Raw genomic sequence first — 57,671 nt, forward strand, 5'->3', positions numbered from 1 at the left:
TGCTTGCGCACGGCCTGACGATTGGGCAACGAGTGCTTTGCCATGACGGCAATGTCGAAGGGCTTCGGCAGCTCAACGAGGCCATTCATCAGGTCGCAGGGTTGCTCGTCGACCACTTCGATGGCCGCACCCGGCGGATGTTTGAGCTATTCCTCTTCAAGTTGACTGATGCGCAAGCACAAATCCAGGGCGGTCAGGCTTGGACCTATGCGAAAGAACACTTTGGAGCCTGACGGCCAGAATCAGACCTTCGCCCGCGGCACATGAAGTGGCTCGGGAATTTGCGACCTTTCACTAACGCCAATTTGCAAACGGCAGGCATGATCTAACGCTTGTTGCGATCTACATCACGTCAGGCTATCAACCCATGGAAGCTAGGAATCGCTTTGGTGTTATCTCGGTGTTCTTCGGTGTTGCAGGATTGCTCGCCGCCATCGGATTCACGGAAGCCGAGCGCACGCGCATACCGGGAATGGGCCATCTCCTAACCTGGATGGATCGACTGGGTTTGGTACGACCGCCGCCTCCAGGTCAAGCGCCCGAATGGCGGCCGCGAGGTCTTTTCGACCTCACGGACCACCGGGTTCTTGAGTGGACTCTTGTGTACTCGGTCTGCTTTGCAATTTGGGCCATGTTGATGGCACTCTTGGCCGAGCATCAACGCGAAGAGTCATCAAGTCTGGGCCTCGGCTTCATTCTGGGAGCGCTCGCACTCTATGTTCATGGCTTTGAGTACGGCATATCCGCATTGCTTGCTGGTGGCGCCGCCCTTGTACTCATTCGGCACGGAAAGACCTGATTTTTCATCAGACCGGATATCACTCCGGAAAGCCGAGGCGTCGCTTGCCAAGGCGATCACAACGAAATCTAGAACGGGGAAAGCGCGGAGAGATGCATCAGGCGTCAATACGAGATGCCTGAACACTCACAGTCTGCTGCGTTGAAGAGGATGCACAAACAAGGTCTCGCACCTCAGTTCGGATCGAACCCTTCGTAGACCAGCACCGCAGCGGCCAAGTCCTCCAGCGCGGTACCCACAGCCTTGAAGACGGTCCGCCCGTCGCTTTCGGCGCGTCCCTGAACCTTGCCCGCGGCCAGATCGGCCAACTCCCCCGTCACATCTGCGGCGGTGAACACGCCGCGTGACATAGGCCCGAGCAACTCGCCGCTCTTGAGCAACGCTTCTTGCGTGTCAACAAACAGACGTGCACCGGCAAAGCAGGCATCGTCGGCCTCGCGCATCTGCGGCGTGAAGCTGCCGATCAGGTCGAGGTGGCTGCGGGGTCGCAGCCACGCGCCTTGCACCAGCGGCTGCGTGGCGAGCGTGGCACAGCTCACGATGTCGACGTCGTTCACCGCCTTGGCGAGGTCCGGCGCAACGGTCGCCTCGATGTCCTGCGCGCACAGCCGTGCAGCGAGTGCCTTTGCCGCGGATTCGTCGCGGTCCCACACCACCACGCGTTCGATGGGGCGCACGGCACGGTAGGCCTCGGGAACGAGACTGCCGACACGCCCGCAGCCGACGACCAGCAGACTGCGCGCGCCCGCAGGCGCGAGATAGGACGCGGCCAGGGCCGATGCGGCAGCGGTGCGCCGCGAAGTGATCTCGTTGCCGTCGATCTGCGCCAGCGGCTCGCCCGTGCTTGCGTCGTACAGCACATAGGTCGAGAACAGGCCGGGCAGGCCACGCCGCGCGTTGTCCGGGAAGATGGTCACGGTCTTGATGCCCAGGTAGCGGTCTTGCTGCCACGCGGGCATGACCAGCACGGTGCGGGGCGGGGCGTCCGCTTCGGCCTGGAGCGAATGTGTGTGCCGCAGAGGTACCTCGCAGCCAGCGACGAACATCTCCCGAAGTGCCGGGATCAGGCGGTCGAAGGGCAGGGCGCGGCGGGTGCTTTCCGTATCGATGATTTTCATGGCGTTGCGAAGAATGGAATCAGGTGGATGAAAGTGCCCGCGGTCATGCCTCGAGCACCACGTCTTCGAGCGGGATGGCCTGGCAGGCCAAGCACACGGACGGGTCTTCCGGCTCGCTGCCGTGCAGATGACGGACCTTGCCGGCCAGCAGGCGCACGGCGCAGCTCTCGCACTGGCCCACGCGGCAGCCGCTGGCCATCTGCAGGCCAAGCGATTCGCCAAAGGTCAGCAGCGTGCCTTGCGCAGGCGTCCACGTCGCGGGGGCGTGGCCCGAGCGCGCGAAGCTGACTGTGAAGCGCTGGTCGCCGTCGGTGGGCGGCGTGGTGGGCGAGCGGAATACCTCGCTGAAGATGTCGAAGCGCGGAACGCCCCGCGCCACCAGTCCGGCGGTCACGGCGTCCATCATGGCGGGCGGTCCGCACATGTAGAAACGGGCGCGCTGCGCGATCAGCGCGTCGTCCACCACGCTCGCGTCGATGTAGCGGTCCGACTGGTAGTCGATGCCCTGGCGCTCCTGCGGCCGTGGTGCGTTGTAGTGGTCGACGACACGCAACTGCGGCAGCCGCGCGCGGTGATGCGCAATGCGCTCGCGAAAAGCGTGGGTCGTAGCGTTCTGATTGGCGTAGTAGAGCCAGATGGCCGGCCCCTGTGCGCCGTCGGGCAGCGATTCGAGCAGGCTGATGAAGGGCGTGATGCCGATGCCGCCCGCGAAGAAGACCAGCGGTTGCGGCGAGTGGCGCGGCAGCACGAAGCTGCCTGACGGCGCACGCAGCGCGAGGGTGTCGCCGACCTTCAGCGCGCGGTGCAGATGGCTCGACACGCGCCCCTCGTGCGGCGTGCCGTCGGCCGAGCGGCCGCGCTGGTGGCGCACGGCCACGCTGTAGCTGCGCCGGCCCGGCACCTCGGCCGCACCCGTGAGCGAGTAGGCGCGTGTGACCTGCGTGCCGTCGTCCAGATGCAATTGCATCTCGACGTGCTGGCCGGGGCGGTAGTCGGGCAGTTCGCCGTCGTCGACCGGCTCGAAGTGAATGCCCAGCACGCCATCGGCCTCGGGTCGCAGTTCGCTGATGCGGAAGGGGCGGTAGCCGGTCCACTTGCGCTGCCGCGTCTCGGTCGCCGGGTCGCGTTCGATGTCGCAGAGAAAGGAGCGATGCGGCACCGAACCGCTCACCGGGTCGCAACTGTCGGCGGATATCAGCGCGTTGAAGTTGCTGCCCAGTGCACCTTCGACAGGCAGGCCGTCGCGGTCGAGCTCGGGGCAGCTCTGCCACCAGCCGAACTCGGCCACGATGACGTCGTCCGCCAGTTGGGGCGTGACGCGTGCGACGAAACGGGCTTCGCCCACGCGCGTGCGGATGCGCATCCAGTCGCCGTCCACGATGCCCTTGGCGGCCGCAAGCGCGGGGCTCAACTCGGCCACCGGATCGGGCGCGCGCTTGCGCAGCGAGGGCAGGCTGCGGTGCTGGCTGTGGCAATAGAAGCCGTTCTTGGCCGAACTCAGTACATAGGGGAATCGGCCCTGGCGCGTGGCCTTCGCATCGCGCGGCGTGTCGGCCGGTTCGACGAAGGTGGCGATCGGTGGCTGGCCGTGGCGCAGCAGGGTTTCGGAGTAGAGCTCGACGCGGCGCGTCGGGGTATCGAAGCCGCGCACGCCGGTGGGCGTGGCGCGGGCGTATTTCTGCTCGCTCGCGTCGATGGCGCAGGCAATGCCTTCGGGCCGGGCGCGCAACTGGTCGACCGTGAGGCCGAGCGGCTCGAGCATGTGGTTCCAGCCAGCGTCGAGACTGCCGCCGAAGAAGTCGTCACCCATGCCCAGGCGGGTGGCCAGATCGAACAGCACGTCGTTGTCGGCGCGCGATTCGCCGCGCGGCGCAACCATGCGCTGGCGCAACTGCACCCAGCCGGCCGCGCGGTCGTCGATCTCGAAGCCGATGCGCAGGCCCTCGCGCTCCCATGGCGTATTGACCGGCAGCAGGATGTCGGCGTACTGCGCGGCGGGTGTTTCGAACAGGTCGCAGTGCACGTGGAATTCGAGCTGCGACAGCGCCTGATGTGCGAGCGCGGTGTCGGCCTGCGACACGGGCAGGTTGGTGCCGAAGGCCATCATCGCGCGCACCCTGTAGGGCTCGCCTTCGATGATTGCGCGGTAGGTGTCGCGCGCCGTCACCCAGCCGTGCGCGGGGGGGCCGATAGGGCGCTCGGCCAGACCGAGCGCCTTGGCACGCTGCGCGTCGGGCAGCAATGAGAGCGGGTTGACGGCGTTGACGTTCGGACCGACGCGAACGCGGTTCCCGCCGATGCGGTCGAAGCTGCCGCACAGCGCATACAGCGTGGCGACCGCGCGTTCGGCCTGCGTGGCGTTGGTGTGCTGGCCGATGCCGGTCCAGGCGTGATAGGCCACGCGACGGCAAGTGCCGAAGAGTTCAGCGACCGCGCGCAATGAGGCTTCGGCAACGCCGGTGATGCGTTCGACATTCGGCGGCGTGTAGGCCGCGCAGCCCCGGGCCAGCAGCTCGAACGCCGGTGCGCACGACAGGCGATGCGCGCCCACATCGATCTCGACCGCGCCGCGAAGGCGAAAGTGGGCTGCGTCCTGGGCTTGCGCTGCCTGCTCGGTGTCATAAGGCACCGCGCGGGCGAGCGCGTCGTTCCACACCACGAAGCGGTTGCCTTCGGCATCGGGCCACAAGTCCTGCTCGCGCAGGAAGTGTCCGTTGTCGCCGCGCACCAGCAGCGGGGCATTGGTCCACGCGCGCACGAAACCTTCATCGAAGCGCGCGTGTGCGATCAGCAGGTGGATCAGGCCCAGCGCCAGTGCGGTATCGGTGCCGGGCCGCACGGGCAGCCAGGTGTCGGCCTGCCGCGCGAGCGCGGTGGGGCGCGGATCGATCACCACCATCTTCGCCCCGTTCGCGCGGCCGCGGCCGATGGCATTGGCCTGTGCCAGCCAGGTGTTCGCGGGGTTGTGACCCCACAGCACGATCAGTTCGGCCTGCGCATAGTCGGCCGCGGGCATGCCGCAGCCGAAGGTGAAGGCGTGCGCGAAGTCCTTGTGCCAGTTGCAGACCTCGGTCGCGTAGCAGATGTTGGGGCTGCCGAAGAGGCGCACGAAGCGCTCGATCCAGTCGATGCTGTCCGTCAGTGGCGTGCCGCTGGGCGTGGTCACGGCGAACACCACCGACTCGGCGCCGCTCTCGGCCTTGATGGCGCCCAGGCGCTGCGCGGTCTCGGCCAGTGCCTCGTCCCAGCCGATGCGCACCCAGCCCGGGTCCGCTTCGGTCTTGGGCCTGGTGCGGCGCATCGGGTAGCGCAGGCGGTGCGGGCTGTGCACAAGCTCGGGCGCGGCCTTGCCCTTCATGCACATCGCCTGGCCGGTAGGGTGCGAAGCGTCGGGCCGTACCGACACCAGCATGTCGTCGCGTACCTCGTTGAGCGTGCCGCAGCGCGAACGGCAGAGCGTGCAGTAGCCCTGCTTGATTTGCGTTGTCGCCGCCGTCGTCGTCACTTGCATCCGGAACCTGTGTGGCTCAAGGAATTCAAGGCACTCAAGGCATCACCGGCGCGACGTAGCTCAGCGTGCGGCCGAAGATCCAGAGCATGAACAGCACCAGCGGTGCATGCACCAGCAGTTGCAGGAAGGTAAAGCCCACGATGTCGCGCGCCTTCAGCGACAGCACGCCCAGCAGCGGCAGCATCCAGAACGGGTTGATCAGGTTCGGCAGCGCCTCGGCCGCGTTGTAGACCTGCACGGCCCAGCCCAGGTGCACCTTCAGGTCGTTGGCCGCCTGCATGACGTAGGGCGCTTCGATGATCCATTTGCCGCCACCCGAGGGGATGAAGAAGCCCAGCACGGCGGAATACGCGCCCATCACCACGGCGAAGCTGTCGACGCTGGAGATGCTCACGAACAGGTGCGCGATGCGGTCCGACAGGGTGATGCCGCCATCGCCTTTTGCCGCGGTCAGCATGGCCGCGATGGCACCGTACAGCGGGAACTGGATGATCACACCCGCCGTCGACGGCACCGAACGCGACACCGCGTCGAGAAAGCTGCGCGGGCGCCAGTGCAGCAGCAGCCCGAGCATGAGGAACAGCAGGTTGTAGGTGTTGAGGCCCGAGATCGCGATCAGCGGGCTCTTGGCCATGAACTCCTGCGCCAGCCAGCCGAAGCCCAGCGCGCACAGGAGCAGCGTGAGCAGCGGGCTGCGCTCGAACCACTCGCCGGGGCGGCGCACGGCGGATTCGGGGGAGGCCGGCTTCGCTTCCGTGAGGTCCACGCCCAGGTCCTGCGCCGTGACCGCATGCTTTGCGTCGGGCGCGGACCACAGCGCGATGGTCACCGACACGACGATCAACACCAGCGCCATGACGACCGACTGCCACAGGAAGATGGTCTGACTGAACGGGATCACGCCGGTGATGTCGAGAATGCTCTTGGGCAGGCTGCTGGCGTTGGCCTGCAACTGCGCCGCCGACGAACTGAGCCCCAACGCCCAGGTCGCACCCATGCCGAGATAGGCGGCCGCGCCGCCGGCACGGTAGTCCATGCGCAGGTCGAGACGGCCGGCCAGCGCGCGCACATAGAGCGCGCTGAAGATCAGCGAAATGCCCCAGTTGAAGAGCGACAGGATCATGCTGATCGCTGCCACGTACGCGATGGCCTGGCGCCCCGACACGGGCAGTGCGGCCAGCTTGCGGATGAGTCGGGCGGCTGGCGGCGAGCTCGCCACCACGTAGCCGCCGATGGCCACCAGCGCCATCTGCATCGTGAAAACAATCAGGCTCCAGAAGCCGTCGCCGAAAGACCTGGCCACCGCCTGCGGACTCGATCCGTTGAGCAACGCGGCGCCCGCGACCACCACCACGGCGATGGCCGCGAAGACGAAGGCGTCGGGAAACCAGCGCTCAGCCCAGGCCGTGAAGCGCAGGCCCAGGCGGCTCAGCAGCCCGGCAGCGGCCTGGGCGTCTTTGGGTACAGGAGGGTGGGTGCCGGGGCGGGCGGAAGTCTGTGATGTCGATGGCATGGGTGTCTCCTGCTACTGCTGCTGGAACTGTGGGCGTTCTCGTCACACGCCTGACATGGCGTGTTGCCCGGATGTTAGGAATTGCCGTCGACAATTCATAATCTCTATTTTCAATAGAGCGATATAGGATGTCTCTATGTCGATAACGATCAAGCAGCTGCAGCACTTCGTGGCTGCAGCGCACACGGGGCAGGTGTCTCGCGCGGCCCAGCGCTGCTATGTGAGCCAGCCGTCGTTGACCACCTCACTGAAGAACCTGGAGTCCACGCTGAAGGTGCAGCTCTTTACGCGGCACTCCGACGGGCTGCGGCTCACGGTGCAGGGCGAGGGCTTTCTTCGGCACGCGGAGCACGTGCTGCACACGCTCGAGGCGGCGGTGGAGGAAACGCGCAACTCGGTGTCGTCGGTCGAGGGGCGTGTGCAGATCGCCATCACCGACACCGTGTCCGAATACATGCTGCCGAAGATCATCGGCGCGATGCGCAGGCAACTGCCGCTGGTCGATTTCGAGCCCGTGGAACGCAACCGGCTCGAGATCGAGGATGGTCTGCGCAACGGCGAGTTCAACCTGGCCGTGGTGCTGGTGTCGAACCTTTCTCGCGCGCCGGACATCCGGCGCGAGAACCTGCTGAAGTCGGAGCGCCGCCTGTGGACGTCGTTCGACCATCCGCTGGTGGCGCAGAAGTCGGTGTCGCTGCGCGAGATCGCGCAGTTGCCCTTCGTGCTGCTGGACATGGACGAGCACGTGGACACCGTGGGCCGCTACTGGGGCGCGATGAAGCTCAAGCCCAAGGTCGTGTTCCGCACCAAATCGATCGAGGCCGTGCGCAGCCTCGTTGCACAGAACGTGGGCGTGACCATCTTGTCGGATCTGGTGTTTCGTCCTTGGTCGCACGACGGCGGGCGCATTCGCAGGACGGTGGTGTCGAGCGCTGTGCCCTCGATGGACCTGGGGCTGGCCTACTGGCGCGGGGCCGTTCTTTCCGAGGCCGCTGCAGCCTCTGCGAGTACCTTGCGGTTGCTGGCCAAGACGCTGACGAGGGAGTCACAGCCGCGCATGGACTACGAGCCGCAGTAGCATCATCCCGGTGTCGGGAAAAAAGCCCGCAACAGGGAGTCGGTTCGCGTACACAAGGTCTTCATGAATGTGCCAACAAGCAGCACTGCCGATCTGGCATTGATCCGGCAGGCGTTGAGTTTGACCGAGGCTTTTTCTTCCTGGCCGGCCCCGCTCCTGGACAGGTTGCTGCCGGTGTCGCGCCTGGGTCGCCATCCGCGCGGCGCCCTGGTGCACAGTGAAGCAGAGGCGGAGCCGGAGATATTGACGGTGGTGTCCGGTCACCTGATGGTCAGCCGGGTGAATGTCGACGGCTCCCGGGCATCCATCTCCGTTCTTGGGCCGGGCCTGGTCATCGGCATACCGCGTGGCATGAACCCCGACGACGAGGCGCTTTATGACTACCGTGCCAACGACGACGCAGTGATCGTCCATGTCCCTGCGCGAATCGTGTTCCAGACGCTCGACGCCGAAGCCTTCCTCTGGAAGACCATGGCGCACATGCTCCTGAAGCAACACCGCCAGATGCTCACGACCGTGGTGGACCAGCTCGCCGGCAAACTGCGCAGGCGGCTCGCGGCCACCATCGACCGGCTCGCGCAGATCTATGGTGTCGACAGCCAGCAAATGAGTCTTCGGCTGCGTCTTTCTCAGGATGACCTGGCCGCCATGCTGCAGGTGTCGCGCGGCGCACTCAACAGGGAAATTGGCATGCTCGAAGAGCAAGGCCTGATCCGTGCCGAGTACGGGACATTGGTCGTTCTCGATCTGCCCTCGCTGCGCAAGCTGGCCGGCTCCGTCGAGGAGCTTGGGCAGGACGAGGAGCAAGCGTGACGCACCCGTTCGATCCGCAATCGGCAGACACCGGGTTCATCAGAAGCGAGCTGTTGGCCGCGGAGAGTTTTTCGGGGTGGTCGCCCGCCGCCATCGAGAGCCTGCTGCCCACCGCGCGGCTGGGCCGCTACGAGCGCGGAGAAATGGTCAAGCGCGAGGACGTCGGCGAGCCTGAAGTCCTGCTTGTGCTTTCAGGGCACATGCTGGCGAGCCGGCTTTATCCGGATGATTCCCGCGTGCCGGTTTTCATCTTCAACCCCGGCTATGTGGCCAGCATCCAGGCACCGCTCGACAACGAGAAGCATGCGTTCTATGCGTATGAGGCGCACGACAGTGCGTTGGTGTTGCATTTGTCGGCACGCCTGGTGCTCGACAGGCTCGATACGACGCCGTTCCTCTGGAAGGCGATGGCGAAGGTGGTCGTGAAGCAGCATCGCTCGATTGCCAGCACGCTGCTGGACTTTCAGAGCGGCAACACCCGCAGGCGGCTTGCGGCGACGATCTCCAGGCTTGCACGCATCTATGGCGTGGACGACGACACCCGCAATGTGCGCCTTCGCCTTTCCCAGGACGACCTGGCGGCAATGCTGCAAGTCAGTCGCCGGTCCATCAACGGCGAGATGCGCGCACTCGAAGCCAAGGGGCTGGTTCGCTCGGAATACAACGCCGTGACCGTGCTCGACCTGCAGGGGCTGCGCGGCCTGCACTCGGATTCCTGACGCACTGGGCCTTCAGGCCTTTCACCTGCTTGCAGCGTGGCAATCGGCGTGAGCTGATTCGGCCAACCAACGCCGGGCGAGCCCGCCATGAATGTACTGGTCGGCACGACCCACGCACCGCCATTGATTTCCGCCTCGTGCCGCGCTCTTGAATTGGCCCAGCCAAGACAAGCGGCGCCCGCACGGGCTTTTAAATGAGAAAAAGATTACTTTCCAAGGGCTTGAAAAAAGACTGCGCCTCTATCGGGAATGTGATGTTTGTCGCGTTTCAAGGGTGCCCACTGGTCGAAATGAGAAGAAGATTACTTTGAAAGAGTTAATTTTCCCCTGTCGAGCGGCGTCAAATTTACAGTTGACTTGCGAGATCAGTAGTCATCTGATTTTTCGCGATCCGAGTTCATCCTTGATGAGCAATTGACGCATAAGCCAGACCGAATTGTCTCGGCTGTTTTCGAGATTGAAAATGAACGAGAAACGGGCGCCGCACCACGTGGCACTGATCGACGGGCTTGCCACCCAGCGCGTCCAACTGCGCCGCCGGCTTGAGCATGCTGGCTGCACGCCCGTGTTGTTCGAGGACTCGTCCGAGCTTCTGGCCTTGCTGTGCAGTGGTCGGAGGTTCGATCTCTTGCTGATCGTCGAGGACGGCGCTTCGACGTGGCGTCAGCTGGTGACGGTGTGCCGCGTGTTCGGCATACCGACGCTTTTGCTTGCCGCCAATTCGGGCTTCGAGCGGGCTCACATATGGGGGCAAGATTTTCCCATTTCCCCATTGTTCGACTTCGCATTCCTGGATTGCAATGAAATCGAATTGCAGCAGCGCATGCTCAGACTGCTGCATCACGGTTCGGAGCACAAGGCTCAATTGGCCAGCAAAAAAGGCTCGGCCTTTGGGAATTACGAATTTCACGAAGGAATTTGCACGGTTTCGCATTTGGGGCGCGAAATCAATTTACAGCCTCGTCAATTCAAATTGGCGCTCGAGTTATTTCGAAACATCGGCAGCGTGCTGGAGCGCAATCGGCTCTGGGCCTTGCTGTGGACCACGCCACTTCCTTCGAAGGGCGTGAGAACGCTCGATGTGTGCGTGGCCAATGTCCGCAAGAAGCTTGAGCTCTTCCCTGAGAACGGCTTCGCGCTGAAGTCGGTCTATGGGCGCGGCTACCAGCTTCTGTCGGTAGCTCCGCTGAAAGCGCCCATGCCCGAGTTCGTCACCGCCGATCGGACGCCCGTCGGTTGGGCGGTGAATTCTTCCTCTTCTCCCGGGCAGGCGAGCTCTTCGCCGCACTGAGTTCCCGAGGTTCTCGCGTCTGCACCAGGCCCTCGTGTCCACGGGGGAGGGCGCGGTGCGCCTGCTCGATCGCTTTTCTCTTTTTCTTCTTCTTTTCGCAGCGTGGCTGCCAATCCAATGAACACGTCATACAAATCCATCTGGAACGAGTCGCTCGGAGCCTGGGTCGCCGCTTCTGAAGTCACCAAGGGGCGCGGCAAGCGCAGCCGTTCGGGCGCCGCCATTGCCACGGCGCTCGTCGTTCTGGCTGGCGTAGCAGGGTTTTCTTCGGAAGCACTTGCGGCTGGAGACTTTGAAGCAGTGGGAACGCCGGGTACGGGTGCAATCACCGTGAGCCCGTCTGGGTCTTCGACCAATGCGAGTGCAAATGGGCGCAACGCCATCGCAGTAGGCGGGGAGTCCAGCGCGGCTGGGGCTGGAACGTCGGCACTCGGTAGCGGCACCAAGGCAACCGGTGAGTCTTCGGTGGCCATCGGTGGCGGCAACGGCGCAGACAACAGCGAAAACAACAATGCAGCTGTCGCGTCGGGCAATCGGTCCGTCGCCGTTGGACGCAACTCGAATGCCACCCAAGAGAGTTCGGTGGCGATCGGCACGGGCACCTCGGCGAGCGCGGCTGGCGCCATTGCGATCGGTGGCGCGTACGACGCAACTGCGACTGGTGCCGTGGCAAATGCAGGGGCCCTCGCCTCGGGGGTGAGCAGCATCGCATTGGGTGGACGGTCTAGTGCGACAGGGGGCAATGCCTTGGCCATGGGCGTAAACGCCAACGCAGCAGGAAGCAATGCCGTGGCCATAGGCTCAAACACCAACGCAGCAGCGGGCAATGCCGTGGCCATCGGCATAAATGCCAATGCCACCGGAGGCAACGACATGGCTTTCGGCACCAATTCACTTGCCACTGGCGAGTCGGTGCAGGCGCCTGCGACGGCATTTGGTAACGGGGCGCAGGCGAAGGGCTACGCCACCGCGTTCGGCGTCCAGGCGCAAGCCTTTGCCTACGGCGCAATCGCCATTGGCGGCAACGCACAAAGTGGTCTCAATGGTGCGACAAGAGGCGTGGCGATTGGCGTGCTTGCGTCTGTCACCGGGGATCGCGGCGTTGCCATCGGCTCTGGAGCGAACGCCGCGGGAGACCGTGCCCTGGCTTATGGCTGGACATCGCATGCAGTCGGAAGTGGATCTGTCGCAGTCGGATCGAATGCTTCCGGCGGGGCGGCCGCGCTTGCGGCCGATTCGATTGCCATCGGTGGCCAGTCCCGCGTTGCTTCCGGGGCCACTTCGGGCATTGCCCTCGGCCGTGGCGCGACGACGAGCGGCGCGTTCGGCATCGCGCAGGGTGATGGTGCAGCGGTTTCAGGAGCGAATGCCATTGGCATCGGTACGAACGCCAATGCCACGGGTGATCGCGCTGCGGCGATCGGTGCCAACGCCAACGCGAGCTACAGCGATAGCATTGCGCTGGGCTCGTCGAGCAAGACATCGGCCACGCTGGCCGCGCTGCAGTCCACCGCAGCCCACACGCCTTTCAAGGGCGCCGCGATTGCGGGCGCCACGCCGGCCGGCGAGGTCTCCGTGGGATCGGGCGGCAGCGAGCGCCGGGTCACCAACGTGGCGGCTGGCGGCGCCGGGACCGATGCGGTCAATGTCAGCCAACTGCAGGCGGCGTCCACCGCGGCGGTGCAGTACGACAAGAACGCGGACGGCACGCTGAACAAGGGCAGCGTGACCCTGGGCGGCACGCCGGCCACGGCACCTGTGAAGCTGGGCAACGTGGCTGACGGCAACGTGGCCGCGGGCTCGAAGGACGCGATCAACGGCGGCCAGCTGAATGCGGTGAGCGAGACGGCCAACAAGGGCTGGAACCTGAGCGCCAACGGCGAGGGCGTCGCCGCGCAGAAGATCGCCCCGGGCGATACCGTCGACTTCATCAACGGCAGCAACACCACGGTCACTCGCAACGGCAAGCAGATCAAGGTGGACGTGTCCAGCACACCGACCTTCCAGTCGGTGACCGCGACCAATGGCACGCCGGGCAATCCTGGTGCCAGCGCGACGCTGGGCGCCAACGGCCTGACGACCACCGGAGCAGACGGCAAGGCGGGCCCGAGCGTGACCACGGCCGGCATCGATGCAGGCGGCAAGCCGGTCACCAACGTGAGCGCGGGCACGAACGGCACCGATGCGGCCAACGTGGCGCAGGTGAAAGCCGTGGAGGCCAAGGCCGACAACGCCGTGCAGTACGACAAGAACGCCAATGGCACACCGGGCAAGAGCACGGTGACGTTGGGCGGCGCGAACGCCGACGGCACGCCGGCGTCGGCTTCAGTGAAGCTGGCCAACGTGGCCGATGGCAACGTGGCACCGGGCTCGAAGGACGCGGTCAACGGCGGCCAGTTGAACGCGGTGAGCGAGATGGCCAGCAAGGGCTGGAGCCTTAGCGCCAACGGCGAAGCCGCGCCGCAAAAAATTATTCCGGGTGGCACCGTCGATTTCATCAACGGCAGCAACACGACGGTCTCGCGTACCGGCAGTCAGATCAGGGTGGACATGTCGAAGACGCCGACATTCGACTCGGTGACCGTGGGCAGCGGTGTGCCTGGTACGCCCGGCACTGGTCGCGCCACGCTGGGGCCCAATGGCCTGACGACTGTCGGCACGGACGGCAAGGCCGGCCCGAGCGTGACTGCCGCTGGCATCGATGCCGGCGGCAAGCCGCTCGCCAACGTGGGCGCCGGCGAGAAAGACACCGATGCAGCCAACGTGGGCCAGATGAAGGCGATGGCCGCGAATGGCGGAAATTCGGTGCAGTACGACGGCGCTGGCAGGAGCGCCGTGACGCTGGGCGGCACAGGCGCGACCACGCCCGTGAAGCTGGGCAACGTGGCTGACGGCAACATGGCGGCGGGCTCGAAGGACGCGGTCAACGGCGGCCAGTTGAACACCACGAACCAGAACGTCACGAAGCTGGGCGACAGCATCGCGGCAGCCACGATCGGTTCAGTGCAGGCGGTCCCCGACAAGGCTGACCAGCTGACGCTGGTTGCGCCGGGTGCGACCGGTGCGGCTCCCGGCAATGCGCAGGTACTGGGCAATGTGGCTGCTGGTCAGGCGCCGAACGACGCAGTCAACCGGGGGCAACTCGACGCAGTCAACGAAACGGCCAGCAAGGGCTGGAACCTGAGTGCCAACGGTGAAGCCACGCCGCAGCAGATCGCCCCGGGCGCCACCGTCGACTTCATCAACGGCAGCAACACCACGGTCATTCGCACTGGCAACCAGATCAAGGTGGATGTCTCGAAAACGCCAGTCTTCGATTCGGTGACAGCAGCGAGCGGCACGCCCGGTGTGCCCGGCAGCGCCAGCGCGACGCTTGGTGCCAACGGCCTGACGACGATCGGAGCGGATGGCAAGGCGGGCCCGAGCGTGACCACGGCCGGCATCGATGCTGGCGGGAAGCCGGTCACCAACGTGGGTGCAGGCACGAATGGCACGGACGCGGCCAACATGGACCAAGTGAAGGCGGTGGAAGCCAAGTCCGACAACGCGGTGCAGTACGACGCGAAGAACGGCGCACCGGGCAAGGACAGCATCACGCTGGGCGGCCTCAATGCGGACGAAACGCCGGCAACGGCACCCGTGAAGCTGGCCAACGTGGCCGACGGCAACGTGGCTGCGGGTTCGAAGGAGGCCATCAACGGCGGCCAGTTGAACACCACGAACCAGAACGTGTCCGACCTGGGCAACGACATCCGCACTGGCGCAATCGGTCCGGTGCAGGCCGTCCCCGGAAAGACGGACCAACTCATGCTGGTTGCACCGGGTGCCACCGGCGTCGCCCCCGGCAACGCACAGGTGCTGGGTAATGTAGCGGCCGGTTCGGCACCGAACGATGCCGTCAATCGCAGTCAGCTCGACACGGTGAGCGCGACGGCCAGCAAGGGCTGGGACCTGAGCGCCAATGGCCTCGACGCATTGAACGTCGCCCCCGGTGGCAAGGTGGACTTCGGCAACGGCAGCAACACATCGGTCTCGCGCATCGGCAACCAGATCAAGGTCGATGTTTCGAAGACGCCCGTTTTCGATTCGGTGACCGTGGGCAGTGGGGTGCTCGGCACGCCCGGCACCGGCAGTGCCACGCTGGGCGCCAAGGGCCTGACGATCATCGACGCGGATGGCAAGGCAGGTCCGAGCGTGACAGCGGCAGGCATCGATGCGGCAGGCAAACCCATCGCCAACTTGGGCGCGGGCGAGAAGGACACCGATGCAGCCAGCGTGGGTCAATTGAAGGCGATGGCTGCGAGTGGCGGTAACTCGGTGCAGTACGACGGTGCAGGCAAGAGCGCAGTGACGCTGGGTGGCGTCAGTGCGAACGGAACGCCGGCAACGACGCCGGTGAAACTGGCCAACGTGGCGGCTGGCACAGCACCGACCGATGCAGTCAATCGCGGCCAGCTCGACGCGCTCGCAGGCAGCGCGGTGCAGTACGACAAGAACGCCGACGGCACGTCGGGCAAGGACAGCATCACGCTGGGTGGATTGGACACGAATGGCAAGCCCGCAACGCCTGTGAAGCTCGGCAACGTGGCCGATGGCAAGGTGGCTGCAGATTCCAAGGACGCAGTCAATGGCGGCCAGCTGAACGCGGTGAGCGAAACGGCCAACAAGGGATGGAGCCTGAGCGCCAACGGCGAGGGCGCTGCCGCACAGAGGATCGCCCCGGGCGGCACGGTCGACTTCATCAACGGCTCGAACACGACGGTCACGCGCACCGACAACCAGATCAGGGTAGACGTGTCGAAGACGCCAGTCTTCGAATCGGTGACTGCGACGAACGGCACGCCGGGCAATCCTGGTGCCAGCGCGACGCTGGGCGCCAACGGTCTGACGACCACCGGTGCAGATGGCAAGGCGGGCCCGAGCGTGACCACGGCCGGCATCGATGCTGGCGGCAAGCCGCTCACCAACGTGGGGGCAGGCGAGAAAGACACGGACGCGGCCAATGTGGCGCAGGTGAGGGCGGCAGAGGCCAAAGCCGACAACGCCGTGCAATACGACGCGAAGGATGGAAAGCCGGGCAAGGACGGCATCACGCTCGGTGGCCTGAATGCCAACGGCACACCGGCGACGGCTTCGGTGAAGCTGGCTAACGTGGCGGACGGCAACGTGGCTGCGGGTTCGAAGGACGCGGTCAACGGCGGCCAGTTGAACACCACGAACCAGAACGTCACCAATCTGGGCGACAGCATTCGCAACGGCGCCATCGGACCGGTACAAGCCGTCCCTGGCAAGACCGACCAATTGACACTGGTGGCACCAGGCGCGACCGGTGCTGCACCTGGCAATGCGCAGGTGCTGGGCAACGTCGCCGACGGCACTGCGCCGAACGATGCGGTCAACCGCGGCCAACTCGACACAGTAAGCGCGACGGCGAACAAGGGCTGGAACCTGGGTGCCAACGGCGAAGCCACGCCGCAGCAGATCGCCCCGGGTGCCACTGTCGACTTCATCAACGGCAGCAACACCACGGTCATTCGCACTGGCAACCAGATCAAGGTGGACGTGTCGAAGACGCCGACTTTCGAGTCGGTGACCGCGACCAACGGCACGCCGGGCAACCCTGGCGTCAGCGCAACGCTGGGCGCCGATGGCCTGACGACGACCGCAGCGGACGGCAAGGCGGGCCCGAGCGTGACCACGGCTGGTATCGACGCTGGCGGCAAGCCGATCAGCAACGTGGGTGCAGGCACGAACGGCACCGATGCAGCCAATGTGGACCAAGTCAAGGCCGTGGAAGCCAAGGCTGGCAACGCCGTGCAGTACGACGCGAAGGATGGCGCACCAGGCAAGGACGGCATTACTCTGGGCGGCCTCAATGCCGGCGGCACGCCTGCAACGGCGCCCGTGAAGCTGGCCAACGTGGCTGACGGCAACGTGGCTGCGGGTTCGAAGGACGCAGTCAATGGCGGCCAATTGAACACCACGAACCAGAACGTCACCAATCTGGGCGACGGCATTCGCAATGGCACCATCGGGCCGGTCCAGGCTGTTCCTGGCAAGACCAATCAACTGACCTTGGTCGCGCCAGGCGGGACGGGTGATGCACCGGGCAACGCCCAAGTGCTGAGCAACGTGGCGAACGGCAAGGCGCCGACCGATGCCGCCAATGTCGGTCAACTCGACGCACTGGCTGGCAGCGCGGTGCAGTACGACAAGAACGCGGACGGCACGCCTGACAAGAGCGCGTTGACACTGGGCGGCAAGAACGCCGACGGCACACCGGCAACAGACCCCGTCAAGCTGGCCAACGTGGCCGACGGAAATGTGGCTGCGGGCTCCAGGGACGCGGTCAACGGCGGCCAGCTCAACACGACCAACACCAACACCAACACGTTCCTGGGTGGCGGCGCGGATGTGGCACGTGGCAAGGCACCGACGTACAACGTTGCGGGCGGCAGCTTCAACGATGTGGGCAGCGCTCTGGGCGCGGTGAACCAACTGGCGGGCAAGGGCTGGAACCTGAGTGCCAACGGTGAAGCCACGCCGCAGCAGATCGCCCCGGGCGCCACAGTCGACTTCGTCAGCGGCAGCAACACCACGGTCATTCGCACTGGCAACCAGATCAAGGTGGACGTGTCGAAGACGCCGACTTTCGAGTCGGTGACCGCGACCAACGGCACGCCGGGCAACCCTGGTGCCAGCGCGACGCTTGGTGCCAACGGCCTGACGACGATCGGAGCGGATGGCAAGGCGGGCCCGAGCGTGACCACGGCCGGCATCGATGCCGGTGGCAAGCCGGTCACCAACGTGGGTGCAGGCACGAATGGCACGGACGCGGCCAACATGGACCAAGTGAAGGCGGTGGAAGCCAAGTCCGACAACGCGGTGCAGTACGACGCGAAGAACGGCGCACCGGGCAAGGACAGCATCACGCTGGGCGGCCTCAATGCGGACGAAACGCCGGCAACGGCACCCGTGAAGCTGGCCAACGTGGCCGACGGCAACGTGGCTGCGGGCTCCAAAGATGCAGTCAACGGCGGCCAGCTGAACACGCTGGGCACCGGCATCGCCAACGTGCTCGGTGGCACCTATGTCGGCGGCATCTACACCCCTTCGGCCTTCACCACGGTCGGCGGCGGTAGCGCGACGACGGTGCAGGGGGCGCTCGACAACCTCGGCGTGGTGGTCTCCAACGGCGCGGTCGGTCCGGTCCAGCGAACCGGCAAGGACGACCAGCTTGCGCTGGTCGCACCGGGCGCCACGGGCGCTGCCCCAGGCGCCGCGCAACAGCTGACCAACGTGAAGAACGGCGAGTTGTCCAGCACGTCGACCGATGCGGTCAACGGCAGCCAGCTGCACGCGGTCAGCGAAGCGGTCGCAACGGTCGGCACGAAGGCGGACAACTCGGTGCAGTACGACAAGGGTGCGGACGGCACGCCAGGAAAGTCCAGCATCACGCTGGGCGGCATGGGCGCCGACGGCAAGACGCCTTCGATCGACCCCGTGAAGCTGGGCAACGTGGCCGATGGCAACCTGGCCGAGGGTTCGAAGGACGCGGTCAACGGCGGCCAGCTGTTCGCGACCAACCAGAACGTCACGAATCTCGGCAACGACCTGAAGAACCTGAGCACCAATATCAACGACGGCAAGGTCGGCCCGCTTCAGCGCACCGACAACGCCAACGAGCTGGTGCTGGCGGGCAAGGACGGAACGGCTGCCAACCCTGGCGCGGCGCAGCGCGTGACCAATGTGGCCAACGGCACTGGCGCCGGCGATGCCGTCAACTTCGGCCAGCTGCAGGAAGTGGCGAACACGGCAAACAACTCGGTCCAGTACGACGGTGCCGATAAAGGCGCGGTGACGATGGGCGGCACGACCTCCACGGACGGCGGCAAGACCGGTGGCACCCGGCTCGGCAACGTGGCGCAAGGAGCACTGAACGACAAGTCGACCGATGCCGTCAACGGCGCGCAGCTCCATGCCGCGAAGACCACCATGTCGAACCACCTGGGCGGCGGCGCGAATCTGAACGAAGGCAAGGCGCCGAGCTACACCGTTCAGGGCAACACCTACGACAACGTGGGCGGTGCGCTGGGCTCGGTGAACGACAACCTCACCACGGTCAACAACGCGATCAACGGCGGCGGCATGAAGTACTTCCGCGCCAATTCGACATTGCCCGATGCAACGGCTGGCGGCACCGACGCGGTGGCCGTGGGGCCGCAAGCGGTGGCCAGCGGTGCTTCGTCCGTGGCCGTGGGTTCGGGCGCGCAGGCCACGTCGGCCAGCGGCACGGCCATCGGTTTCAAGGCAGTGGTGCAACAGACGGGCGGCGTCGCACTGGGGGCAGGCTCGGTCGCCTCGACCGCGGCGGGCGTGGCCGGCTATGTACCGGAAGGTGCTGACGCGCAGCAGGCTTCGGCCGTGCGGGCGACGAAGGGCACGCAAGGAGCCGTGTCGGTGGGAGACGCCGGCAACGGCCAGTTCCGCCAGATCACCGGCGTGGCTGCGGGCACAGCCGACAGCGATGCGACCAACGTGTCGCAACTGAAGGCCGCGGCCAGTGCAGTCAAGGCCGGCAGCGTGCAGTACGACACCAACGCCGACGGCAGCACCAACTACGGGCAGATCACGATGGGCAACGGCCAGGCACCCGACGGCACGCGCATTTCCAACGTGGCACCGGGGGTGCGGGGGAACGATGCGGTCAACCTGAACCAGCTCAACAGCGCTGCCGCCGCGTCGATGAACTACACGGACGCACGCGTCAACCAGCTGGGCAACGCGATGAAGAACATCGAGAAGAAGTCGTACGCCGGCACGGCGGCCGCGATGGCGCTGGAGAGCGCGCCCTATATACCTGGCAAGGTCTCGTATGCGGCCGGCATGGGCCACTACCAGGGGCAGACGGCCGTGGGCGCCTCGCTGCGCAAGACAGCCGAAAGCGGCCGCTGGAGCGTGAGCGGCGGGGTGACCGCAACATCGGCCGGCACCGTCGGCGTGCGCGCCGGCATCAGCGGTGTCTGGGATTGATCGAGCGGGTCGCGCAAGGATGTGCACACCGTGAAGATTTCAAAGGAAAGGTCCGAATGCCTGGCACTGATCAGGCAAGCCTTTGGAGCGACGGATGTTTTTTCGACCTGGCCCGAAAAGCTTCTGGAGCGGCTGCTGCCAGAAGCGCGACTGCAACGGCACGTGCGCGGCGACTTGGTGCATAGCGAAGCGCTGGGTGAGCCGGAGATATTGGCTGTGGTTTCGGGCCACGTCATGGCAAGTCGAGTGAGATCCGACGGTGCGCATGCTCCTATTGCCATTCTTGGGCCGGGGTTGGTCATCGGTATTTCGCGTGGACTGAATCCTGACGACGATGTGCTGCATGGATATCGTGCGCACGATGACGCGGTGGTTGTTCATCTCCCGGCGTCGGTGGTGTTCCACACGCTGGGCTCCGATGCCTTGCTCTGGAGGGATATTGCCGGCGTCCTGTCGAGGCAGCATCGCCAGATCTTCACGACAGTGCTGGACCAGCTGACGGGCAATGCGCGCCAGCGTCTCGCGGCGGCGATCAGCAGGCTTGTATCGACCTACGGCATGGACCTGCACACGCAGAGTTTGCGCCTGCGGCTGACGCAGCACGATCTGGCCGACATGCTGCAGTTGACCCGCAGATCCATCAACAAGGAAATGCGGGCGCTTGAAGACATGGGGTTGGTTCGCTCGGAGTACAACGGAGTGACCGTTCTGGACATGCAGGCGCTGCGTGATCTGGGGCGCAATGCGGTGCAGGTGGAAGAGTGATCGCCGCGTCCAGCGACACCGTGAGTGGGCTGCCATGCCGGCCGTCACGAGACCGTCATTCGCAAATGTGATCCTTGCAGGAGTTGAAATACCGTCCACAAGCTTGCTGATCCGTTCCTCTTCTTCCTTGTCGACTTCTGTGCATGGTGATTGTGGGCGAGTTGTTGTACGGGACTCGGGCCGGGGCAAGGACGACAGGCGCGTGCGAGCCTTTGCCTCTGGCCTGACTTGCACCGCAATTTGCGTCGTCTGCATCGCCTGGATATCGACAGCGAAGGCAGTGGCCGCAGGCGCTGACGTGCAGGCAGCAGATCCCGCCACCAGCGCTTCGTCCGCATCGCAGATGCTGGACTTCGATTTGCCGGCGCAGCCATTGGCGGCCGCCTTGGCGCAATTCGGTGCGGTGTCGGGGCGATCGGTGATGTTCATCGACGAGTGGGTGGCTGGGCGCATATCCGCCCCGGTGCAAGGGCGCCATACGTCGCTTGCAGCCTTGCGAGCCTTGCTCGCCGGCGCAGGTTTCACCGCGGATGACGTGGACACGCAGCGTTCCGGTGCTTTCATACTGAAGCGCGTCGCAGCGGCGCCTGTGGTTGCGTCGACCGCCGGTTTGCAACGCAGGTACGACGCCCTGGTTCAGGCCCGTGTCTGGGACGCGTTGTGTGCTGATCTTCGTACGGCCCCCGGCCACTACCGCTCGATCCTGCAACTGCAGTTGGCCGCGTCGGGCAGCATCAGCCACGCAAGCCTGGTGTCGTCTTCGGGAGATCCCGGGCGGGACGCCGCCATGCTCGCGGCATTGGCAAATCTGAAGATGGATGGCCCCCCGCCAGCAGGCCTGGCGCTGCCGCTCACTCTGGCCATCCTTCCGCACGATGTGTTGCCCGGACCCCGCTGTGCCACGGTGCACTGACGCATGACGGAGAACGTCATCCCGCTGCTGCGCAGCTTCCTGGTGCAACGCTACGATCAGCTCAAGCAACGCTTGGCCGTGCGGCTGGGGAATCGCGAACTGGCGGAAGACGCCTTGCACGAAACCTGGCTGAAGCTGGAGCGCAGCCAGCCCATGGTGGGCCCCATTGCCACGCCCCAGGCGTATCTGCTGCGCATGGCGGTCAACCTGGCCATCGATGTCCGGCGCGCGCAGAGTCAGGTCTTGCTGTCGGACGACATCGAGATGCTGATGAATGAGCTGCCGGACCCGGCGCCCGGTCCCGCCGAGGTCGCCGAAGCCCGTTCGCAGCTGGAGGCGCTGGATGGCCTTCTGTCGCGCCTGCCGCCGCGCCGCCGCGAAATCCTGCTGCTGGTTCGCCTGGAGGGCTGGTCCCAGCGGGACGTGGCCACGCGGCTTGGCATTCCTGTGCGGACCGTCGAGTACGAACTGAAAGCCGCACAGGATTTTCTGTTCTCGCGACTGGAACCGCGATCTGGCAGGTCTTCATGACGGCACGAAGAAATAGTTTGAGGATTGTGGCGTCGGCAACCGTCTACCAAGTACGGGGCCCCTGAGACCAACATGACGACGCACCCTCCATCACCGACGCTTCCCGAGACGCTGCGCGAAGACGCGCGCGCCTGGGTGCGCAAGCTGCATTCGGGCGCCGCAACACAATGGGAGGCCCAGGCGTTCCGCCGCTGGCGTGACGCAAGTCCCTTGCATCAAGCGGCGTTCATCGAGGCCCGGCAGCAGTGGCGAGTGCTTCAACCCGCCCTGAACAGGCTGGTACGCACCGACGCCGAAGCGGCGACCCTTCATCGCGAGACCCTGCGCAAGCCCGAGGCGAGCCGCCGGGCCTTCCTGGGCGTGGCGGGCGCAGCCGCCGCGGCCGGTGTTGCGGGGGTGGCGGTCTATTCGCCCTTGGGGTTGTGGCCCACGGCCAATGAATGGCGTGCGGACTGGCGCACAGCCGCCGGCGAGCAGCGTGCGATCGCGTGGTCCGACCAGATCGGCGTGACCTTGAACACCCGCACCAGCATCCGCCGGGTGGCCTCGGACGACCAGGCCGAGGGGCTGGAGTTGCTGAACGGCGAAGCGGCGATCGAGATGCAGGCCAGTGCGCGCCACTTCAGCGTCGTGGCCGGCGCTGGCCGCAGCATTGGCGAATCGGCTCGCTTCGAGATCAGCCGCCTGGAAGGGCGGGTGTGCGTGACCTGCCTGGCAGGGCGCGTGCGCATCGAGCATCCGGCCGGCGACCGTCTGCTGCAGGCACGCCAGCAAGCGGTCTACCGCGATCACTCGATCAGCGGCATCGCCGCCGCAGACCCCGAGGTGGCTTCTGCCTGGCGGCGCGGTGAGCTCGTGTTCAAGCAGGCCCCCTTGTCGGTGGTGCTGGACGAGATCAATCGCTACCGCCCCGGTCGTGTGGTCCTGATGGTGGATTCGCTGCGGGGAAAAACGGTCACCGCGACCTTCAGGCTCGACCGCCTCGATCTGGCATTGCTGCAGATGCAGCGCTCCTTCGGTTTGAACGCCCGGTCGCTCCCCGCCGGTGTGCTGGTCCTGAGCTAGGTGGGCCCCGGGGCTGGGTGGTGACCCTGTCTCGATGTCGCGGCTTTCCATGGTTGTCGTGCGCAGCCACTGTGAAGCTTTCGTGACTTTGCCGAGGTGCTGCGCGTCCCCGCCGTTGATCTGCAAGGACTTTCCGGACCGAGGCCGCAGCGGCAAGCGCGCGCCCGCAACGAGGCCAAAAATATTCTTCTGGAATTCGACGTTTCCGTCCCGTCAAGGAACTGACGGCTCTTGTCGCGTTGGCTTTTTTCGATCGCCATCGCAGGGGCTTCTTGAATGGGGCTGGCCTACGCGACGCGCGCAGCCCCTTCGGCACAGGCTTTACTTCGGCGGGAACGAGAAATGACCATCAGTGGGTGCAACGAAAAGAATCGACCGGCGCGCGCGGCGCAGCAGGTTTTCAGGATGGCGCCCCTCGCGCGGGCCATCGCGGTGGCGCTGGCTGCCGGTGGGGTCCTCGGCAGCGCGCACGCCCAGCGGGCGTTCAGTCCGGCGTGGTTCGCCGACAAGGGTGCGGCGCAGGCGGGCGCGATCGCAACGGGCAGACTGCCCAACGGCGCGCCCGCGTCCAGCTTGCTCAACCCGACGCAGCCATCGGCAGCGGCGAGCCAGCAGCTGCAGACCTCCATCAACAACCTGAACCTGGCCGCGCGCGCAATCGCCGCGCAGCAGGCGCTGCAGACGCAGAAGCGGGCGGAGGCGCTGGCCAGCGGCGAATCCGCGCCGGACGGCCTGGCCGAAGGTGGCCTGAAGGTCGACACGAATTCACTGACAGCCGGCTGGCTCAATGCCAAGGACCCCGTTCAGACCGCAGCAAACGGCAGGACCACGGTCACCATCGAGCAGACCGCCGACAAGGCCATCCTGAACTGGGAGACCTTCAATGTCGGCAAGAACACGACGGTGAAGTTCGACCAGCGTGCAGGCACTCACGCCAAGACCGGCGTCAACGAGTGGATCGCGCTCAACCGCATCAACGACCCCAGTGGCCGCCCCAGCCAGATCGCCGGCCGCATCGAGGCCGAGGGCAGCGTCTACCTCATCAATCGCAACGGCATCCTGTTCACCGGCAGCAGCCAGGTCAACGTGCGCAACCTGGTCGCCTCCAGCCTGAAGCTCAGCGACGAACAGTTCAAGGCCGGTCTCAACACGCGCCTGGGCGCGAAATCGGGTGACCCGGGTTACTGGAGTGGCCTCGAAGTGGGCGTCGGGATTCCCACCTTCGGCGAGAACTCCAGGCAGATGCCGACCGATGCGAACGTGCAGTTCGCCGACATGGGCCCGGCCTTCGATCCGGGCAAGCCGCCGGGCGACGTCAAGGTGCTGGCCGGTGCGCAGATCACGGGCCAGGGGGGCCACGTGCTGATGTTCGCGCCCAAGGTCAGCAATGCGGGCAGCATCCGCACGCCGAGTGGCCAGACGCTGCTGGGCGCCGGCGAAAACGTGTGGCTGGAAGCCAAGGAAATCAGCCCCACCGTGCGCGGCTTCGATGCCGTCACCTCGTCGGTGCGGCCCTGGGTCTTTCCGGCCAAGTTCCTGATCAATCCACAGACAGCGCCCGCCTTCCAGCCCTACCTCATCGGTCGGATCGTGTCCGACATCGTGCCGCTGATGGAGCAGCGCGCGGCCCAGGTCGGCTACAGCGTGCACAACACCGGCATCATCCAGGCCGATCACGGCGACATCACCATGGTGTCGCGCGACATCAACCAGGGCGGCATCCTGCAAGCCAGCACCGCGCTGAACAACCGCACGGGCTCCATCCGCCTGCGCGCCTGGGGGCAGGGCGTTCACAACATCGACATCAATCTTGCGGCCGACGCCCCGCGCCTGGCGGCCTGGTCGGGCGGCACGCTGACCCTGGGGCCGGACAGCATCACCCAGGTCGTCAACGACTGGCAGGACACCACCCGAATCGAAAGCGGCTCGCTGGCCAACCGCTACCAGCCCGGGCGCATCGAGCTCTACGGCAAGACGATCGACGTGCAGACCCGCGCCCAGGTCACCGCCGCCGCGGGCAACATCGACATCCAGGCCCAGGCCAACCCGGCGGCCCTGCAGCGCAACACCCAGGTGGGCGACGGCAGCCGCATCCTCATCGGTGAACACGCCACCGTCAGTACCGCGGGACTGATGCAGATGCCGGTGGACATGGCCAGCAACTTCGTCGAGGCCGAACTGCGCATCAACGAACTGCGCGACTCCCACCTGCAAGCGAACACCTGGCTGTACGGCAGGAAGGTCATCGTGGATCGACGCAGGTCGGGCAGCTTCAAGGGGCTGATGGCGGGCGTCGAATGGGTCACCGACGAGTCCGGCAAGGCGCTCAAGGGCGTCTGGGTTGGCACCCCGCTGGCGGACGTGACGGGCTGGGTGGGCAACGGCCTGGTCGGCCTGTCCGAACTGGCGGCGCGAGGCGGCGACATCACCATCCAGTCCAATGGCTCGCTGATCACGCGGCCGGGCTCCATCCTGGATGTGTCCGGCGGCTCGGTGCGCTACAGCGACGGCTGGAACACGGAAACCCTGCTGCGCGGCGCGGACGGGCGCAGCTACACGATGTCGTCCGCTCCGGCGGACATGACCTACACGGGCATCGCGGGCCAGTACCAGCACACGCATGCGCGCTGGGGTGTCACGCAGACCTATGTCAATCCGATGTTGTCGGGGCGGCGCTGGGAGCCGGGCTACGAGGAAGGCCGCAATGCCGGTTCGATCGACATCCGTGCCGGCAGCGCCTTCATTCTGGAGGGTGAGTTCAGGGGCTCGGTGCAGCCCGGCGACCGGGTGCAGGAAGCGGCCGAGCTGCCTCGGGCCGGCCGTCTGACGGTGGGTTCCAACCGGGCACAAGAGGGCATGTGGACCCTGGGCCAGGTCATCATCAGCGACAAGCCCGCGTTGCTCCCGGCGGGTTTCAGCATCGACAGCCCGCTGGGCAAAGACGCCTTCCTGACCGAGCCCGAAGGGCAATCCCCCGGCGCTGGCGCGGGTGTGGGCCGCACCACCTGGCTGTCCGCCGCGGGGCTGAGCCATTCAGGCCTGGGCGCCATCGAGTTGAACCTCAACACCGGCTTCGTGCTGGAAGACAACGCGGTGGTGAATCTCCAGCCGGGGGCGCGCTTCACGGCCGCGGTCTACGACGGCCAGGGCATCCCCGGGAATTTCGACATCCAGGGCAAGCTCATCGCCCCGGGTGGCTCCATTGCACTGAGCGCCGGCGGCAAGGCGGACAGCGTGCTGCGCCTGGGTGCCAACAGCCTGCTGAGCGTCGCGGGCCAGTGGGTCAACGACACCGGCAAAGGCGTCACGCTGGGCCGCGCCATCCATGCTGGCTCGATTGCACTGGGGACCCCGATGAAAGAGGGCCTCGGCACGGTGTACGGCAAGGTGGACGTGGCCGCCGGCGCGGTGCTGGACGTGTCCGGCGGCGGCTGGCTGCCCGGTCTCGCGTCGGGCGGCAAGGCAGGCAAGGTGCAGGCGGGCAACGGCGGGGCCATCAGCCTGACGGCGTTCGACAACACGGCGCTCGAGACGCTGGACCTGCGCGGCTGGTCGGGGGGCGATGCGTCCCGGCTCACCCTCACGGCGATCGGCGACGTGCAGGTGGGCGGCGCCACACTCGCGGGCACGGGCGGGAAGGCATCGGGCGCGGCAAAGCCGCTGCACCTGCCGCAGACCCTGTATGCCGAGCGCGGCTTCGGCACGATCGGCATCCGTTCGCTCGGCGGAGACGTCGTGGTCGCGGAAGGCGCACAGGTGCACATCCAGCCCACGAGCTGGGACATGCCCGCCGCGGTATCGACGCTGCGCACGCTGCCCAGCGGCGGCGCGTTGGGCGATGTGCTGGCCCCAAAAGCACTGGACGAACTGAGCGGACAGCGCCGCGCCGCGCGCGCGCCCGGCGGCCTGTCGCTGGCGACCGGCGCGACCGGCGGTGGCATCCGCATTGGCGCGAACGCCAGCATCCAGACAGAAACCGGCGGCACGATCTCGCTGGACGCGGACGGGTCCGGGCAGGCTTCCGTGGTGGTGGCGGGCCGCCTTCAGGCGCCGGCCGGGACGCTGAACATCCGCGCCAAGAAAACCTTGACGCTGGCCGACGGGGCCGAGTTGCTGCTGCCCGGGGTGGCGCAAATCTTCCACGACCCGGCCATGCGCCTGCCCCAGGGCAGGGTGCTGCCGGGCGGCACGGTCACGCTGAGCGCCGGCACGCTGGATGCGCAGGCGGGTGCGCTGATCGACGTGTCGGGCGCGCGGGGCACGGTGGCGTATTGGGATCGCGGCACGGGGGCGCTCGGCGCCCTGCGGCGCGTGGAACAGGAACTGGGCAGCGACGGCGGCGCGGTCGTGATGGTGGCCGCGGCCGGCGGCGCCATGAATGCCAGGCTGCGCGCCCACGGCGGCAATGCCCAGGCGGCGGGCGGCTCCTTGTCCATCACGGACACCAGCGCGGCCGGTAGTTCGTCCGGGGATCTGGTGGCGCCGGACATCGGCTCCTTCCTCTACTACAAGAGCCCCACCGGCACGTACACGTTCAACGGCGAAAAGTACGCGCGGATCATCGGCACCAGCGGCAACCTCGACGTGCGCGACGAGTACGCCGGCGACGTCAAGATGAGCAGCGCCATGCGCACCGCGATCAACACCACGCTGCCGACGTCGGTGTCCAGCAGCAAGGGGCTCGTCCTCGACGCGGGTGCGGCGCCTGCCGCGGGACCAGGCGCCGACAGGGCGCCGTGGGAGCACGACGCGAGCATCGACAAGCGGGTGGTCGACCTGCTCAACAAGTATTTCTGGAGCGGAACCGGAACGGCACTGAGCCACAAGATCAACATCGGCAACATCGCCACCTCCGATGGCACCCTGCACGTATCGGCGAAGGCGCTGCAGGACACGGGCTTGTCGGCGGTCGATCTGCGTTCCACGCAAGTGGGCGTGCAGCTTGCCGGCGGCGTCGACCTGAGCATCGCGGGTCGCCTGGGCATCACCGCCCCGGTCATCAAGAGCGACGGGCTGGGCGGCGTGGTGCGCTTGCACGCCAACCATCTGCAACTGAACCCACTGACAGGTGCGGTGGGCGCGGTCGGGGCGGCCGGCGCCACGGCCCGCAATGCGGGTGAACTGATCCTGTCGGCCAGCCAGGCCATCGACATTGCAGGCAAGGGTGTGAAGGGCGAGTCTGCGTCGCCCGTCGACGTCAAGCTGCGCGGCTTCGAACGCACGGTGCTGGAAACCGGCGACCTGCGCTTCGTGGCGGGGGCCTACAGCGAAGGCGGCACCGATTACGACGACCCCCAGCTCAGGGCCACGCTCGACGTGGGTGGCGCGCTGCAGATCAAGGCCGCGCAGGTCTACCCGGCCACGGCCGTGACGGCGCGAATCAACTCGGACCAGTCCATCACCGTGCGCGGCAATGGGCGTGCCGCGGCGCCTCTGTCGGCCGGCGGCAGCCTGACGCTGAACGCGCCCGTCATCGAGCAGGACGGCGTGCTGCGCGCGCCCTTCGGGCAGATTGCGCTGAATGCCGGCGAGCGCCTGACGCTGGGCACCAACAGCCTGACCTCGGTGTCCGGTGCGGGCCTGGACGTGCTCTACGGCAGCTTGCGCAACGCCGAATACTGGATGGACCCGGCCAACCCGCAGGGCCGCAATCGTGCCAACGCCGGCGATGCCAATTCCCTGGACGAAAACCGCTATCTGTCGTCGCTGCCGGAAAAGCGCGTGCTCCTGCAAGCGCCCGATGTGGCCATGGCCGCGGGCGCGGTGGTGGACATCGCGGGCGGGGGCGATCTGCATGCGTGGGAGCACGTGCCCGGCTCGGGCGGCTCGCATGACGTGCTGACGCTGCCCGGCATGTACGCCGTGCTGCCGGGCTACCAGGGCCTGTCGCCCGTGGCGGGCGGTGCAGCGGGCCAGAAGGTCTGGCTGGCCGGCGGCGGCCTGGGCGCCGGCTGGTACACGCTCCTGCCGGCACGCTATGCGCTGCTGCCCGGCGCCTTTGCGGTGCAGAGCACGGGCCAGGCCTTGCCGGCATGGGCCGCGTCCCGTGGCGAGGTGGTCGGCCTGCGTGATGGCTCGACGATCGTGGCCGGGCGGGAACAGAACACGATCAGTGGCGCGCGCGATGCCACGGCTTCGGGCTGGCGCGTGCTGCCCGGCAGCCTGGTGCGCAAGGTCAGTGAATACAACGAGGCGCGGGGCAACGCCTTCTTCTCATCGGATGCGTTCAAGCTGACGCAATACCGCCTGACGGGGCAGGACGTCGTGACCCCGCGTCTGGCCCGCGATGGCGGCGCCGTGGTGTTCAAGGCCGACCGCGCCCTGACGCTGGACGGCGAGCTGCGCGCGCAACCCGATGCGGGCGGGCGCGGCAGCCTGGTGGACATTGCCGCCGCCAAGATCGCCATCGTCGGCGCGGGGCAGGACAGCAGCGACCTGCGCGCCGATGGTTACCTGGTCGTGGATGCCGGCAGCCTGACGCGCTTCGGCGCGGGCAGCCTGCTGGTGGGCGGCACGCGCACAGGCAATGTGCGGGGCCTGCAAGTGGACGTGGCCGCCAGCGATGTGGTGCTGCGCAACACGGCGGGCACCGCGTTGAGCGGCCCGGAGGTGATCCTGGCCGCGGCGAATGCCGTGTCGATCGAGTCGGGCAGCGTGCTGCGCGCGAACGGCCGGGCGTCGGGCGACGAGGCGAACCTGGTGCTCAAGCCGCAGGTGGCGGCCGTGTGGAGCGACAACAACACGCCGAACGACACCAGCGACGACCACATCGTCACGCCTTCCAGGGACTGGGGTGCGCTGGTGCGCGTGAGCAGCGGCCAGGCCGTGCGGGCGCTGCGCGAGAACGTGGACACCACGGTCGGCGGCCAGGTGCGCATCGGCGCCGGTGCGCTGCTGCAGGGCGGCGAGGCGTTGCTGCTCGACGCCACCAACAACACCGAGATGGCCGCCGGCGCGCAGTTGTCGGGCAAGGCCTTGTCGGTGGCCGCGAGCCGCATCGGCATCGGCGGAGGCAGCGGTGGCCTGGTGCTGGACGCCGACGCCCTGGCGCAGCTGTCGCGCGCGCAGTCATTGACGCTGCACAGCTACGGCAGCCTGGACTTCTATCGCTCGCTGGACATGCGCGGCCTGGCGCAGGTGGTGTTCGACGCCGCAGCCCTGCGGGGGCATGGCGCCGATGCCGTGCAGGTGCAGGCCTCCCACCTGACGCTGCAAAACACGGGCGCGTCGCTCAGCGGCGCGGGAACCGGCGGTGGTCGCCTGGCGCTGTCGGCAGACGAACTGGTGCTGGGCGTGGGCGACAAGACGATGTCCGGCTTCGACCAGGTGCTGCTGTCGGCCAGCCGGCGCATCGCCGGCGAAGGCACCGGGGGCCTGGACGCCGGTACGGCGGCGCTGACGCTGCGCACGCCGGTGCTGCAAGGGTTGTCCGGCGCCGACCAGGCCCTGCGAACGCAGGGCCAACTGGTGTTGCAGCAGGACGCGCAGGTGGATGCACAGGAGTTGGCAGGACTGGGCCGCGCCAGTCTGGGCGCGCGTCTGAGCCTGTCGGGCCAGGGCGTGACCGTGGCGCTGCCGGTGCTCGCGCTGGGCGGCAGCATTGCGGTCGATGCCGGCACGGGCAACCTGACGCTGGCAGAGTCGGGCCGCCTGCACGCGGGGGGCCTGGAGAAAGTCTTCTTCGACGTGGCCCAGCACGTGGATGCCGGTCAGATCAGCCTGGCGACGCGAGGCGGCCTGATCGACCTGGCTCCGGGAAGCCTGCTGGACCTGTCCGCCCATCCGCGCGGTGGCGACGCCGGCCGCCTGACGGTGGATGCATCGGCCGGCGGACGGGTCCACTTCGGGGGCACCCTGCAAGCGCAGGCCGGTGCCGGCGGCAACGGTGGCAACTTTGCGCTGGCCATCGATCGGCTGGACGATTTCGGCGCGCTGGCGCGAACGCTCAACGATTCGGGTTTCAGCCGGTCGCGGCAGTTCCGCGTCCGCCAGGGCGACCTGACGATCGCGGGCACCACGCGGGTGTCCGACTTCGAAGTCATCACCGACCGCGGCGTGATCTCTGTCGACGGCACAGCGCGCGTCGAGGCCAACGCGGCCTACGGCGGCAGCATCCGCCTGGTCGGCGGGGCAGGGCTGACGATGCAGCCTGGCGCGGTGCTGGCGGCCCATGCCACCGACGCCATCGATGGCCTGGGCAGCAGCCGCATCGACCTGGAAGCGGTCGACGGCCAACTGAACCTGGCCGGCGGCACGCTGGACCTGAGCGGCGGCGAAGGCGGCAAGCTGCGACTGCGGGCGCAGCGCACCGCAGGCAACGACGGCCTGAACGTCACGGCGCTGAACGCCGCAGTGCAGGGTGCGCGCTCCTCGGTGCTCGAAGGCGTGCGCCGCCATGCCAGCGCGGACGGCACGGTGGAATCCGTGGCCCCGCAGGCGATCACCGAAGCCAATGCCTTTGCAGGCAACACCGGCATCCTGACGAGGCTGGGTGGCAATGCAGCCGCCTATACGTTGGCGGCGGGCATCGAGATCACCAGCCCAGGCGACCTGAGGCTGGGCCGCGACTGGAATCTGTTCGACAGCTTCGGTGCGACGCACCGCGAAGGCACGCTGACGCTGCGCGCCGGCGGCAACCTGAACATCGAAGGCCATCTGAGCGACGGCTTCGACGTGGCGGGCCGCGACAACGGCGCGGGCAGGGCAGCGAGACTGCAGCAGGCCGCGTCGTGGAACCTGCGCCTGGTGGCGGGCGCGGACCTGAATTCGGTCGACGCACTGGCCACGCGCGCGCCGGGTGCGCTCGCGACCGATGCCGGCACGATCCGGGTGGGCACGGCTGACGCCGAGACGGGCGCCGGCAAACTGGTGCGCACGGGCAGCGGCGACCTGACGGTACGTGCCGGGCGCGACCTGGTGCTCGCCCACAAGGAGTCCGCGCTGTACACGGCGGGCCGGGCCGAGGCCGATCCCACCTTGGGTGGCGGCTTCGACACCGCCAGCGTCGATGCCCAGTACGGCACCGCAGGCGGTCATCTGGACGTCGCGGTCCAGGGCAGCGTGCGCGCGCCGACCCAGCAGGGCGTGCGTTCGGACCAGATACTGACCGAATGGCTGTTCCGCCAGGGACGCTACGGGGGCGAGTTCGACAGCCCCTCGGGCTACTACGACGCGTACAACATGGGCGACACCTGGGCGCCGGTCATGTCCGCCCGGGGCCAGCAACCGAGCTGGTGGGTGAACCACGCCAGCTTCCAGCAGGGCCTGGGCGCGCTGGGTGGCGGCAACGTGAAGCTGTCGGCGGGCGGCGACCTGGTGAACCTGGTGGTGGCCTTGCCCAGCACCATGCGCGTGACGGGCGGGCGTTCGGCCGGCGATGCCACGGCCTCCATCGTCACGCGCAATGGCGGGCAGCTGCAGGTGAGCGCAGGCGGCGCCTTGAAGGCCGGCCAGTACTACGTGGGCCGCGGCGCCGGAGAGATCGACGCAGGCACCAGCGCCGCCGGCTATGTCATGACCGGCACAGCGAGCAACGGGTCCGGCGCCACCTACGCCTACGACATCGCGCCCGTGCTGGCGCTGTCGGACGCCACGCTCAAGCTGCAGACGCTGGGCGACCTGGTCCTGCAGACCGTGATCGACCCCATGCAGATACGCCGTGCCTACATCGATCAGGCCGACAAGGACACCAGTGGCGGGGCCAGCCATGCGATGTTCATGAGCAGCCATACCGAGCGCAGCGCCGTCACGCTGGTGTCCACCGGCGGCAACGTGCGCCTGGAAAACCAGTCGGAATACGTGGCAGGCAACGACACGGGCAACACCACCAAGCTGGTGAACGGCATGACGGACACCAAGCTCCAGACCGACATGGTGGGCCTGTACCCGGCCAAGCTGAGCGTGTCGGCCCTGAGCGGAAGCATCGACATCGCAGGCCTGCTGCCGATGGCGCCGGCGAACACCAGCGACCTGTCTTTGCTGGCCGCCAAAGACCTGCGTTTCCTGCGCGGCAGCAGCCTGCTGAACACGGGTGCCATCGTCATGACCCAGACCACGCTGGACAAGTGGCCCTCGATCCTGCGTTCGTGGACAGGGCTCACGACCGTGCTGGGCGGCGCGTCGGCGTTTGGAGCGCCGCTGAAGTCGGTCTATGGCGGCTTCTCGGTGACGAATACCTTCCTGACGAACAGCCAGAACGGTGTGGAGCTGTTCGACAACCCGGACACACTGCCGATGCAGGCGCACGACTTCGTGCCCAGCCGCCTCTACGCGGGGGCCGGCTCCATCAGCGACCTGAACCTGATCGCGTCGGAATCGGTGCGCGTGCAGGCCGGCACCGACATCCGCAACTTCGAGCTGAGCGCGCGAAACCTGCGCGCCACCGACAGCACGGTGCTGGCGGCGGGCAACGACATCCTGGCTGTCGCCAACCGGTTCCTGTCGCATCCCTATGCGGGAACCAGCGGAGGCGCGGCCTCGTACTACTACGACAGGGGCAGTCGCACCGCGCTGCAAGGGCCGGGGGAGCTGCTGCTGCTGGCCGGGCGCGATATCCAGGGCAACAACTTTTCGCTGTACACCAATGGCAATCGCTATTGGGACTACGTGTCGGCAACGCCGCGCGGCGAGGAGTCGAACATCATCAAGGCCCTGCCCGTCGAGGGCGCCGACATCACCCTGATGGCCGGCATGAACAAGGCCGCCAGCTACGACGCCTTCGAGTTGGCCTACCTGAACCCGGCCAACGTGGCCGCCATGCCGCAGTACCTGAAGACCACCCTGGCGGACGGGACGGTGGCGCCGCTGTACCTGACCGACGGCGTGGACCACCGCGGCGATCTGCCCAAGCTGACGCGCCGGGGCCTGGTGTCCTTCGTGGAAGGCGTGCTCGGTTCCGACAAGGTCGCCAGCCTGACCGGCAACGCGAACGGCAAGCTGAGCCCGCAGCAGGCGTGGGAGCAATACCGGCAACTGCCGCCTCTGGTGCGCGAGCAGTTCCTGCGCCAGGTCTTCGTCTATGAGCTGCGCGAAGGAGGGCGCGACCAGAACCACGTCGATGGGCAGAACGGCCCGCTCAACGGCGGCTATCGCCGCGGCTCCGCGGCCATCGACACGCTGTTCCGCGGTGCGACGGCCGCAGGCCAGCCGACTCGCTACGCCGCGGATCTGCCGGACAACTGGCGCAGCAGCTGGTCCGGCGTGGGCAGCATCGCCGCGACCCGGATGGCGGCGCGCACCCACCAGGGGGGCGACATCAACGTCTTCACCCCCGGCGGAGGCCTGCAGGCGGCGGGGCTGGGCGCGGTGGTGCCGGACGGATACGGCCTGGTGACGCTGGCCTCGCCGGGGCAGATCAATGTGTTCGCGGACCGGGACATCATCGTGAATCGTTCGCGCATCCTGTCCTTCGTCTCGCAAGCCGAGCCTCTGGGCAGCGACCAGGTGTTGTGGTCCACGCAGGGCGACATCGACGCCGGCCGCGGCGCCAAGACCGTGCGCATCCCGCAAGCGCCGGAAGTCACCGCGGACGCAGACGGCAACATCACCGTGCAGGAAAAGCGCGACATGAGTGGCGCCGGCATCGGCACCGTGGGCGAGGGCGACGTGGACCTGGTCGCGCCCCGGGGCACCATCGATGCGGGCGATGCCGGCATCCGGGTCGCCAGCAACCTCAACATTGCCGCGCTGCAGGTGCGCAATGCCGACAACATTCAGGTCAAGGGCGAGACGACCGGGCTGCCGGTCGTGGCGGCGGTGAACATCGGGGCACTGACCACCGCCAGCGCGGCGGCGTCGGCAGCGGCCATGGCGGCGCAGGAGTCCATGCGACAGGAGCGGGCCGCCGCGCGGCAGAACCTGCCCTCGGTTTTCACGGTGCGGGTGCTGGGCTTCGGCAACGAAAGCCTGTCTCCGGCAGGTGCGGGTACATCGTCGCAGCCACGCCCCGACTCGCCATCGAGCGCTTCGCTTCGATACGACCCTACCAACTCTGTGCAGGTCCTTGGACACGGCAATCAGTTCGACGCGTCAGTGATGTCGTTGTTGACCGAAGCCGAGAAGACCAAGTTGCGGCATGGCAAGTGAGACGGTCCGCCCGATTGAATTCGGTCTCGGCGCGGGGAACGGCGAGCTCCCCGGCGTTGTGCTGCGCGCGTTCCTGACGGCGAACTACACGTACCTGCATCGCCGGCTGGCTCGCGATCTCGGCTGTTCCGATCAGGCCAGCGAGTGCTTGCACGACGCCTGGCTGCGTCTGGGCGATATGACGGCATCGGAGCCTGTGCGCAGTCCCGGGGCTTACGTCTATCGAACGGCTCGCAATCTGGCCATGGATCGCATGCGCAGCGATCGGCCCTGGCAGTACGTGGGCGAACTGGATGCAGCGCTTGAGCTCCTGGTCGATCATGCGCCCGGCCCGGATGCCATCGCCGAGGCGCGCTCGGCCGTGGAGGCCGTCGAGCAGGCCATGCAGCGGCTTTCGCATCGGCATCGTTCGGTACTCGTTGCGCTGCGAATAGAAGAGATGACCCGCCAGGACGTGGCAGACCTGCATTGCATTTCTCTGCGCAGAGTGGACACGGCACTTCGCCAGGCCCTGGACTATTGCGCGCATGCTTCCGGTCACACAGCAAGGGCGGAAATCTCTTCGCCCCGACATGGGCTTTCTCGACGATGGCAGGAGAAAGTCGTCGCTCCGATGCGTGTCAGTGAACGAAACGAGTAGGGCGGTGCCAACGAGCCTGGGATCGGGCACACGAACTGACCCGGACTGTCGAAAGTCCGAGCCAGGAAGCCTGTGACGGCCTGCCTTGATCAACGGATTCCTGAAAGCACCGGCGGTGCCTGGCGGTGTCTGTCCAGGTTCAGAGCGACTGCAGCCAGAAGAGGTAGCTGGCAGCCCGCCGTTCGGCACTGCCATCGAGAACGAAGATCACTGCCGCCTGGACCGCAAGGCCCGTTCCCGCGCCTTGCCAGGCGGAGCTCTTCGGCGCCAGCATGACGAGCAGGATCCCCGCCACGGCGAGCGCGAACTCGATCCGGCGATTCCTTGCAAACTCGTTCATGACGACCTGCATGCGAGGCATCTCTTCAATGCCCAGGCGTACCCGCTCATTCGCAACGATGTGCTGCACGCGCGCAAGGTCTTGCGGGCTGCGCAACCAGACCGAGCCGCCGACACCCATCTGGACCAGCGCCGCCAGGACAAGCGGCCCGGCCGCACCACGCCAGAAGGCGCCATGGCGCCAGCTCCATGCGGCCACGGCGATCGCCACCACCCCGACGATGACGAACGTCAGGCCTCCCCATCGCTCCGCATGGAAATAGGCTTCGGCCATGTTCATCCGCATGTCAGGGGAGGGGAGTCGTTGCATCGCGCCTCAGGCCAAGGCTGCCCTGGCGAGGGCTGCGTCCTGATCAGGTGTTCCACCGGAAACCCCGAGCGCTCCGATCAGCGCGCCGCCTGCGTCGAAGATCGGCAAGCCGCCGCCCATCAACAGCAGACCCCCTGCATGGACGTGATCGAAGTGCGGTGCCGGGACCCCCACTTGCAGCGGCGCGTTCAGTGACTCGCTGGGCATGCGGAACATCACCGACGCACGGGCCTTGGCCATGGCCAATTCATTTGACGCGAGCCGTGCGTCATCCATGCGTGAGAAGGTCACCAGGTTCGCTCCGCGATCCAGAATCGCAAACACCGCGTTGAGGCCGGTGTCCTTCGCCGCCTGGCGGCCGCGGGCCACGATGCGATGCGCATCGTCGATGGAGACGTCAGGCATTCTGGGTCCACTCCGTCTCTTGCCATTGCTTGGCCACGTCGATCGTCGCGAGCGGGCGCATCGTGCGATACAGGTGTTCCTTGGCGGGGATGATCTCGACCATCGCGTCGATCATTTCCTGCGGGTCTGCCTGGTTGGCCAGGCCCTCGGTGAAATCCGGCATTGGAACGACCGCGGTCTTGGGGTCGTACCACTGGACATGGCTCTCCACGCCCGTGTCGTTGAACCCGGTGAGGAAGGCGCCCGGATTGACGGTGGCCACCTTGACGCCGAAGGGCGCGAGCTCGACCTTCATCGAGCCCGCGATGGCCTCGATGGCATGCTTGGTCGCGCAGTAGATGCCAAGGAACGGCACCACCAGGATGCCGCCCATGGACGAGGTCCACACGACCTTGCCCGATCGACGGGCCACCATCTTGGGCACGATGGCCTGGACCAGCTCAAGATGCCCGAACACATTGATGTCGAACGACTCGCGCGCCCGCTGCATCGGGATGTCGGTGATGGGCCCGCCCTCCATGACGCCGGCATTGAGCACCAGCACGTCAGGATCGAAGGACCCCGCGTGAGCGATGTCGATCTTGTCGAGCAGGTTGAGTTTGATCACCTCCAACTCGACGCCCGCTTTGGCCGCATCGGCACGCAGGTCGCGAACCTGTGGCCATGTTTCGGCGCCGGCCACCACCTTGTGGCCAAGGCGCGCCAGTTCGATGGCCGTACCGCGGCCAAAACCCGAGCTTGCGCCCGTAATCAAGATCTTCTGGGACATGGATGAGTACCTGTGAGTGAATCGTGCATTCAGTCTAGGAAGACCGTAATATCAAGACAATCCCATCAATGCTTGTTGTTCCGATGAATCCCATTCATCAATTCAAGGGCTGTGACCTGCTCTCCCTGAATGTGTTCCTCGCCGTCGCTGCGCACGCCAGTTTTCGCGCAGCAGGCAAGGAACTCGGTATCACTGCATCGGCGGTGAGCCATTCCATCAAGGCGCTGGAGCAGCGCCTGTCTGTCAGGCTTCTCAACAGGACAACGCGCAGCGTGTCACTGACAGATGCGGGGGAGCGACTGGCGGCAACACTGAGACCGGCGCTGTCGTCGGTAGTCGACGCTCTGCAGGAGATCGACAACATGGGTGGCATCCCCAGTGGCACCGTGCGGATCAACGCCAGCGAAGGCGCGATCCGTCTGGTGCTGCAACCGGTGCTGGCGCGCTTTCTGCGCGAGCACCCGCAGGTGCACCTGGACATCGTGTGCGACGGGAAGCTCAGCGACATCGTGGCCCACGGTTTCGATGCAGGCATCCGGCTGGCGGAGGCCGTCCCGCAGGACATGGTGTCGATCCGCGTGGGCGCGCCGGTGCGTTTCGCCGCAGTGGCTTCGCCCGGCTATCTGGCGGCACGCGGCCGTCCTGCCGTGCCGCAGGATCTGCATGTCCATGACTGCATCCGCTTTCGCTTCGACAGCGGTGCGATCTATCGCTGGGAGTTCGAGCGCCACGGAAGCGCCGAGACCGTCAACGTCAACGGTCCGCTCACCCTCACTGATCAGCCCTTGATGGTCGATGCAGCCATCGACGGCATCGGCATCGCCTTCGTGCCCGATCACCTCGCTGCCAGCGCGCTGGGCGACGGGCGACTTGAGCGTGTGCTGGAGGCGTGGTGCCCGGCGTATCCCGGCCTGTGCCTTTACTACCCAGGCCACAGGCATGTCTCCAGCGCGTTGCGCGCGCTGATCGCGATGCTTCGCGAGGCGCTCCAGAACGACGTTCAGAGTGAGCAGACAGAATCATTGAAATTCCTTTTTCTGACAATAGCTTACGGCGCTATTGAACATTCCGAAATGCAGAAAAACAACCTGAATATCTGCCGAAGCGCGAGTACAAGTTCAGTACTCGCAGACGCGGAGCCGCTGGCGCATCATGAGTCGACGGATGCTGCCTAATCGCTTCCCCTTGCTTTATCGCCTGTTGTCGGCTTGCGGTACTTCTCGTACTGCGCGTTCTCGTCGGCGGCCATGGCAAGGGTCTGTTGCTTCATGCAAACGCAGATGCAGATCGCATGCCAACAGGGGACTTGATCAGCGCAGCCCTAGTTCGCCTTGCTCAAGAATGTAGGCTTGGCTTGAAGTCATGAGCGTCAAGCCGATGTTCTGTTCGATGAGAAGGATGACTCGACCATCTCATCGACCAGCGCCGAAATGATCCTCCCGGAAGGCTCGTCTAGAAACCATCTTCGGCTTGGGCACCAGGGCGCGAGCGATGACCAACATCTGCTGTTCTCCACCCGATATCGTGGCGGCCACCTGATCAAGCCGCTCCTTGAATCGAGGGAAGGTTTTCGCAATCATCTTCGATGACATCCGCCTCGTGTAGATACGGCAGCGAGGCCCCTTCCCATGGCTCGCGAGGGTTGCGCCGCTGCGAACGATGAAGGCTGTTTCCGCAACCTCCTCTTCCGATCAGTCCACCTTGATGGCTGCGGCTTTGACCACCTGCTGTGCCTTCGCGGTTTCGTCGGCGATGAACTTGTTGAACTGCGCCATGGGCATGGTGAAGGGTTCGGCGCCGAGCTTCTCCAGCCGGTCCTTCAGTTCGGGCGACACCATGATCTTCGCGACCTCGGCCTGCAGGCGCTCCACCACGGGCTGCGGCGTCTTCAGGCGCAGCGTGCCTGGCTGCGAGACAAGCTTTCGGAACCGTTCGCTGGATCGACAGTGGTCGTGACGCACCACGAGGTTCGCTGACAGACCGCTACGCCGACGATTGGGCCTCAGGCGCTTTCGTCAACGAGCTTCCGAATGAATTCTTTGATGTACCTGCCCTCTGGGTCCACGGCCAAGCGACCCTGTCGGTCTGCTTTAGGGTCAAGTCCTTGAATCATCAGTTGGTTCCTGGTGGATAAACGGGCACGTACGTGCCGAAGATGTGCCGTTCGACGCCGGGAGGAAGGCTCTGGGCCGCTGTATCGGCGAGGGCAGGACTGGCATAGGCGAAGAACCGCCACCCAGTGCCACCTGGACCGCCGGGGCGCTTCCACGGATAGGCGAGCCGTTCGTTGCTCGCCGGCCATCCGACGGCGGGATTAGCATCCACCGGGTGATCGCCCCGGGGTCCGCTTTGGCCGGCGATTCCCAGCACTACACCCACTTGGCGCCGGGCGTGGACCGCAGCATGCGGGACCGCGCCGGCGATGACAAGTTCCCGCGTGCGAAGAACGTCCCGCATCGCCAGGAACTCTTCGTCCCCTAACGTCCGAGCGTCAGCAGGCTGAGCCGCACGCGCGTTGACAACCTTGAGCGCCGTCACGTCACCGCCCAGCAGTCGTTCGGCAGCGAGATGGGAATTCAGTGGGAAGATGGTCAATGGGTCGACCATCGCAAGATCGATGGTGATGGCGCCGAACACACTGGAAAATGGAGCTCCCCGGGTCGACAACGCCGGCCGGTTCGATACGCCCGTGGAGATGTAGCGCTTCTTCCAACCGCGCGTATGGCTTAGAAGTTGCTGGGACGTCAGGAGGGCGGCTCCTGCAGGCACGTTATGGCGCGATGTCTGGCCGAGCGAGTAAATTTCGCGCTCCTGGGCGTTGCCTGCATGGAACGCCTGAAGGTCGAGGTCGAGGTCGAGGTTGAGGGCGTCCAACTGGTTGAGGCCGCGAGCGACAAAGCGCCTAACGTAGGTGTCCGTCGTCGGAGCGTAGATATAGTGCTTTCCGGGTTCGGCGATGCGCTCGACGACGGTCGACCAAGCGCCGGCGGGTTGAGCGGCAATCGGCCGAAACCGGAAACGTCCGAAATTGACTGAACCGAGCACGACGAGCGTGTTCTGGACGCCGTGTTCCGTAGAGTAGCGCGCCAAAATCCGGATGGAATCGGAGCGCATCAAATTGACGGACGAAGGATCTTCGCTGAACTGGATTTGTCCGGCGCATCGCTTGAGCAGCTGGTCGGCGAGGTCGTGCCAGTCCTTGCCGTGCTGCAGGTGCGCCTTTTCATACGCGTGAAGAATGGGATGCGCGTTTCCGCCCGCGGCCAGTGCCAGTGCATTCTGCATCGCCTGGTAGTCCGCGGTGGCTAGCTCGTGCTTCTCGCGCGCGTACGTGTCGAAGATGCTGGCGATCTTCGCGACGAGAAACGCCCACTTGGCAGGCACGTGCGCCGCTGGGATGAACTCGAACTTGTGTCGGAAAGCGGCCTGCAGAAACAAGCCCTTCGACAACGGCGCCGGTCCGGGGGCCGATGGCACGGCGGAAAAGTCGGGGGCGACGCCATCGCAAAGCGTTGCTACGACCGCGTCCGCAAAACGATCGGCCCCGGCCTCCAGTTCGGGATCTTCGAGCAGGACAGCCCGCTCGGGTGGCGCGGCAAGGATTCGGTGCTGGAGCGTGTGCGCTAGTTCGTGCGCTAGAAGCCGCAGGCCCTCGCGTGTCGCGACGGAAGGCGCGTCGTGCGCGAGTAGAACATCGCGCCCGGCGGCCAAGCCCCACATGCCCAAGCAAGACGGCAGCGCAGAACGCCGAATGGCGGTGCCCGAAAAATCGACCCCGAACCGGTGCTGAATTTCCCTTGACCGGTCGCGCGCGCGATGAACTTCCGAAATGTTGCTAGACGGTTTCGTCTCTTGAGCCTCCCGCGCGCGATCGGTCCAACGAAGAGAATCGAGCACCTGAGATGAATGCGGATTGGCACTTCGCTCACTGATGCCACGCCCGACAAATTGACCTGCCTTGTTGGTGACGAACAACTGAGCAATTAGGGTGCGCCGAGCCAGGTGTGTCGGGGGCCTGTTGGGGTCAGGAGCGAACGAGTACTTATGTCGATTGATCATCGCAGCTCCTACGAAATCCTTCAGCGCCGCGTGCGTGCGCAGCACCACGTGTTTCGAACTCCGAAGGCGCTGCTGCAGATTCTGCAGATCGAAAAGCTGGTCGAAATCGAACAGGGACGGAATGGCTTGCATGGTGTTCTAGCCTTCATGAATGGATGACACCCGAACCAAAAAGGATCCGGGAACGGAACGGATTTCAAGGCCTGCCGGGATCAAGCCGCTGAAGAAGGGATGCGTACTTCTCGATGGTCAATCGGTGCGAGGCATCCAGCTCGGAAACAACGAGCCGGAAAAGGGGCCAGTCGAACGAATCGCACATGACCACCGAGTCGATCCAGCTGTCGAACGCCGCACGCTTGGCCTTCAACGCATAGTGGGCCGCGAGGAATTCCTGCCACGGGTCGGGTATGGGCGCGATGGCGATGCTCATGGCGTTCGATCCGGTTCGGCCTCAATGCCCAGCATCGAGAAGTAGCGGTTGAGGTCGCCTTCTTCGCGCAGCACTTCCCGCATCAGTTCCGGCAAGGGCATCCGCCCCCAGGTCACCGCGCGGTTGACGAGGTAGGGCGTCGGGCTGTGCGGCTCTTCGCGCTGCAGATAGGCGGCCGCCAGTTCGAGCAGGCGATAGGCCTCGGCGCGGCTGCCGATGCGGCTGCTTGCCACGGCCTGCGGGAGCGCCTGCGAAGAAGAGTCCGGTGGTTCTTCGTTCATGGGGTCGTGCACGGGTGTTGAAGAAAGAGGCGATGCGTACGCGAACGCATCCGCCGGCGGTTCGGCACGCGCGGCTGCTTGTTCCTGGTCGCGGGGATCGCGCCCCTGGAGCAGGCTGCGCACGGCCTGGCGAAGCCGGGCGAGCATGTCCGTCACCTTGGAGAGGCTGGGCGCGTCGGCACCCAGGCGTTCGTCCAGCAGCGCTTCCAGCGACGCCCAGGCGGCGCAGGCCCGCGTGAAGCGTTCGTCGAGCGCCGTGAGCGCGCGCAGGTGATGGCCCGCCTGGTCGAGGATGTCCTGCCGCGAAATGCCGGGTGCGGTCGATTCGTCGTCCGATGCGGTGGCCCTGGCGCGCGCGGCGCCCGTGCCGAACTCGGTCGTGACGGCGCGCTGCCAGTCGCACAGGTTGATGAAGGGCTGTGCCGATGCGGGCCATGGCACCAGCGGCACATGCAGCAGCAAGGCCTGCGCAAGCGTGTCGTTGGCCCAGACGAAGGTGGCTGCGCGCACCTCGGCATCGCCGTCTTCGATGCGCGGATGCGCGCTGTCCCAGAAGTTGCGGGCCAACGCTTCGAGCAGCCGGGCGCCGGCGGCCAGTCCGTCGAGCGCATGAAGGTGCACCCAGGCTTCGGTGAGCCACAGGGCCACCTGCAGGTCCTTGCTGCGTTGCTGCAGCACCTCGGTGCACAGAATTTCGGCCGCGCGCCAGTCGGCCTTCTTGAGCGTGCGCGTCCATTCGCCCATGGGCAGGCTGGCGTCGTCCTCCGAACGGGCATCGCGGATGCGGGCGTACACCGGGTCGTAGCGCAGCGAAGGGCCCGCGGGCCCCTGCGCGTCGTCGAGCGGAAGAAGAAAGGCATCGAGGCCGGGGGCGAAGCCCTCCGGTGCCACAGGGGGAAAGTGCATGTCCATCAGGGATGGTTCCATTCGGGCGCACGCGCCGGGAATGCGCCGGGCCAGAGCAGGGCCGTCTTCTTGCCCGCCGGGCTGGCCGCGATGCGCAGATAGACGCGTGCCCGCCCGCCGGCTGGCGCCTGTGCGGCGTCGCCGGCCGACTGGGCCACGAGCGGAAACTCGAACCGCAGCAACTGCGAGCGGCCGTCCGGGCGCTGCGAAGACTCGGCTTCGCGCTGGCGCTGCGCCAGCGTGAGCAGGGCCCACGGATCGGTGAAGCGGTAGGTCACGGTCTGGCCGTCGGTCAGCAGCGCGGGCTGTTGCGCATCGGCGCGCGCGACGAGCGGTGAGTCCTTCGCGATGCGCAGCACCAGCGCCACCGGCATGCCGTACTCCCAGCGCAGGGTGCGCGGCGCATCGCGCAACCGCAGCACCTGGTCGCCGATCTCGAAGGACCAGTCGATGATCTTGCTGCCCTCGATCTCGGCGGCGGTGTTCACGCGGAAGTCCACGCTCAGGTCGAAGCCGGGTGCCGCGCCTTCCTCCGTGGGAAAGAGCGGGCCGAGGAAGTCGCGCGCACGCCCGAACTGTTCCGCGAAGCGCCGCGCCGCCTGGCCCGGCAACGCAACGCTTCGGGCATTGCTTTCCGCGCGGTTGTCCTTGAGCGAACGCGCGAGCGGATCGAAAGCCCTCAAGAGGTCGTTCACGTCGGCGGGGTCGGCCACGTCGAAGGCGCGGCCCGTCGCGGCGCCGAAGGGAGCCCGGCCGGCCAGCGAGCGGTTGAAGCGTGCCGAGAACTGCGTCCACACCTCCTGCTGGTCGCTGAAGTGCAGCTCGAAGCAGCGTGCGAGCAGGGCGCCGTAGATCTGCGCATGGCGCTCGGCGAAGTAGTCGTCGACCCGAGTTGCCGGCGCCTTGCCGGCGAGCTTGGCGGCGCAGGTCTCGCGGTCGATCTCGGCGCCGGTCGTGCCCAGGAACTGTTCGAGCAGCAGCAGGCTGCTGTTGGGGTTCTTCAGTCGGTAGCGTTCCAGGTCGCGATTGATGGCCTGCCAGCGCTGTGCGAGCACCGAGCCCGCACCCGCGCCGTCGAGCGCCGCGGTGTAGCCGTCGGCGAGCTTGCCCAGCGTTTCCACGCGGGCGAACTGCTGGCCCAGGTAGGCCGCGAGCGAGGCCGTGTCGGAGACGCCGAAGGCCACGAGCATGGGGCCGCGTTCGCCGCGCCAGTCCTGGAAGTCGCGCCCGCGCATCGCATACAGCTCCGAGTGGCTGAAGGTTTCGTCCACTGCTTCGAGGCGCTGCAGTGCATCGCGCGAGACCAGCGCGCGCAGGTCCTCGGCACGGGCCGCGGCGCCCAGTTCGACGAGCAGCGCCTGCACCTTGGCAAGGCGTTGGCGCGACGCTTCGTAGGCGCCGGCCTGGGTGTCGGTTGCCGCCGAAGCGAACGAGGCGCGCGGGCCATCGGCCACACCCACCGCTCCTGTCGCGGCCTCGGCCACCTGGTCGACCACCAACTGCGCGAAATGCGCGTTCAGCGCGCCCTCGATGCCGGGGCGAACCGATGACGGAAAAGCCAGCATGCCTTCGCTCATGTAGCGCTTGCGGACGTCGCCGAGCACCAGCGCCTGGTCGAGCCGGGACAGGTCCCAAGTGGCCAGCGAACGGGTGCCGGCCCCGGAAAGCTCGCGGTCGCGCGCGGCGGCCATGAAGGGCTGCGCCAGCAGCGCGGTGAGTGCATCGCGCAGCGCGACGCGTTCCGGCGCGAGCGCGAAGCGTCCTTCCTTTTCCTGCCAGACCACGCCCGGCTGCGCACCGCCCAAGCGCAGGTTGAACTCGGCGCGGAACTTCTGGAAGGCGTCCTGGGCGCGGCCACGCAGCGGCTCGGCCGTCTCCTGGCCCAGCAGGCGGTTCTGCTCGATGCGCGCCAGGGTGCGCTCGTAGGCGGTGCCGAGCATCAGCGTCGGCTGCCGCATCCAGCCGCCCTTGCCGGAGGCCACGAGGTCTTCCTGGTCCTTGATCGCGGCGATCACTTCGCGGTAGCCCGACAGGGTCCGGGCAAAGGTGTCGGACCCCGCGAGCGTCGGCGACAGCCGCGCCAGCACCTGCTCGGACACCAGCAGCTCGTTGTTGGTGAAAAGGCGCGCATCGAGCTGGGCCGTGCCCTTGCCCAGCGCGCAGCGCAACACGGCCTGCACGGGCGCGAGCGGAATCGACAGCGCGCTGCCCCCGGCGGCCTGCCGGAAGTAGCGCAGGTTGCGGCTCAGGTCGGCGGGCAGCTCGGCGCCCAGCGCGTAGCGCACGGCCACGCGCAGGTCTTCCGCGTTGCTGGCGGCGGGCTGGCGCAGGCGCTCGACCGCCTGCAGCGCGGCATCGAGCTGGTCGACCGATCCGAGGTAGCGCTGCAGCGCACCGAACTCGGGCTGGTCTTCCACCAGCAGGCCGTTCTTGCGCGGCGCATCGCCGATGGTCTTGAAGCTGGGCGGCACGCTGCAGTTCGCGCCGATGATGAATTCGCCCGTGGCCTCGTCCTGCGCCACGCCGCTGAGCTGGCTCACGCGGCCCAGCAGCTCGCGCCGCAGCGTGCCCACGGCGATGTCGCCGAACTCGCGCTCGATGCGCTCGATCACGCGTTCGTTCAGGTCGTCGAAGGGTTGCCATGAGCCCGGCATGAAGAAGGAGTGCGTGCCGTCGGTGCGCAGCCGTTCGTTCATTGCCAGCAGCGACAGCGCCTTGTTGCGGTACCAGGCTGCGGGCACCGTTTCGCCGCGCTGCAGTGCGCGCATGCGGTATTGCGCGTCGTGCTGCAGTTGCGAGAGCGCCGCCACCAGCGCACCGTTGTGCCGGTGCAGTTGCCAGGTCGCCACCAGCAGGCCGATGCCCCAGCCGCCGAGGAAGATGAGCGCGGTCCAGCGCAGCGCGCGGTGCAGTACCGGCCGCGCCAGCGTCTGGGTGCGCGAGGGCCGCGTGAGGCCGTACTCCAGGAAGATCTTCTTCTCGAACAGGTCGCGCAGAAAGGCCGGCTGGCGCATGAGCTGCGCGATCAGGTCGTTGCTGCCGGGCTCCTGCCGGCCGTAGACGTCCTGCTGCGCATCGATCGTGGCGACCGCCTGCGCCGATTCGCCGCTGTCGCCGGTCAGGTAGATGCCACGAAAGAAGAAGGGCTCGTGGTAGGCGCTCGGGCGCATCAGCTCGTCGACGTACAGCTGCAACTGGCCCCGCAACGCTTCGATGCGAGAGGGCAGCAGCAACTGCGCGCCGGCGCCCTGCGGCGCGGTCTCGGTGGCGAAGAGTTCGGCCGACACATCGGAAACCGAGCGCACCACCGTGCCCACGGCTTCGTCGACCCAGCCCGGCTGGTAGGTGGTCGACAGGTCGTAGGGCGAAGACCAGCCGAGCATGCTGGCGCGCAGCGGCTCGGGCAGCGCGCGCGCGAAGGCGCTGAAGCCTTCGAGCTGCTCGGCCCCGGTGACCAGCACATACACCGCGAAGCGCATCGCAAAGCGGTTCTGCGCAAGCCACAGGCGCCGGTGCGCGAGCTTGGCGCGCTTGGAGAGTTCGAGCCGGCCATCGATGCTGTCGTCCAGCAGCAGCGCCGCGGGAATGGTGATGACCACCGAGTCGAAGGGGCGCTGCGGCCGGTAGGCCCGGCACATGCCCAGGAACTCGTCCCAGGGTTTTTCGGACGCGTCATCGTCATCGGGCGAGCCGAGGTAAGCGCCCTGGATGTCGATGACCACCCCGCGATCGAAGAAATGCCACGAGATGCCCTGCGTGGCCGCGGCCGAGGCCGACTCGGTGCTCAGCGCACTGGCCACGCCCGACTGCTCGATGGGCAACTGGCGATGGTCGTCGCCTTCGTTGAGCACCATGATCCACGGGATGCCGTAGCGGTCGGCGCGCGAAGCGATGTTGCCCTCGATGAGTTCCACCGCCTGGCGGAACGAACTGCGCAGCGAGTCGAAGCGGATGCGCGCGACCTTCGGGTCGCTGGACGGCTTGGCGTGCGAGCGGCGGGCCGCGAAATACAGCACCATGCCCAGCACGAGCAGCACGACGACGGTCAGCACCGCGATGGAGATGAGGAACAGTTGGTCCGTCAGCATGGCTGCGCCTTCGTTGGACGGCGAAAGAAAGTCATCGCTGCCACGCTCCCGATGCATCGACGGCGCCGGGCTGCAGCACCTGGCGCACCGGCCACGATTGCCACAGCCACAGCAGCTCGGAGACGGCCAGCAGCGTGGCCGCGCCCAGCAGGAACAGCACGCTCCAGCGGCTCAGCGTGGGCAGCTTGCGCGGTGCGATGTGCGAGAGCGTGCTGGTGTAGGCGCGCTCCGAGACCACGCGGTCGCGGCCCGAAAAATCGGCCTGGCGCTGGTAGACGAACTGGAACAGCTCTTCGCGGTAGCCGCGCAGGCGCCCGTCTTCGCCGGTGCCGCGGTACTTGCCCTGGAAGCCCAGGGCCAGCGCGAAGAGGTACAGCCGCGCCAGGTCGCGGCGCGAAGGTTCGCGCGCGGACAGCAGTTCCTCGATACGGCTGAAGACAAGGTCGCCGGCGATGTTGGTGCGAAACAGGGACGACTCCAGCAGGTGCGCCGTCCAGCATTCGCGCCCGATCCACGGCGTGTGCAGCAGGATCTCGTCGGCAAGCGCGGCCTTGAGGTAGCGCGCGTCCGCCACGTTCTCCAGCTCGAAGCGCGTGCTCTCGCGGCGCGACTCCAGCGATTGCAGCTCGAGCAGGTTTTCCAGATGCCGCGCGAGCGCGTGGGCCACGGCATCGGGGTCGGTTTCGCGGGAGTCCGCGGTGCGGTCGCGGGCCTTCACGATCTCGTCGTAGAAGGCGCGGAACTGCTTGGTGATGTGGTCGTCGACCGCGAGGTCGGGGAGGTTGCGTGCCATGGTGGAGCGGGTTCTCAGGTGCGTCACTCTTTGACGAAGAGCACGATTTCCTGTGGTGGCTGCGCGGTCGCGCCTTCGTTCGCATTGGCGATGACCAGGCGTTCGCCTGGCACCGTCAGCGCGGCGCTGGTCTGGATGGCATAGAGCAGGTAGCCCGAGCCAGGCCGCACGCCGAGTTCGTCGGCGGCATCGATGGGCGTGCGCACCGCGCCCAGCACGCGGCGCTCGCGCAGCGAGGGGTAGGCCGACTGCGCGCCCACGATGGCGCTGTCCATCCAGGCCAGCAGGTCCTTGTCCGACTGGCCGCGCAGGCCGATCACGAGGCGCGTGCCGGCGAGCCAGCGCGGCTGCAGCGTGGTCTCGAAGGCGCCCTGGCGGAACTCGAACTTGTGCTCGCGGTACTCCTGGCTCACCTCGGACACGGCATCGCGTAGCGCCAGCAGCAGCGGCGTGAAGACCCGCGAGGGATCGGCATGGTCGTAGTCCGACGGAACCGGCGGCAGGCCGCCGGGGCGCAACAGGCTCAGCGACGAGAGCAGGGCGCACAGCGCCCAATACAGCGCCAGCGGATGCAGATGCGGCGTGCGCAGCACGGCTTCGGCATGCGGCAGGCCCGACAGCAGGCTGCGCAGGCGGTCCTTGAGTTCGAGATGCGCCAGCCGGTCGTCCACGCGCGACGAGGGCACGGCGGTCTGCTTCGCGACGAAGGCCGCCTTGCCGCGCAGCTGGCCGAGCAGGGCGGCCGCAGCGGTCCACAACGGGTTGTCGCGCGCCACCTCCAGCAGCGGCGGCTGCACGTCGCCGAGCTTCACGACCTCGTTGTCCTTGAACACGTTGCCGATGCGCAGGTGCACGTGCGTGCCGGCAGGCACCGCGCCCGCGCTGAGCGCCAGCCGGGGCAGCAGGCGCGCAATGCTCGCGGGCTCCGCGTCGGACACCATGTCTTCCACCGGCTCGCCGGCCACCGAGCGAAAGCGCAAGGTGGCCGAGCGATGCCGCGTGGGCGCCGCGACCGGCAGGGTCAGGTAGATGTCGAGCGGCTCGCCGGCCAGTTGCGCGGCATGCGGTGCGAGCGACAGCTCCAGCACACCGTGCTCGGGCTTGGCCGCCGAATACTGGACGGCCGTGCCGTCCGGCAGGATCGCCTCGAGTGCCAGCACGCGCAGAAGGCCGGCGGGCAGCAGGCCGTGGTCGAACACCAGGCGGCGCACGCCCCAGCTGAATGGCGCGGCGGCCAGCGTCTGCCAGGCCACGAGCGAATCCATGCGCGCGGCGGACTGCTGGAAGTGCTGCGGCGACAGCAGCATGCCTTCATGCCACTCGATGCGGTCGGTGATGGGCGCGGTCCTAGACATGTCAGACATGGCGGGCTCCTGCGCAGGGAAGGTGGCGTTGGTTTTTCACGGGGTGTCCGGGGTTGCTCATCGTGCGGTGGACACGTCGAAGTTCTGGATGTCGAAGCGGGCGGTGACGGCGCCCTTGAGGTCATCCACGCGCATCCGGTTGGCACCCGGCGTCGCGTAGTTGGCGTAGACGAAAACGGCCGTCACGCGCGGCGCGCCGAGGCTGCTGGCGGGCACGCGGATCGTCTGGCCCGGCACCAGCTCCCAGGAGCGGTACGTCAGGCTCTGCGGAAAGGTCTTCTGCAGGTCGGTGCGCGCGCCGAACCACTTGGCCGCGGGAAGTTCGGCCAGCCGCCCGAGCATGGCGTCGTCGAGCACCATCACAAGGTCGACCGCCACCGGGCTGTTCTGGTTGGCGCCGGGCGCGGCCGACAGGGTCAGCTCGCTCCAGTCCACGCGCGTGCCCTTGGGGTTCATGAGCCCGCAGCCCGCGAACTGCACGAGCAGCAGCAGGGCGCCGGCTCCTTTCAAGACCATCTTCCGATTCATCGCGAAACTCCGGGGGGCGGGCCTGAGGGGGACAGGGCCGCGGGGTAGGTGGGATGCATGGGCTGCAGCAGCGCCTGCCGCGCGCCCACGGCAACGCCCATCAGCATGATCAGGAGGGCGGCCAGCACGCCGCCGCCGGCCAGCAGCGCGACGTGGGCGCGCGTGAGCACCAGGCGCAGCGGCTGTGCGGGCGGCGCGGCCGCTTCTGGCGCCGCCACGCGCTCGGACGGCAGGCCGGCCGAAACGATGGCGATCAGCACGCAGGTGGCCAGCAGCGTCAGCAGGTTGCGCGGGCCTTCGCAGATCAGGTCGATGGCCAGAAACAGCGCCAGCGCCGCCTCGACGGGCAACTGGAGCAGCGACAGCACGATGCCGGCATAGCCCACGTTGGTCAGGCTGCTGTTGCCGGCCGAGGCGAAGGCCGCCAGCGCGGCGCCCATGCCGACCATGCCGATGTCGGCCGCGCTGAGCGAGCGGTCGTACAGGTTCGCCACGAAGAGCGCGAGCAGCACGTAGTACAAGGCCGAACCCGCGCGCAGGAAGACCGAGGCCGTCGGCACCACCAGCTCCACGATGCCGCGGCTGAAGCCCAGGCGCGCGCTCATGGCCTCGATGGTGTGGGGAATGCTGGCGGTCGTGCTCGACGACACCAGGCTCACGAGCATCGGCGTCTTCAGGTGCTGCAGCACTTCGGCCAGCGGCTGGTTTCCGCGCCGGTGGATCACCGCGATGGCGGCGCCGGCGAGCAGCAAGACCAGCACGACGAAGTGCAGCAGGAAGCCACTCATGGCGCGGATCGTTGCAACATCGGTCTGCGAGAGCACATGCGCGGCCATGCCGAAGGCCACCACGGGCAACAGGATGTTGGCGCGCGCGATGATGAGTTCCAGCGTGCGGTAGACGCCCTCGAACAGATGGTTCAGTGCATTGTTCTGCGCGCGGGCGAGCGCGGCGAAGGCCAGCCCGAACAGCAGCGCGCACGACAGGATGCCCAGCGAACGCCCCTCGGCCAGCACACGAAAGAAGTTGTCGGGCAGGAAGCTGGCGCGGGTGCGCTGCGTATCCGCTGCGGGTGTGCCGTCGTCTTCTTCCCAGAGCCGCATCTCGATGTCGCCACCGCCGCCACCGGCCTGCTGCACCAGCTCGCCGAGGTGGGCGCGCGATTCGCTGTCCAGCTGCGCGCCGGGCCCGTTGACCCAGCCCAGGGCCAGCCCGGTGCCCGCGCAGGACAGCACCAGCAGCAGCGCCAGGCCCGCGATCATGAGGATGCGCCGCCCCGGAAAGGGCAGCGCCATGGTCTGGCGCAGACCGAAGAAGGTGGCGACCACGAGCAGCGGAATGGCCGCCATGCTCACGATCGACAGGTAGACCTGCGCCGCGACGTACGCCACGTTCCCCAGCGCGGGCGCATAGACGCCCGCGAGGCCGCCGGCCGCCATGCACAGCAGCAGGGCGAACAGGCTGTGGGACATGCGCGTCAGGAAATCCATGCCGGCCTGTTCCATCCCTTGGCGAGCGCGAAGGCCACCGTGGCGCGCGCCAGCTCCAGCGAGCTGTCGACCAGCGCGAGCGGCGTGGGCGCGGCGGCGCGCGCGGCAATCGGGATTTCGGTGCAACCCATGATCACCGCCGTGGCGCCGGTCGCGGCGAGGGCCGCGAGGGCACGCTCGAACGCGGCCGTGCCCGCCGGCACGTCGCCCGCCTTCACGGCGCGGATGCAGGCATCCACGTGGTCCTGGCCGGTGCTGCCGTCGGGCACGAAGAAATCGATGCCGCGCTCGCTCAGCGCCGCCTGGTAGAAGCCCGAGGCCAGCGCGCCGCGCGTGGCCAGCACCGCCACCCTGGCCTGCGGCGTCGCGGCCACCGCGGCAACGCAGGACTGCGCGATGTGGATCACCGGCGCATGGCTGCGGGCCGCGATCTGCAGGTACCAGTGGTGCGACGAGTTGCAGGGAATCGCGACCACGCCCACGCCGATCCGGTTGAGCACGTCGACGCTGGCGAGCAGCGCGGGAAGCGGGTCCGCGCCCGTGCCCAGGATCGCGCTGGAGCGGTCGGGCACGTGCGGCAGGCTGGCCACGATCACTGGCAGGTGCTCCTGGTCGCATGCGGCCGGTGTGAGCTGGATGATCTTGTCCATGAAGTCCACCGTGGCCGATGGACCCATGCCGCCGAGAACGCCGATGCGTGACATGCGCGGCTCCTAGATCTTGAGCGGTCGCGGGCAGACCACGGCGACGGCGGCGGTGTTGCCGATGACCAGCACCAGCGTGCGCAGCATGTCGCACACCGGGTCCACCGCCAGGAAGAGGATGAACGCGGCCTCGAAGGGCAGGCCCAGGTAGGCGCAGGTCATGCCGACCAGGGAGACCGTGACCAGCCCGGTCATCCCGGCGGAAGCGAAGCCCGCGAGCACCGAGGAGGTGAGCACGATGCCGATCTCGACCGGCGACAGCGAGCGCCCGTAGATCTGGGCAATGAACATCGTGGCGCAGACGTAGTACACCACCGGCCCGATGCGCAACAGCGACACCGTGAGCGGCACCAGCAGCTCCACCCGCGAGCGCGCGAAGCCCAGGCGCGTCACCAGGCTCTCGATCATGATGGGCATGCAGGTCGCGCTGCTGCGCGTGGCCAGCGCCAGTGCGAAAGGCCCGCGCAGTGCATTGAGCGTCTGGCCCAGCGTGCCGTTGGAGCGCTTCCAGATGATGGCGGCCGCCACCGCCAGCAGGATGAGCGAGACCACCAGGAATGCCAGCACGAATTGCCCCATGGCGCGCAGCGGCTCGATGCCGGTCTTGCCCAGTTGCGCGGCGCTCATGCAGAACAGCACCACGGGCAGCGGAAAGCTCAGCCAGCGCATGAGCGTCTGGCAGGCGTGGTAGACCGTCTCCAGCGCCTGCGTCAGGCCGTCGGAGATGCGCGTGGGCACATGGCCCACCGCCAGGCCGAAGAGCAATGCGAAGACCAGCGTCTTGAGCGTGTCGCCATTGGCCAGCGCCGAAAAGATGTTCGCGGGCACCAGGCTCACGAGCAGGTCGGCAAAGCTCGCGGTCTTCTTGACCTCGTCCACGCCGCGCAGGTTCATCGCCGTGTCGCTGGCGCTCAGGTCGCCGCCGACGATCTGGCCGAAGGTCTGCATGGTGCTGCTCGGCAGGTTCTCGCCGGGGCGCAGGACCAGCAGGGTGACGGCGCCCGCGATGGCCACGAAGGCCGAGAACGCGAGGAACACAAGGGCCACGCGGCCGAGCAGGCTGGCCGTGCCGCCATCGCGGAACAGCCGCTGCAGGCTGAAGATCACGGCCGAGACCATGAAGGGCAGCGTGATCATCTTCAGCAGGTCGACATAGATGTCGCCGACGAAGCCCAGGCTCACCGCGAGCGCGGGCGCGAGCATGCCGAAGGCCACGCCGGCCGCCAGGCAGGTGATCACGACCCAGGGGTTGAGGACGAAGGCGTAGAGCTTGGTGAAATTCATGGCGATGGGGCGTGTGCCGTCCGGTTCAGCGCTCGAGCGCCTGCAGGACCTTGTGGATGTCCAGCTTCTCGGTGCGCTGGGCCAGGAACTGGTTGACGTAGGCCAGCAGCGTCGGATCGGTCACGGCCACGCCGATGCCCAGCGTGTCCTCCAGGTCCTTGAGGGTGACGGTGCGCAGCACGAGCGACACCGTGGGGTCGGCCTTGAGCACGCGCTTGACCTCGAACTCGTCGCGGTAGGCGCTCACGATGTCGCCCTTGTGCAAGGCCACCAGCACGTCGTTCCAGGTGGCGAACTCCTGGACCTTGGCGTGCGGGAAGTTGGTGCGCGCGTAGTCCGCGAAGGACGACTTGGCGATGACGCCGATGCTGCCGCTGAAGGTGCGGATGACTTCCGGCAGCGGCCGCCCGTGCGAGAGCTGCGCGAACTTCACGCGGTTGAGGATCAGCGAATGGTTGAGCGTGAGGTAGGCGTCGCTGAAGGCAATGGTCTGCGTGCGCGCCAGCGTGCGCGAGAGCTTGCTGATGGCCAGGTCCGCCTGGCCGCTGGCCAACAGGTCGACCACCGCGTTGAAGGTACCCGCGTCGCGGTTGAAGCGCAGCTTGACGCCCAGTTCCTTGGCCAGCGACTGGGCCAGGCCTACTTCGAGTCCGGTCCATTGGCCGCTGTCGTCGAAGAAGAAGAACGGCGGCGTGTCGACCTTGAGCATCGCCACCACGAGTTCGCCCCGGGTCACGATGCGCGCGATGTCGGGTGCGAGCAGCCGGCCGTCGGGCACGCGCACGAGTCCGTTCACGGTCGTGGGGACCGCGGGCGGGGCTGGCGCGGGGTCGGCTTGCACGGCGGGAAGAAGGGGGGCCGGCGTGGCGGGTGCAGCGGGCGCGGTGAGCACGCCCTGCGCCATCGGCCGTTCGCCCGCGGCATGGGCGATGCCGCCCGCGCACAGCGCGGCCAGTGCAAGGAAGGCGGGAAGGGCGAGTCGCCGCAGCGCACTGTGCATGCCCGAGTGGCGCCGGTCGTTCGTCGTGCGGTGGGTCTGTGTGTTCATGGGGTGGAGGCAGGGGGCGTTGGGGCGGCGGCGGGCGTGGATGGCGATGGCGCCGGCGGGGCGACGGCCGGCGCCGCCACGGCTGGAGCCACAGGCGCAACAGGCGCCAGCAGCTTGCCGATCTCGACACCCATCACGAAGAGAAGCACGCACAACAGCACCAGGCAGGTGACGGTGATGGCGACCATCCGGGAGGTCATCGTGAAAACGTATTGCGACATGGCGGGGCGATGGCTCGGGTCAGGGAATCATTGAAGTGAACTGCCCGGGTGCGACGACCTGGATCACGCCGGCCCAGTTGCACATGAGCTTCGAGCTGTCTTGCAGGCAGGGCAGGTTGCCGACCAGCACGGTGGGAGAGCCGGGCGCCCAGGGCGCGACCGTCACGGGCACACACGGCATCGGCGTCAACACGCCGAGCGCGGCGGCCGTGGCCGCGGCCACCGTGGGGTTCGCCATGCTGCTGCACATGCCGAAGGGCAGGATGTTCGCCATCGGCTTGTTGTCCATCACGGTGGCGGCCGGCAGGCTGCCGGCCATCACGCCGCTGACGGGCAGCACCACGAGGCTCGAAGGTGCGGCGCCGAAGCTGCACTGCAGCGTGGCCCCCATGCAGACGTGCAAGCCCATGCCTCAGCCCCCCTTCACGAATTTCTCCAGGCTCTTCATGAAGCCTGGTGGGGAAGACGAGGCCACGATCTCGCGGCCTGCGTCGTCGAAGCGGCGCGGACTGCCAGCGGGCTTGCCGTTGCGGTAGGCGATCTCCTCCATGAGCTGGCCGTTGGGCCAGAAGCGCCGCAGCGGGCCGTGCAGCACGTTGGCGCGATAGGTCGACGACTGGGCAACACCGCCCTGGGGCAGGTGGTCGAGCGTTTCGCCTTCGAGCAGGCCGGCGCGGTAGCGTTCGCGCCGCACCACGCGCCCTTCATTCAGGTAGACAGCATCGCCGTCGAGGCGTCCGGCCAGATAGGGCAGCCGGGCGGTCGCGTCGCCCGATTCGGCATACGCCACCGCCTCGCCATGCAGCACGCCGCGCACATGGCGCCTTTCCTGCATGAGCTTGCCGCTGGGGTAGTAGGTGCGGGTGATGCCATCGGCAAGCCCATCCAGGCGCTGCGTTTCCTGCAGCAACTGGCCCTGCTCGTCGAACAGGCGCATCGGCCCGTGCGGCACGCCGGCCAGGTACGAGGCTTCCATCGCGGGCTTGCCGCCCGCCGCGAAGACCAGCATCGGGCCATGCGGCACGTCGCCCACGAAAGACACGCGCGCCGCCAACTGGCCGCCGCCGTCGAAGGCTTCCCGCACCACGGCCTGCGGTGCGGCAGCAAGCGCTGGAGGGGAAAGAGAAGAAAGGGCCATGGCGCTCAATTGATCTTGACCAGCCCGCCCTTGAGCGCGAGCATGCCGCCGCCTTCGACGGCGTGCATGCCCGAAGCCTTGCTGCTGATGGCCGGCGCCTCGTTCGAGAGCGAGGCGCCGCCCTTGGTCGACAGGGCGATGCCGGCTTCGGCCTTGAGGTTGGCGGTGGCCTTGGCGCTGAGGTCGGTGCCCGCCTTCAGGTCGAGCGACTGGGCCGACTTGATGACAAGGGTGCCCGTCACGTCGATCACCAGGTTGCCCGTGACCTTCAGCTCGAAGTTGCCGGTGACCGTCTGCGTGAAGTCGGCCCGGTTGGCGTGCGTCTCGTTGCCCGTGATCTCCAGCGCGCGCGTGCCCTTGACTGTGTGGGTTTCGTTGCCGGTGTCGACCTTGATCGTGCGGTTGCCCTTGGCGACGCTGTGCGTCTCGTTGCCGGCCATCACGGTGGTGGCAAGGTCGTTCTCGACTTCCACGCGCATGTCTTTCTGCGCGTGCAGGTAGAACTCCTCGGCGTCCTTCTTGTCCTCGAAGCGCATCTCGTTGCCGGCCGCGCCGCCCTTGGTCGAGCGCGAGCGGATCGCGCTTTGCGTCGACATGCCCGGCAGCTCGAGCGGCGGGACCTGCATGGCGTTGTAGACGCTGCCCGAGACCAGCGGCCGGTCGGGGTCGCCATCGACATAGCTCACGACCACTTCCTGCCCGATGCGCGGCAGGAAGAGCGCGCCCCAGCCGCTGCCGGCCCAGGCCTGCGAGACCCGGACCCAGCAGGAGCTTTTTTCGTTCTTCCGGCCCTGGCGGTCCCATGGAAACTGCACCTTGATGCGGCCATGCGCATCGGTCCAAATTTCCTCGCCCGGCGGGCCCACGACCTGCGCCGTGTGGCTGCCGGCCACGACCGGGCGCGGCGTCAGGCGGGGCGCGCGGAAAGGCGCGGTCGGCGGCAGGGTCTCGAAGCTGTTGCTGTAGTGATCGTTTTGCGCATGGTGGCGCACGCTGTGCACCGCCTGGGAGCCGTTGAGGTCGGCGCGCGAGTGGCCGGACAGCGTGAAGGTGCCGCCCGGCAGCAGGTGGTGGCAATGGCTTTCGCCGCGCGCAACCTGGCTTTGTGCATGGTGCTCTTCCACCCGGATGCGTGCGCGCGCCGGGCCCGCGGCGGCCGTGACGCGCCCGGGGTATTCGTAGTCGAGCCCGCGGCCGTCGCGGCCGTCGGCTTGCGCGAGCAGGTCGGTCTCGGGCATGAGGAAGTCGTAGTCGTCCACCGCGTGCGACATGGCCACCAGGCGTGCGTCGGACTCGAAGCGGGTGACCGCATGAACGCGCTGGCGGCCCTCGGCCTCGCTGCAGACCGACAGCATCTGCGCATGCGGGCAGGGCGCGTACGCCGAGTTGCTGTCGGCCAGCACCAGCGTGTGGGCGCCGTCCGAGAAGCTGAAGAAGTAGAAGATGCCTTCTTCTTCCATCAGGCGCGAGACGAAGTCGAAGGCCGTCTCGTCGTAGCGCACGCAGTAGTCGCGCTTCGCGTAGCTGCCGCCCAGCCGCAGGTCGAAGGCAACGCCGAAATCGCTCAGCACCTGCTGCACGATTTCCGGCGTGTTCAGGCTCTGGTAGATCACCCGGTCGCGACCCAGCGTGAGCAGCCAC

At 67.1% G+C, this 57,671-nt stretch carries 36 protein-coding genes and 1 pseudogene (2 of these 37 cut by a window edge); 14 read left to right on the plus strand and 23 right to left on the minus strand.

What is annotated here, in order from left to right:
• Positions 1–233, plus strand: the 3' portion of a protein-coding gene (locus ACSFB7_RS30690; RefSeq protein ID WP_435476108.1) for a hypothetical protein. Its footprint begins 121 nt before the window's first position; the window shows 233 of its 354 coding nt (coding positions 122–354); the start codon falls outside the window, past its left edge; it ends in the stop codon at positions 231–233.
• Between the two features lie 134 nt (positions 234–367).
• Positions 368–799 carry a hypothetical protein gene (locus ACSFB7_RS30695; protein WP_435476109.1) on the plus strand — a complete coding sequence of 144 codons (432 nt, stop codon included), beginning with the start codon at positions 368–370 and terminating at the stop codon, positions 797–799.
• Between the two features lie 173 nt (positions 800–972).
• Here ACSFB7_RS30695 and lhpI read toward each other — a convergent pair whose 3' ends face one another.
• The 3 genes from lhpI to ACSFB7_RS30710 are packed head-to-tail and all read right to left on the minus strand — an operon-like array spanning position 973 to position 6,941.
• Positions 973–1,917: a bifunctional Delta(1)-pyrroline-2-carboxylate/Delta(1)-piperideine-2-carboxylate reductase gene (lhpI, locus tag ACSFB7_RS30700; RefSeq protein ID WP_435476110.1), complete on the minus strand. Its 945-nt coding sequence runs from the start codon at positions 1,915–1,917 to the stop codon at positions 973–975.
• A gap of 43 nt (positions 1,918–1,960) precedes the next feature.
• On the minus strand, positions 1,961–5,428 hold the full coding sequence (locus ACSFB7_RS30705) for a molybdopterin-dependent oxidoreductase (protein ID WP_435476111.1): 3,468 nt from the start codon (positions 5,426–5,428) through the stop codon (positions 1,961–1,963).
• A 34-nt stretch (positions 5,429–5,462) separates the two neighbouring features.
• On the minus strand, positions 5,463–6,941 hold the full coding sequence (locus ACSFB7_RS30710) for a short-chain fatty acid transporter (protein WP_435476112.1): 1,479 nt from the start codon (positions 6,939–6,941) through the stop codon (positions 5,463–5,465).
• A gap of 136 nt (positions 6,942–7,077) precedes the next feature.
• Here ACSFB7_RS30710 and ACSFB7_RS30715 point away from each other — a divergent pair, with 136 nt between their 5' ends.
• The 11 genes from ACSFB7_RS30715 to ACSFB7_RS30765 all read left to right on the plus strand — a co-directional run bounded on the left by ACSFB7_RS30715 (position 7,078) and on the right by ACSFB7_RS30765 (position 35,873).
• The gene (locus ACSFB7_RS30715) at positions 7,078–8,019 is read left to right on the plus strand and encodes a LysR family transcriptional regulator (protein WP_435476113.1); all 942 of its coding nucleotides are present in this window, start codon (positions 7,078–7,080) and stop codon (positions 8,017–8,019) included.
• Between the two features lie 63 nt (positions 8,020–8,082).
• Positions 8,083–8,832, plus strand: coding sequence for a Crp/Fnr family transcriptional regulator (locus ACSFB7_RS30720; RefSeq protein WP_435476114.1), 750 nt, complete (start codon positions 8,083–8,085; stop codon positions 8,830–8,832).
• Positions 8,829–9,551, plus strand: coding sequence for a Crp/Fnr family transcriptional regulator (locus tag ACSFB7_RS30725; RefSeq protein WP_435476115.1), 723 nt, complete (start codon positions 8,829–8,831; stop codon positions 9,549–9,551). The genes ACSFB7_RS30720 and ACSFB7_RS30725 overlap by 4 nt, the downstream gene beginning before the upstream one ends.
• 463 nt (positions 9,552–10,014) lie before the next feature.
• Positions 10,015–10,842 carry a winged helix-turn-helix domain-containing protein gene (locus tag ACSFB7_RS30730; protein ID WP_435476116.1) on the plus strand — a complete coding sequence of 276 codons (828 nt, stop codon included), beginning with the start codon at positions 10,015–10,017 and terminating at the stop codon, positions 10,840–10,842.
• 117 nt (positions 10,843–10,959) lie between these two features.
• The gene (locus ACSFB7_RS30735; protein WP_435476117.1) at positions 10,960–19,875 is read left to right on the plus strand and encodes an ESPR-type extended signal peptide-containing protein; all 8,916 of its coding nucleotides are present in this window, start codon (positions 10,960–10,962) and stop codon (positions 19,873–19,875) included.
• 30 nt (positions 19,876–19,905) lie between these two features.
• Positions 19,906–20,640, plus strand: coding sequence for a Crp/Fnr family transcriptional regulator (locus ACSFB7_RS30740; protein WP_435476118.1), 735 nt, complete (start codon positions 19,906–19,908; stop codon positions 20,638–20,640).
• A 202-nt stretch (positions 20,641–20,842) separates the two neighbouring features.
• Positions 20,843–21,553 (plus strand): hypothetical protein, encoded by a 711-nt coding sequence (locus ACSFB7_RS30745; protein WP_435476119.1) that lies wholly within the window; start codon positions 20,843–20,845, stop codon positions 21,551–21,553.
• A 3-nt stretch (positions 21,554–21,556) separates the two neighbouring features.
• Entirely contained in the window at positions 21,557–22,084 is a 528-nt protein-coding gene (locus ACSFB7_RS30750) for an RNA polymerase sigma factor (RefSeq protein ID WP_435476120.1), read from the plus strand.
• Between the two features lie 72 nt (positions 22,085–22,156).
• Positions 22,157–23,149 (plus strand): FecR family protein, encoded by a 993-nt coding sequence (locus ACSFB7_RS30755; RefSeq protein WP_435476121.1) that lies wholly within the window; start codon positions 22,157–22,159, stop codon positions 23,147–23,149.
• 405 nt (positions 23,150–23,554) lie between these two features.
• A complete protein-coding gene (locus tag ACSFB7_RS30760; RefSeq protein ID WP_435476122.1) occupies positions 23,555–35,233 on the plus strand; it encodes a filamentous haemagglutinin family protein in 11,679 nt (3,892 codons plus the stop codon).
• Positions 35,223–35,873 (plus strand): RNA polymerase sigma factor, encoded by a 651-nt coding sequence (locus ACSFB7_RS30765; RefSeq protein WP_435476123.1) that lies wholly within the window; start codon positions 35,223–35,225, stop codon positions 35,871–35,873. The genes ACSFB7_RS30760 and ACSFB7_RS30765 overlap by 11 nt, the downstream gene beginning before the upstream one ends.
• 139 nt (positions 35,874–36,012) lie before the next feature.
• On the opposite strand, the gene ACSFB7_RS30770 is transcribed toward ACSFB7_RS30765, so the two are convergent.
• The 3 genes from ACSFB7_RS30770 to ACSFB7_RS30780 are packed head-to-tail and all read right to left on the minus strand — an operon-like array spanning position 36,013 to position 37,696.
• Positions 36,013–36,498, minus strand: a complete 486-nt coding sequence (locus tag ACSFB7_RS30770) for a hypothetical protein (protein WP_435476124.1) — start codon at positions 36,496–36,498, stop codon at positions 36,013–36,015.
• A 30-nt stretch (positions 36,499–36,528) separates the two neighbouring features.
• Complete coding sequence (locus ACSFB7_RS30775; RefSeq protein ID WP_435476125.1) at positions 36,529–36,927, minus strand: GlcG/HbpS family heme-binding protein; 399 nt, start codon at positions 36,925–36,927, stop codon at positions 36,529–36,531.
• A complete protein-coding gene (locus tag ACSFB7_RS30780) occupies positions 36,920–37,696 on the minus strand; it encodes an SDR family oxidoreductase (protein WP_124458231.1) in 777 nt (258 codons plus the stop codon). The genes ACSFB7_RS30775 and ACSFB7_RS30780 overlap by 8 nt, the downstream gene beginning before the upstream one ends.
• Before the next feature lie 68 nt (positions 37,697–37,764).
• On the opposite strand from ACSFB7_RS30780, the pseudogene ACSFB7_RS30785 reads away from it, so the two are divergent.
• Positions 37,765–38,676: pseudogene (locus ACSFB7_RS30785) on the plus strand (LysR family transcriptional regulator); the annotation flags it as partial.
• 432 nt (positions 38,677–39,108) lie between these two features.
• Here ACSFB7_RS30785 and ACSFB7_RS30790 read toward each other — a convergent pair.
• From ACSFB7_RS30790 to ACSFB7_RS30870, 17 genes are all read right to left on the minus strand, one after another.
• Positions 39,109–39,288 carry a hypothetical protein gene (locus tag ACSFB7_RS30790; protein ID WP_435476126.1) on the minus strand — a complete coding sequence of 60 codons (180 nt, stop codon included), beginning with the start codon at positions 39,286–39,288 and terminating at the stop codon, positions 39,109–39,111.
• Positions 39,289–39,387: 99 nt separating this feature from the next.
• The gene (locus ACSFB7_RS30795; protein WP_435476127.1) at positions 39,388–39,657 is read right to left on the minus strand and encodes a tripartite tricarboxylate transporter substrate-binding protein; all 270 of its coding nucleotides are present in this window, start codon (positions 39,655–39,657) and stop codon (positions 39,388–39,390) included.
• Between the two features lie 151 nt (positions 39,658–39,808).
• A complete protein-coding gene (locus ACSFB7_RS30800; protein WP_435476128.1) occupies positions 39,809–41,887 on the minus strand; it encodes an eCIS core domain-containing protein in 2,079 nt (692 codons plus the stop codon).
• 64 nt (positions 41,888–41,951) lie between these two features.
• The gene (locus tag ACSFB7_RS30805; RefSeq protein WP_435476129.1) at positions 41,952–42,185 is read right to left on the minus strand and encodes a hypothetical protein; all 234 of its coding nucleotides are present in this window, start codon (positions 42,183–42,185) and stop codon (positions 41,952–41,954) included.
• Positions 42,182–43,393: a type VI secretion system protein TssA gene (gene tssA / locus ACSFB7_RS30810; protein ID WP_435476130.1), complete on the minus strand. Its 1,212-nt coding sequence runs from the start codon at positions 43,391–43,393 to the stop codon at positions 42,182–42,184. The genes ACSFB7_RS30805 and tssA overlap by 4 nt, the downstream gene beginning before the upstream one ends.
• Positions 43,378–47,460 (minus strand): type VI secretion protein IcmF/TssM N-terminal domain-containing protein, encoded by a 4,083-nt coding sequence (locus tag ACSFB7_RS30815; protein ID WP_435476131.1) that lies wholly within the window; start codon positions 47,458–47,460, stop codon positions 43,378–43,380. Before ACSFB7_RS30815 ends, tssA begins: the two co-directional genes overlap by 16 nt.
• 31 nt (positions 47,461–47,491) lie before the next feature.
• A complete protein-coding gene (locus ACSFB7_RS30820; protein ID WP_435476132.1) occupies positions 47,492–48,253 on the minus strand; it encodes a DotU family type IV/VI secretion system protein in 762 nt (253 codons plus the stop codon).
• Positions 48,254–48,276: 23 nt separating this feature from the next.
• On the minus strand, positions 48,277–49,617 hold the full coding sequence (tssK, locus tag ACSFB7_RS30825) for a type VI secretion system baseplate subunit TssK (RefSeq protein WP_435476133.1): 1,341 nt from the start codon (positions 49,615–49,617) through the stop codon (positions 48,277–48,279).
• A 57-nt stretch (positions 49,618–49,674) separates the two neighbouring features.
• Positions 49,675–50,133 (minus strand): hypothetical protein, encoded by a 459-nt coding sequence (locus ACSFB7_RS30830; RefSeq protein ID WP_435476134.1) that lies wholly within the window; start codon positions 50,131–50,133, stop codon positions 49,675–49,677.
• A gap of 8 nt (positions 50,134–50,141) precedes the next feature.
• Positions 50,142–51,635 (minus strand): dicarboxylate/amino acid:cation symporter, encoded by a 1,494-nt coding sequence (locus ACSFB7_RS30835; protein WP_435476135.1) that lies wholly within the window; start codon positions 51,633–51,635, stop codon positions 50,142–50,144.
• Positions 51,623–52,339, minus strand: a complete 717-nt coding sequence (gene cuyB / locus ACSFB7_RS30840) for a cysteate racemase (protein WP_435476136.1) — start codon at positions 52,337–52,339, stop codon at positions 51,623–51,625. The genes ACSFB7_RS30835 and cuyB overlap by 13 nt, the downstream gene beginning before the upstream one ends.
• Positions 52,340–52,348: 9 nt before the next feature.
• Positions 52,349–53,623, minus strand: coding sequence for a dicarboxylate/amino acid:cation symporter (locus ACSFB7_RS30845; protein WP_435476137.1), 1,275 nt, complete (start codon positions 53,621–53,623; stop codon positions 52,349–52,351).
• Between the two features lie 25 nt (positions 53,624–53,648).
• Positions 53,649–54,671: an ABC transporter substrate-binding protein gene (locus tag ACSFB7_RS30850; RefSeq protein ID WP_435476138.1), complete on the minus strand. Its 1,023-nt coding sequence runs from the start codon at positions 54,669–54,671 to the stop codon at positions 53,649–53,651.
• Complete coding sequence (locus ACSFB7_RS30855; protein WP_435476139.1) at positions 54,668–54,892, minus strand: hypothetical protein; 225 nt, start codon at positions 54,890–54,892, stop codon at positions 54,668–54,670. Before ACSFB7_RS30855 ends, ACSFB7_RS30850 begins: the two co-directional genes overlap by 4 nt.
• A 19-nt stretch (positions 54,893–54,911) precedes the next feature.
• Positions 54,912–55,301 (minus strand): DUF4280 domain-containing protein, encoded by a 390-nt coding sequence (locus tag ACSFB7_RS30860; protein WP_435476140.1) that lies wholly within the window; start codon positions 55,299–55,301, stop codon positions 54,912–54,914.
• A gap of 3 nt (positions 55,302–55,304) precedes the next feature.
• Positions 55,305–56,030 carry a toxin-antitoxin system YwqK family antitoxin gene (locus ACSFB7_RS30865; RefSeq protein ID WP_435476141.1) on the minus strand — a complete coding sequence of 242 codons (726 nt, stop codon included), beginning with the start codon at positions 56,028–56,030 and terminating at the stop codon, positions 55,305–55,307.
• A 5-nt stretch (positions 56,031–56,035) separates the two neighbouring features.
• Positions 56,036–57,671, minus strand: the 3' portion of a protein-coding gene (locus ACSFB7_RS30870; protein WP_435476142.1) for a type VI secretion system Vgr family protein. The gene runs 305 nt beyond the window's last position; 1,636 of the gene's 1,941 nt are visible here — the last part of the coding sequence; the start codon falls outside the window, past its right edge — the gene reads right to left on this strand; its stop codon occupies positions 56,036–56,038.

The sequence above is a fragment of the Variovorax raffinosi genome (assembly GCF_051216615.1).
In the GTDB taxonomy this organism is placed as follows: domain Bacteria; phylum Pseudomonadota; class Gammaproteobacteria; order Burkholderiales; family Burkholderiaceae_C; genus Variovorax.

What these genes read in the sequence shown, in the direction of transcription:
- ACSFB7_RS30830 (WP_435476134.1), bottom strand. Translation starts at nt 50,133, where the DNA reads ATGGTCTTGAAAGGAGCCGGCGCCCTGCTGCTGCTCGTGCAGTTCGCG.
- tssA (WP_435476130.1), bottom strand. Translation starts at nt 43,393, where the DNA reads ATGGAACCATCCCTGATGGACATGCACTTTCCCCCTGTGGCACCGGAG.
- ACSFB7_RS30760 (WP_435476122.1), top strand. Translation starts at nt 23,555, where the DNA reads ATGGCGCCCCTCGCGCGGGCCATCGCGGTGGCGCTGGCTGCCGGTGGG.
- ACSFB7_RS30775 (WP_435476125.1), bottom strand. Translation starts at nt 36,927, where the DNA reads ATGCCTGACGTCTCCATCGACGATGCGCATCGCATCGTGGCCCGCGGC.
- ACSFB7_RS30790 (WP_435476126.1), bottom strand. Translation starts at nt 39,288, where the DNA reads ATGTCATCGAAGATGATTGCGAAAACCTTCCCTCGATTCAAGGAGCGG.
- ACSFB7_RS30710 (WP_435476112.1), bottom strand. Translation starts at nt 6,941, where the DNA reads ATGCCATCGACATCACAGACTTCCGCCCGCCCCGGCACCCACCCTCCT.
- ACSFB7_RS30805 (WP_435476129.1), bottom strand. Translation starts at nt 42,185, where the DNA reads ATGAGCATCGCCATCGCGCCCATACCCGACCCGTGGCAGGAATTCCTC.
- ACSFB7_RS30730 (WP_435476116.1), top strand. Translation starts at nt 10,015, where the DNA reads ATGAACGAGAAACGGGCGCCGCACCACGTGGCACTGATCGACGGGCTT.
- ACSFB7_RS30845 (WP_435476137.1), bottom strand. Translation starts at nt 53,623, where the DNA reads ATGAATTTCACCAAGCTCTACGCCTTCGTCCTCAACCCCTGGGTCGTG.
- ACSFB7_RS30860 (WP_435476140.1), bottom strand. Translation starts at nt 55,301, where the DNA reads ATGGGCTTGCACGTCTGCATGGGGGCCACGCTGCAGTGCAGCTTCGGC.
- ACSFB7_RS30695 (WP_435476109.1), top strand. Translation starts at nt 368, where the DNA reads ATGGAAGCTAGGAATCGCTTTGGTGTTATCTCGGTGTTCTTCGGTGTT.
- lhpI (WP_435476110.1), bottom strand. Translation starts at nt 1,917, where the DNA reads ATGAAAATCATCGATACGGAAAGCACCCGCCGCGCCCTGCCCTTCGAC.
- ACSFB7_RS30780 (WP_124458231.1), bottom strand. Translation starts at nt 37,696, where the DNA reads ATGTCCCAGAAGATCTTGATTACGGGCGCAAGCTCGGGTTTTGGCCGC.
- tssK (WP_435476133.1), bottom strand. Translation starts at nt 49,617, where the DNA reads ATGTCTGACATGTCTAGGACCGCGCCCATCACCGACCGCATCGAGTGG.
- ACSFB7_RS30835 (WP_435476135.1), bottom strand. Translation starts at nt 51,635, where the DNA reads ATGGATTTCCTGACGCGCATGTCCCACAGCCTGTTCGCCCTGCTGCTG.
- ACSFB7_RS30800 (WP_435476128.1), bottom strand. Translation starts at nt 41,887, where the DNA reads ATGCAAGCCATTCCGTCCCTGTTCGATTTCGACCAGCTTTTCGATCTG.
- ACSFB7_RS30770 (WP_435476124.1), bottom strand. Translation starts at nt 36,498, where the DNA reads ATGCGGATGAACATGGCCGAAGCCTATTTCCATGCGGAGCGATGGGGA.
- ACSFB7_RS30850 (WP_435476138.1), bottom strand. Translation starts at nt 54,671, where the DNA reads ATGAACACACAGACCCACCGCACGACGAACGACCGGCGCCACTCGGGC.
- ACSFB7_RS30820 (WP_435476132.1), bottom strand. Translation starts at nt 48,253, where the DNA reads ATGGCACGCAACCTCCCCGACCTCGCGGTCGACGACCACATCACCAAG.
- ACSFB7_RS30715 (WP_435476113.1), top strand. Translation starts at nt 7,078, where the DNA reads ATGTCGATAACGATCAAGCAGCTGCAGCACTTCGTGGCTGCAGCGCAC.
- ACSFB7_RS30815 (WP_435476131.1), bottom strand. Translation starts at nt 47,460, where the DNA reads ATGCTGACGGACCAACTGTTCCTCATCTCCATCGCGGTGCTGACCGTC.
- ACSFB7_RS30705 (WP_435476111.1), bottom strand. Translation starts at nt 5,428, where the DNA reads ATGCAAGTGACGACGACGGCGGCGACAACGCAAATCAAGCAGGGCTAC.
- ACSFB7_RS30720 (WP_435476114.1), top strand. Translation starts at nt 8,083, where the DNA reads ATGAATGTGCCAACAAGCAGCACTGCCGATCTGGCATTGATCCGGCAG.
- ACSFB7_RS30855 (WP_435476139.1), bottom strand. Translation starts at nt 54,892, where the DNA reads ATGTCGCAATACGTTTTCACGATGACCTCCCGGATGGTCGCCATCACC.
- ACSFB7_RS30865 (WP_435476141.1), bottom strand. Translation starts at nt 56,030, where the DNA reads ATGGCCCTTTCTTCTCTTTCCCCTCCAGCGCTTGCTGCCGCACCGCAG.
- ACSFB7_RS30755 (WP_435476121.1), top strand. Translation starts at nt 22,157, where the DNA reads ATGACGACGCACCCTCCATCACCGACGCTTCCCGAGACGCTGCGCGAA.
- ACSFB7_RS30750 (WP_435476120.1), top strand. Translation starts at nt 21,557, where the DNA reads ATGACGGAGAACGTCATCCCGCTGCTGCGCAGCTTCCTGGTGCAACGC.
- ACSFB7_RS30765 (WP_435476123.1), top strand. Translation starts at nt 35,223, where the DNA reads ATGGCAAGTGAGACGGTCCGCCCGATTGAATTCGGTCTCGGCGCGGGG.
- cuyB (WP_435476136.1), bottom strand. Translation starts at nt 52,339, where the DNA reads ATGTCACGCATCGGCGTTCTCGGCGGCATGGGTCCATCGGCCACGGTG.
- ACSFB7_RS30735 (WP_435476117.1), top strand. Translation starts at nt 10,960, where the DNA reads ATGAACACGTCATACAAATCCATCTGGAACGAGTCGCTCGGAGCCTGG.